Annotated in this window: 45 protein-coding genes, 8 tRNA genes and 1 other RNA gene (1 of these 54 running past the window's edge); 29 read left to right on the plus strand and 25 right to left on the minus strand. The window is 59.3% G+C overall.

The genetic code is table 11. From position 1 onward, the window contains the following. Positions 1–183 (plus strand): hypothetical protein (locus PZA18_RS17805; protein ID WP_284102229.1); only part of this gene is annotated, 183 nt, incomplete at its 5' end. A gap of 79 nt (positions 184–262) precedes the next feature. On the opposite strand, the gene PZA18_RS17810 is transcribed toward PZA18_RS17805, so the two are convergent. The 9 genes from PZA18_RS17810 to PZA18_RS17850 all read right to left on the minus strand — a co-directional run bounded on the left by PZA18_RS17810 (position 263) and on the right by PZA18_RS17850 (position 2,497). After that, positions 263–347, minus strand: a tRNA-Leu gene (locus tag PZA18_RS17810). A 316-nt stretch (positions 348–663) separates the two neighbouring features. Then, positions 664–753 (minus strand) — tRNA-Ser (locus PZA18_RS17815). Between the two features lie 125 nt (positions 754–878). Then, a tRNA-Tyr gene (locus PZA18_RS17820) sits at positions 879–965 on the minus strand. 110 nt (positions 966–1,075) lie between these two features. After that, positions 1,076–1,148, minus strand: a tRNA-Arg gene (locus PZA18_RS17825). 28 nt (positions 1,149–1,176) lie between these two features. Further along, positions 1,177–1,252, minus strand: a tRNA-Asn gene (locus PZA18_RS17830). An 18-nt stretch (positions 1,253–1,270) separates the two neighbouring features. Further along, positions 1,271–1,343, minus strand: a tRNA-His gene (locus PZA18_RS17835). Positions 1,344–1,474: 131 nt separating this feature from the next. Beyond that, a tRNA-Tyr gene (locus PZA18_RS17840) sits at positions 1,475–1,561 on the minus strand. 116 nt (positions 1,562–1,677) lie between these two features. Further along, a tRNA-OTHER gene (locus PZA18_RS17845) sits at positions 1,678–1,799 on the minus strand. 407 nt (positions 1,800–2,206) lie between these two features. Continuing rightward, positions 2,207–2,497 (minus strand): hypothetical protein, encoded by a 291-nt coding sequence (locus PZA18_RS17850; RefSeq protein ID WP_284102230.1) that lies wholly within the window; start codon positions 2,495–2,497, stop codon positions 2,207–2,209. A gap of 208 nt (positions 2,498–2,705) precedes the next feature. Here PZA18_RS17850 and PZA18_RS17855 point away from each other — a divergent pair, with 208 nt between their 5' ends. Then, on the plus strand, positions 2,706–3,005 hold the full coding sequence (locus PZA18_RS17855; RefSeq protein ID WP_284102231.1) for a helix-turn-helix domain-containing protein: 300 nt from the start codon (positions 2,706–2,708) through the stop codon (positions 3,003–3,005). Between the two features lie 63 nt (positions 3,006–3,068). Further along, positions 3,069–3,429, plus strand: a transfer-messenger RNA (tmRNA) gene (gene ssrA, locus PZA18_RS17860). Between the two features lie 138 nt (positions 3,430–3,567). Here ssrA and PZA18_RS17865 read toward each other — a convergent pair. From PZA18_RS17865 to PZA18_RS17885, 5 genes are all read right to left on the minus strand, one after another. After that, positions 3,568–4,494 carry a type I-G CRISPR-associated protein, Cas3-extension family gene (locus tag PZA18_RS17865; protein ID WP_284102232.1) on the minus strand — a complete coding sequence of 309 codons (927 nt, stop codon included), beginning with the start codon at positions 4,492–4,494 and terminating at the stop codon, positions 3,568–3,570. Continuing rightward, a complete protein-coding gene (cas3g, locus tag PZA18_RS17870; protein ID WP_284102233.1) occupies positions 4,484–7,285 on the minus strand; it encodes a type I-G CRISPR-associated helicase/endonuclease Cas3g in 2,802 nt (933 codons plus the stop codon). The genes PZA18_RS17865 and cas3g overlap by 11 nt, the downstream gene beginning before the upstream one ends. After that, positions 7,176–8,558 (minus strand): type I-G CRISPR-associated protein Csb2, encoded by a 1,383-nt coding sequence (gene csb2, locus PZA18_RS17875; RefSeq protein WP_284102234.1) that lies wholly within the window; start codon positions 8,556–8,558, stop codon positions 7,176–7,178. The genes cas3g and csb2 overlap by 110 nt, the downstream gene beginning before the upstream one ends. Beyond that, positions 8,558–9,754 (minus strand): type I-G CRISPR-associated RAMP protein Csb1/Cas7g, encoded by a 1,197-nt coding sequence (gene cas7g / locus PZA18_RS17880; protein WP_284102235.1) that lies wholly within the window; start codon positions 9,752–9,754, stop codon positions 8,558–8,560. The genes csb2 and cas7g overlap by 1 nt, the downstream gene beginning before the upstream one ends. Before the next feature lie 1,875 nt (positions 9,755–11,629). Then, positions 11,630–13,180: a vWA domain-containing protein gene (locus PZA18_RS17885; RefSeq protein WP_284102236.1), complete on the minus strand. Its 1,551-nt coding sequence runs from the start codon at positions 13,178–13,180 to the stop codon at positions 11,630–11,632. 481 nt (positions 13,181–13,661) lie between these two features. On the opposite strand from PZA18_RS17885, the gene PZA18_RS17890 reads away from it, so the two are divergent. Beyond that, on the plus strand, positions 13,662–13,874 hold the full coding sequence (locus PZA18_RS17890) for a hypothetical protein (protein ID WP_284102237.1): 213 nt from the start codon (positions 13,662–13,664) through the stop codon (positions 13,872–13,874). Between the two features lie 162 nt (positions 13,875–14,036). On the opposite strand, the gene PZA18_RS17895 is transcribed toward PZA18_RS17890, so the two are convergent. After that, the gene (locus tag PZA18_RS17895; protein WP_284102238.1) at positions 14,037–14,369 is read right to left on the minus strand and encodes a hypothetical protein; all 333 of its coding nucleotides are present in this window, start codon (positions 14,367–14,369) and stop codon (positions 14,037–14,039) included. 434 nt (positions 14,370–14,803) lie between these two features. Here PZA18_RS17895 and PZA18_RS17900 point away from each other — a divergent pair, with 434 nt between their 5' ends. After that, positions 14,804–15,265: a GNAT family N-acetyltransferase gene (locus PZA18_RS17900; protein WP_284102239.1), complete on the plus strand. Its 462-nt coding sequence runs from the start codon at positions 14,804–14,806 to the stop codon at positions 15,263–15,265. A 229-nt stretch (positions 15,266–15,494) separates the two neighbouring features. On the opposite strand, the gene PZA18_RS17905 is transcribed toward PZA18_RS17900, so the two are convergent. From PZA18_RS17905 to PZA18_RS17915, 3 genes are all read right to left on the minus strand, one after another. Beyond that, complete coding sequence (locus PZA18_RS17905; protein WP_284102240.1) at positions 15,495–15,989, minus strand: hypothetical protein; 495 nt, start codon at positions 15,987–15,989, stop codon at positions 15,495–15,497. 11 nt (positions 15,990–16,000) lie between these two features. Beyond that, complete coding sequence (locus tag PZA18_RS17910) at positions 16,001–16,900, minus strand: RHS repeat domain-containing protein (RefSeq protein WP_284102241.1); 900 nt, start codon at positions 16,898–16,900, stop codon at positions 16,001–16,003. A gap of 129 nt (positions 16,901–17,029) precedes the next feature. After that, positions 17,030–17,500 carry a hypothetical protein gene (locus PZA18_RS17915; protein WP_284102242.1) on the minus strand — a complete coding sequence of 157 codons (471 nt, stop codon included), beginning with the start codon at positions 17,498–17,500 and terminating at the stop codon, positions 17,030–17,032. Positions 17,501–18,307: 807 nt separating this feature from the next. Between PZA18_RS17915 and PZA18_RS17920 the strand changes: the two genes are divergently transcribed. Beyond that, positions 18,308–19,690, plus strand: a complete 1,383-nt coding sequence (locus PZA18_RS17920; protein WP_284102243.1) for a YncE family protein — start codon at positions 18,308–18,310, stop codon at positions 19,688–19,690. A 119-nt stretch (positions 19,691–19,809) separates the two neighbouring features. On the opposite strand, the gene creC is transcribed toward PZA18_RS17920, so the two are convergent. The 4 genes from creC to recC form a co-directional block, all read right to left on the minus strand. Then, on the minus strand, positions 19,810–21,252 hold the full coding sequence (creC, locus tag PZA18_RS17925) for a two-component system sensor histidine kinase CreC (protein ID WP_284102244.1): 1,443 nt from the start codon (positions 21,250–21,252) through the stop codon (positions 19,810–19,812). A 122-nt stretch (positions 21,253–21,374) separates the two neighbouring features. Continuing rightward, positions 21,375–22,004 carry a hypothetical protein gene (locus PZA18_RS17930; protein WP_284102245.1) on the minus strand — a complete coding sequence of 210 codons (630 nt, stop codon included), beginning with the start codon at positions 22,002–22,004 and terminating at the stop codon, positions 21,375–21,377. Positions 22,005–22,486: 482 nt separating this feature from the next. Further along, positions 22,487–24,883 (minus strand): choice-of-anchor X domain-containing protein, encoded by a 2,397-nt coding sequence (locus tag PZA18_RS17935; protein WP_284102246.1) that lies wholly within the window; start codon positions 24,881–24,883, stop codon positions 22,487–22,489. A 429-nt stretch (positions 24,884–25,312) separates the two neighbouring features. Next, the gene (gene recC / locus PZA18_RS17940) at positions 25,313–28,657 is read right to left on the minus strand and encodes an exodeoxyribonuclease V subunit gamma (RefSeq protein ID WP_284102247.1); all 3,345 of its coding nucleotides are present in this window, start codon (positions 28,655–28,657) and stop codon (positions 25,313–25,315) included. A 789-nt stretch (positions 28,658–29,446) separates the two neighbouring features. On the opposite strand from recC, the gene PZA18_RS17945 reads away from it, so the two are divergent. The 15 genes from PZA18_RS17945 to PZA18_RS18015 all read left to right on the plus strand — a co-directional run bounded on the left by PZA18_RS17945 (position 29,447) and on the right by PZA18_RS18015 (position 45,202). Next, positions 29,447–30,223, plus strand: coding sequence for a LuxR family transcriptional regulator (locus PZA18_RS17945; protein WP_284102248.1), 777 nt, complete (start codon positions 29,447–29,449; stop codon positions 30,221–30,223). Between the two features lie 505 nt (positions 30,224–30,728). Continuing rightward, positions 30,729–31,415 (plus strand): acyl-homoserine-lactone synthase, encoded by a 687-nt coding sequence (locus PZA18_RS17950; protein ID WP_284102249.1) that lies wholly within the window; start codon positions 30,729–30,731, stop codon positions 31,413–31,415. Between the two features lie 9 nt (positions 31,416–31,424). Then, the gene (locus PZA18_RS17955) at positions 31,425–32,351 is read left to right on the plus strand and encodes a beta-ketoacyl-[acyl-carrier-protein] synthase family protein (protein ID WP_284102250.1); all 927 of its coding nucleotides are present in this window, start codon (positions 31,425–31,427) and stop codon (positions 32,349–32,351) included. Continuing rightward, positions 32,348–33,031 (plus strand): GNAT family N-acetyltransferase, encoded by a 684-nt coding sequence (locus tag PZA18_RS17960; protein ID WP_284102251.1) that lies wholly within the window; start codon positions 32,348–32,350, stop codon positions 33,029–33,031. The genes PZA18_RS17955 and PZA18_RS17960 overlap by 4 nt, the downstream gene beginning before the upstream one ends. A gap of 65 nt (positions 33,032–33,096) precedes the next feature. Then, positions 33,097–34,059 carry a ketoacyl-ACP synthase III family protein gene (locus PZA18_RS17965; protein WP_284102252.1) on the plus strand — a complete coding sequence of 321 codons (963 nt, stop codon included), beginning with the start codon at positions 33,097–33,099 and terminating at the stop codon, positions 34,057–34,059. 2 nt (positions 34,060–34,061) lie between these two features. Continuing rightward, complete coding sequence (locus PZA18_RS17970) at positions 34,062–35,102, plus strand: hypothetical protein (RefSeq protein ID WP_284102253.1); 1,041 nt, start codon at positions 34,062–34,064, stop codon at positions 35,100–35,102. 81 nt (positions 35,103–35,183) lie between these two features. Then, positions 35,184–36,407, plus strand: a complete 1,224-nt coding sequence (locus tag PZA18_RS17975) for an ATP-grasp domain-containing protein (protein WP_284102254.1) — start codon at positions 35,184–35,186, stop codon at positions 36,405–36,407. A gap of 140 nt (positions 36,408–36,547) precedes the next feature. After that, positions 36,548–36,826 (plus strand): acyl carrier protein, encoded by a 279-nt coding sequence (locus PZA18_RS17980; protein ID WP_284102255.1) that lies wholly within the window; start codon positions 36,548–36,550, stop codon positions 36,824–36,826. Beyond that, positions 36,816–37,862, plus strand: a complete 1,047-nt coding sequence (locus tag PZA18_RS17985; RefSeq protein ID WP_284102256.1) for a beta-ketoacyl-[acyl-carrier-protein] synthase family protein — start codon at positions 36,816–36,818, stop codon at positions 37,860–37,862. Before PZA18_RS17980 ends, PZA18_RS17985 begins: the two co-directional genes overlap by 11 nt. Before the next feature lie 60 nt (positions 37,863–37,922). Beyond that, the gene (locus tag PZA18_RS17990; RefSeq protein WP_284102257.1) at positions 37,923–39,359 is read left to right on the plus strand and encodes an MATE family efflux transporter; all 1,437 of its coding nucleotides are present in this window, start codon (positions 37,923–37,925) and stop codon (positions 39,357–39,359) included. Then, entirely contained in the window at positions 39,356–39,640 is a 285-nt protein-coding gene (locus PZA18_RS17995) for a pentapeptide repeat-containing protein (RefSeq protein ID WP_284102258.1), read from the plus strand. Before PZA18_RS17990 ends, PZA18_RS17995 begins: the two co-directional genes overlap by 4 nt. A gap of 97 nt (positions 39,641–39,737) precedes the next feature. After that, entirely contained in the window at positions 39,738–40,940 is a 1,203-nt protein-coding gene (locus PZA18_RS18000) for an acyl-CoA dehydrogenase family protein (RefSeq protein ID WP_284102259.1), read from the plus strand. Then, positions 40,937–41,989 (plus strand): acyl-CoA dehydrogenase family protein, encoded by a 1,053-nt coding sequence (locus tag PZA18_RS18005; RefSeq protein ID WP_284102260.1) that lies wholly within the window; start codon positions 40,937–40,939, stop codon positions 41,987–41,989. The genes PZA18_RS18000 and PZA18_RS18005 overlap by 4 nt, the downstream gene beginning before the upstream one ends. Before the next feature lie 400 nt (positions 41,990–42,389). After that, positions 42,390–43,994 (plus strand): acyl-CoA ligase (AMP-forming), exosortase A system-associated, encoded by a 1,605-nt coding sequence (locus tag PZA18_RS18010; RefSeq protein ID WP_284102261.1) that lies wholly within the window; start codon positions 42,390–42,392, stop codon positions 43,992–43,994. Beyond that, positions 43,991–45,202, plus strand: coding sequence for a pyridoxal-dependent decarboxylase, exosortase A system-associated (locus tag PZA18_RS18015; protein ID WP_284102262.1), 1,212 nt, complete (start codon positions 43,991–43,993; stop codon positions 45,200–45,202). Before PZA18_RS18010 ends, PZA18_RS18015 begins: the two co-directional genes overlap by 4 nt. A 68-nt stretch (positions 45,203–45,270) precedes the next feature. Here PZA18_RS18015 and PZA18_RS18020 read toward each other — a convergent pair whose 3' ends face one another. The 3 genes from PZA18_RS18020 to PZA18_RS18030 form a co-directional block, all read right to left on the minus strand. Continuing rightward, positions 45,271–46,119 carry a C48 family peptidase gene (locus PZA18_RS18020; RefSeq protein WP_284102263.1) on the minus strand — a complete coding sequence of 283 codons (849 nt, stop codon included), beginning with the start codon at positions 46,117–46,119 and terminating at the stop codon, positions 45,271–45,273. A gap of 161 nt (positions 46,120–46,280) precedes the next feature. After that, positions 46,281–47,129 (minus strand): zinc metalloprotease HtpX, encoded by an 849-nt coding sequence (gene htpX / locus PZA18_RS18025; protein ID WP_308447420.1) that lies wholly within the window; start codon positions 47,127–47,129, stop codon positions 46,281–46,283. A gap of 95 nt (positions 47,130–47,224) precedes the next feature. Further along, positions 47,225–49,069 carry a right-handed parallel beta-helix repeat-containing protein gene (locus tag PZA18_RS18030; protein WP_284102264.1) on the minus strand — a complete coding sequence of 615 codons (1,845 nt, stop codon included), beginning with the start codon at positions 49,067–49,069 and terminating at the stop codon, positions 47,225–47,227. A gap of 272 nt (positions 49,070–49,341) precedes the next feature. Here PZA18_RS18030 and PZA18_RS18035 point away from each other — a divergent pair, with 272 nt between their 5' ends. The 8 genes from PZA18_RS18035 to PZA18_RS18070 all read left to right on the plus strand — a co-directional run. After that, a complete protein-coding gene (locus PZA18_RS18035; protein WP_284102265.1) occupies positions 49,342–50,970 on the plus strand; it encodes an acyl-CoA synthetase in 1,629 nt (542 codons plus the stop codon). A gap of 161 nt (positions 50,971–51,131) precedes the next feature. Next, positions 51,132–52,019, plus strand: a complete 888-nt coding sequence (gene glyQ / locus PZA18_RS18040) for a glycine--tRNA ligase subunit alpha (protein ID WP_284102266.1) — start codon at positions 51,132–51,134, stop codon at positions 52,017–52,019. 11 nt (positions 52,020–52,030) lie between these two features. Further along, positions 52,031–52,648 carry a hypothetical protein gene (locus PZA18_RS18045; protein ID WP_284102267.1) on the plus strand — a complete coding sequence of 206 codons (618 nt, stop codon included), beginning with the start codon at positions 52,031–52,033 and terminating at the stop codon, positions 52,646–52,648. 37 nt (positions 52,649–52,685) lie between these two features. Continuing rightward, positions 52,686–54,752 (plus strand): glycine--tRNA ligase subunit beta, encoded by a 2,067-nt coding sequence (gene glyS / locus PZA18_RS18050; RefSeq protein WP_284102268.1) that lies wholly within the window; start codon positions 52,686–52,688, stop codon positions 54,750–54,752. Positions 54,753–54,762: 10 nt separating this feature from the next. Next, positions 54,763–55,611 carry an FkbM family methyltransferase gene (locus PZA18_RS18055; protein ID WP_284102269.1) on the plus strand — a complete coding sequence of 283 codons (849 nt, stop codon included), beginning with the start codon at positions 54,763–54,765 and terminating at the stop codon, positions 55,609–55,611. A 2-nt stretch (positions 55,612–55,613) separates the two neighbouring features. Continuing rightward, positions 55,614–56,159, plus strand: coding sequence for a D-glycero-beta-D-manno-heptose 1,7-bisphosphate 7-phosphatase (gmhB, locus tag PZA18_RS18060; RefSeq protein WP_284102270.1), 546 nt, complete (start codon positions 55,614–55,616; stop codon positions 56,157–56,159). Continuing rightward, the gene (locus tag PZA18_RS18065; RefSeq protein WP_284102271.1) at positions 56,159–56,938 is read left to right on the plus strand and encodes a lysophospholipid acyltransferase family protein; all 780 of its coding nucleotides are present in this window, start codon (positions 56,159–56,161) and stop codon (positions 56,936–56,938) included. Before gmhB ends, PZA18_RS18065 begins: the two co-directional genes overlap by 1 nt. 15 nt (positions 56,939–56,953) lie before the next feature. Next, positions 56,954–57,671: the 5' portion of a M48 family metallopeptidase gene (locus tag PZA18_RS18070; protein WP_284102272.1), read on the plus strand. It continues 2 nt past the right edge of the window; 718 of the gene's 720 nt are visible here — the first part of the coding sequence; the start codon lies at positions 56,954–56,956; its stop codon straddles the right edge of the window (only 1 of its three bases is visible, at position 57,671).

Genomic DNA, 57,671 nt, shown 5'->3' on the forward strand with positions numbered 1-57,671 from the left:
GGCGCCGTTTTGTTATCCGCCACGCTTTTTCCCGTGGGGGCGCACTGTCTTAATGGTTTGCATCTCAACCCAACTGCCACGCGATTTTTAACGCGGCAGCAGGCCCAAATCCGGCGAAACCCTCCGGGCCGGGTCGATTTTTGGGGCATGGCGTCGTTAGGGATCGCTTATTTAGCTCGCTAAACCGCGCTCACCCTGCCTAGCCCTGCCCCAAAACTCGGCCCGGCGCGACCGGAAACAAAACGTCAACAGAGCCTAAATCTGGTGTGCCCGGAGGGACTCGAACCCTCACACCTTTTGGCACCAGTTTCTAAGACTGGCGTGTCTACCATTTTCACCACAGGCACATTCGGCGCGGCTGACGTCTGGTTTTCCGATTCGGAAACAAACGCCAACAGAGCCTGGGATTGGGATGCGCCACGGTTCATCGCTTTGATGAAACGTGGAGCGTGATGTCCGGAGCGGTGTGTCTATTTGATTTCACCTCCCCCGGACCTGCAGAAATGGCACCCGCCTGCCATGTCCCGACCTGCTCCCCTTTAGCCAGCAGCGTCGTTACAGCGCACCTCGTTAAGCAAGGGGCGTGGTAACGACACTCAGACGCCTACGGAATCTGGGCAGCAGCAAGTCACCCTGTTCACAGCCAGCCAGGCCGTGATGTTCTGGCGGAAGATGCGGGATTCGAACCCGCGTGCCCCCTGATAGGGACTCTCGCTTAGCAGGCGAGAGCCTTAGGCTCTCGGCCAATCTTCCAAAACTAAAGACGACACGCAACAAGCACAGGGCTCGCCGCAAAAACTTGGGCACACCGTAGGGGTTACGATCCCCTCTGCTCAGGATGAAAGCCTGATGACCTCACCAGAAGTCGAACGGGGCCTTGGTGGACAGGGCTGGATTCGAACCAGCGGACCCGCGATGGGAGCAGTTTTACAGACTGCCGGCATTAACCGCTCGCCCACCTGTCCTTAGAGCTATTGAACAAGCTCTTCGATAATTAATCGGGTGCAGCGCGCCTCGGGGGGCGAGGCGGGCCGGGTGAGGGACCGGCCCGAAGCGAGCTCCGCGCTGCATAAACTGGCTTCCCTGGATGGAATCGAACCACCATCATCCAGCTTCGTAGGCTGGTGCTCATCCTTTGAGACAGGGAAATAAACTTGCCATCAAGACCTTCTTGTATGGCTCCCCGGCGTGGACTCGAACCACGGACCTTCCACTTAACAGGCGGTTGCTCTACCCACTGAGCTACCGGGGAATTGCAGATGGGCTTAGGGGTGGCCAGCCGGGCTCGAACCGGCGACAGTCGGACTCACAATCCGGGGCTCTGCCAACTGAGCTATGGCCACCCCTAAACCCACATGCAAACTTGGCGCAGCAAGCTTTTGACTTGCCGCAAAAACGGGCACACCGTAGGGGTTACGATCCCCTCTGCTCAGGATGAAAGCCTGATGACCTCACCAGAAGTCGAACGGGGCCTTGGTGGACAGGGCTGGATTCGAACCAGCGGACCCGCGATGGGAGCAGTTTTACAGACTGCCGGCATTAACCACTCGCCCACCTGTCCTGAAAATGCAAGTTAACTAACTTAATGTCTGGGCGTAGCGCTCTCCCTGAATTCACACTGCTGCGACACTACACAGCAACCGTGTTCAAAGACGCCCGCCCAGAGACGAATACTGATGGACAGGGTTGGATTCGAACCAACGCACCCCGAAAGGCGCAAACGATACAGTCTGGATGCATGACGTTCGGGAAGCTGGAACCAAACTACGAACCAATTTCCTGATGCCATCCACCTGTCCTAAGTCCATCACGAAAGACACCTTGAGCAAAGTGACTTTCGTAATGGAGCGGATGCAATCGGAAGAACACCCGCTGCATCCACGAATTACGTCGCTCATCGCAACTACTAGCTGCTAACCAAAGCCCAATCTGATAGGACGCGTGGTCGTGACAAGCACGCTACACACCTAGCGGAATAGGCTCTCGCACTGAGCGAAACAAAACCTCTCCATCTTATTAAAGAGCATTGCTGTCCGATTCCGGTAAGTACCGGGAACAGGCCCCGCCGAGCGGGGGCTTCACTGCCAGGATCACCACTTTTCAGATGGCGATCTCAGCCGAATAAAACGTCAGGACAAACAAAAAGCCCGGAGTCCTTGTCGGAGCATCCGGGCTTGATGGGCCTGATCGTTTTATCGATCCGTCGTCAGGGGGTCACCCTTTCGACCTGTGGGAACACCCACGGATGCTTCTTGTTGCTGAACCAGTCTTGCGCATATTCACGGAGTGAGCGCGTATGCAGAGGCAAGCTATCGCTCTGCTGCAGATCACTGGATTGGCTGGCGCGGGTTAAGGCGCCTGCGGCTGGATAAGCAGAAATCACACCTGCGTTACCTGCCCGCTCCCCTGCACGCTTGGCATTGCGGCCAAACGCAACAGCGGCATGGAACGCAAAGCGTTCTGCAGCTGCAATCAGGGTGGAGAGGATGGTATTCACAGTGGATTCCTAAATATTCAAAGTTGGTAAACAAGCCGCCTCGGGCTTTTGATGGAGTGCAGTATGCACAGCGAAAGCGGCAAAAGCAAGCGATTTTTGAAAAAAATTTGCATTCAATGCAAATTTATAGCGATTGATGCGTAAAACAAGCGTTCTATGCGATGTGTTGAGTATATAATGGTACTCGTCGTAGTGAGGGACGACACCCATGTCTAAACCAAGTAACTCAACGCAGGCCGAGCAGGCGCCGCTTGCGGCATTCAAGTATGGCCCACGCCGCCTGGCACTCAATGTCAGAGTGCTGATGGCTGAACGTGGCTATAAGAGCGTCACCACGTTATATCGAGACCTTGCCGCAATGGGCTGCGAAATTTCTTACGCGCAATTCACCCGCATCGTCGATAACCGGGCCGAGAAGCTGAACACCGATGTGCTGGATGCGTTGCTCAATCTTTTCAATTGCTCGATATCAGAACTTTTCATCGAGCAAAAGGCGCCTACCACCTAACCGCCATGCGAATTAAGATGGCTTTTTACCAGCAACAGGCAGTACAATTTACTTACTTCATCTGGGGGCGACCTGGCTTCGACGGGGGTTGCAAAGCAGATGGGGGCATGCCGGGATCTCAGATCTCCCGTTAAACACTGAATATATATAGTCGCCAACGACGAAACTTACGCTCTAGCTGCTTAATCCAGCTGGACTCTGCACTAATTTGACGATGGGTTAGGCGGGCAACCGCAGCAGAGTCATTTAACATCGTATCGCGCAAGATCGGGCCACTTGGTCAAGCGCTAAACTTAAGGTGGCTCGTCAAGGTAAAGCCTGTCGGCCGGCGTTGCTGCGATTAAATCCAAAAGACTGCTCTAAGCATGTAGAACCCACTGTAGAGGACTTTCGGACGCGGGTTCGATTCCCGCCGCCTCCACCAGTATCCCAACCCCGACTGCTTGCAGTCGGGGTTTTTTATTGCCTTCAACAGGCAGCCGTCATTGATGCGCGGTTCACCTTTCCTGTTTCACTCGCACCCAAGCCGCCTGGTCATGCCAGAAGACTGGTCCCACGGGTATTACGGCACCAGGCTCGTAACGCTGGCAAGCGTTGCTGCCTGGGAAGTGGCGGCGTTGGCCAAGGGGATGCGCACCGCTGGCAGCAGGGTGCCATATTTGCCGTTGACCACTTTTCGGGCATGCCAGATTTCTTTCACGCCAGTCAGTTCGGTCAGCATGGCTTGCGGCAGGGCGCGCAGGGCGGTCAGTTCCTGCCAGTTCAGCCACCCTTGCCAGATGGGCCAGAAGTAGCCTTTGCTGACACCCGCTGTCGTTGCTCGGCCATCAGACTGTGGCAATACCGGGTGCATGGGGATCGACTCGGCAAACAGCCAGACCCAGCCTGGCTTGGCGGAAGGTTTTTTACCGGTCGGTGATTCGTAGCCAGTGGCACGGCGGCGCTGGGTGGCCGGGTCGAGCCCGAAGGCGGACTGATCATTAGCGTAGTCGCCGCCAAAGCAGGCAATGGTGAAGGCCTCTTTGGCCACGGCTGGGGCTTGTAGCCGTTTGGCCAGATCTTGCAGGTTCTTGATCAGGGCCTGCTGGCCACTGGTCAAGTCCAAGGCGGTCGGAGTGATGTACAGCTGCGACGGATCGGCGGCATCGGGTCGGAGCACAGCATCGCAACCCCAGCCCGCCATAAAACCCAAGGCCCGCTCATCGCCAGCTTCCGCCGCTTGAGTACAGGTTTGGCGGAACCGCTCGGGACTGACTTTGCGGGTAGTGGCCGACCAGTTGAACTCGAGCGCCAGATGCCGGCCCTGAATATGTTCGACCAGCGCTTGCAGCAGCGCATCTGGCTCAATGCCTGCCAGCACTGCGTAACCCTGATGCCAGCCCAGCCGCACCGGCAAGTCCAGATCTTGCCCCAATACCCGCATCAGGCCGCACGCCGCCAGAAAGGCAGCGGGCGATGCGGCCGGCAAGCCACGCAATTCAGTCGGCATTGGGCTGCTCCTCTCTCGACCGGCGGGCGTCGGCAGCGCGCAACAGCAGCTCCAGCTCGGCGAGTTGCCAGGGGCCCTGTATCGCCGCCTGTTGCAGAAAGCGGCCAGCCCAACCGGCGCCGACATCGCCCAGCGCCTGCCCAGTGGCGTCGGGCTCAGCGCAAGCGCTAAACCAGGGGCGGCCGTGGCCGTGGTGGGTGCCAACCAGCAAGGTCGCCAGATCGGTGGTCTGCGGTTGATAGGCCAACGAGGCCAGCTCATGCCGAAAGCCTTTGGGCAGGCCGGATTGCTTCCATGCCAGGCGCAGGGCGCTCTGGCCGCGTAGACCCGACTTTGCCAAGTCTTGCCCGGCGGCCGCCCGCAAGGGGCTGCCGTATAACATTTGCTGGAACCTCGGTTCCCGTTTGCCCTCGTCGTGGTGTCGTGCGCTGGCCACCAGCAGCGCCAACTGCGGGTGTTGTGCCGCCAGCCGGTGGCACCAGTCGGCCACCCCGGTTTGATGCTCATCGAGTAGGACGGCCACCCCGGCCGTCGTCGCCCCGCCGATTTCCTCTTGCCGATTGCGCCGCAAAATCAGCCCGGCCCGATCCGCCGTACCGGGATAATGTTCCAGCAGATAATGGCCCCCCAACGCCCTGATCGGCGATTCGCGGGCCAGTGTTGCCACAGCATCGCGCAAGGCCGTTTCCGCAACGGCCAGCGCTTCTTCGTCTACTTCTTCATCGGCCTGCTCCGACTGGGATGGCTGCAGCAGGTCCAGATAAGCTTGGGCCAGCGTCAGCCATTGGTCGATCAGGGCATCGATCGTCGCGGCAGTCAGCTCATTATCGGGGGCGGGGGATGTGGTGGGTGGCGCCTGCATCCAGGCTCGCAGACAGGCGGGGTCCAGCCTTACCGCATGGCGATAGGCATGGTGCGTGGCCGAGCACAGCTCGGCCAGATCGACCACGCATTGACGCGATTCCGGATGCCAGCCATACAGGTCGCAACCACCATATTGCGCCGGCAACAGCACGGTATCGCCGGGTCGCAGGTCTGCTGCGCCAACGACGGCAATGTCGTCCGACCCACGCCAGCGTAGAACGGGTTGCTCGCTGAATGCCGGGGTGTTGTTCTCGACCGGGGCGTGGACCAGATCATCCAGATCGCCCACTTCGCCCGTGCCAGCCAACCAACGGCGCAGGCTGGCCAAGGGGATTTCGAGCGCTTCTTCGGTCATCGGCGGCAGAGCCTGCGCTCTGGCCGGCCAGTCCTCCGTTTGCTTCGGGTTCAGGTCCACCCGCCAGATTACGGCGACATCGGTACTCGGCCGGCTGATGCCATGCAGGAAGGGCGCAAAGTCGAAGTTGGGGGCAATCGGGCCGGTTTGTTGCAGCAATTGCAGATGGGCAGGTAGCAGCACCGGCGCGTTGTGGATGGGCTCAGCGGGCGGTGGCTCGCGCTCCAGCGCGGCTTGCAGTGCCGCAATGCCAAAGTCCAGCGGGCCATTCTGGGCAACCGCCTGCAGCCACTGCCAGCTGGCGCCCAGCGCCTCGCCATAGATGGGGTCGGCGGTTTTTTTTTCCCAGTGCAGGATGATGGCGGGTGCGACGTCGCGCCTGCCCAGCCGGTTCAGCCGGCCAAAGCGCTGGCGCAGCGCAGACAGCGGGGCGGATTCGGTCACCAGCCCATCAAAGTCGAAATCGGCGCCGACCTCGATGGTTTGGGTGGCCACCACAAATAAGGGGCGTGGTAGGTGTCGGGTACCGCCAGCCTCCAGACAGGGCAACCAGCCATGCAATAGCCGGTCGCGCTCATAGGGGCGGTTCCGCCCGATCAGCAGCAAGGCGTCGCATTCGGCATGGGCCCGCAGCAGCTCGAATACCTTGCGGGCGGTATGCACGCGGTTGACGACAACGCCTACCAGCGGCCGCCCACCCAGCTGGTCTTTCAGCTGCCATGCGGCCTTGGCCAGTGCTTGCGCCCATTTCCCGGCTGGCCCGCTGAAAGACATCAGGTGGGCGGGTTTGCTGGCGTTCAGGCGTTTCGCCAGCACCGGGTTTTCGTGGTCTGCCGGCCCCAGCGCAAGCGGCGCCTGTGCAATTTGGGGCAAGGTGGCGCTGAGCAGGATGGTCTGCACATCGGCACCATAACGCCGCAGGCGTGACAGGGTCTGGATGAAGGGCACCGACAGATGCGCTTCGTCGAGCAGCAGAAGCAGATCATTGCCCAGAAACCCGGCATGTAGTGGCTGCATGCGGCTGCTGGTGCCATAACCCCGGAACAGCAGGCGCGAGCCGATCTGGTCGATCGTGGCCACCAGCACGGTGATCCGCTCGGGGTACCAAATCCAGTCATCATCGCCGCTCATGCCGCCACGCAATTTGACGGCCTGCAACAGCTCGGCCTGATCACGCCAGATGGCCAGCTCAGGCCGTTGCTCCAGCGCCCGCTGAATTCGTTCGAGCCGGCCGGCAATCTGATCGACCACCAGACGCCGGTCTACCGCAAAGCAAATCCGCCGCCGCCCGCCCTGGAGCGCGGCAAACAGGGCGATGTCGAGCAGCGCGCTCTTGCCGGCAGCGGTCGGCACACAGATGGCATCCAGCGGTTCACCTTGCAGCAGGCGTGCGGCAGCGGCTTCTTGCCAGGGGAACGGCGGGTGGCGGTGGATCGCCCGATAAAACTCGGCAAAGGTCATGTCAGCCCCCATGCGCAGCCGCAAGGGGCCGGAACACTCCCACACCAAAATGCCGGCCCCGCCCGGCCAGCACCGGCCCTTGCACGGCAGCGGCAAAGCGGATGCGGGCATGAAAGCGCGGCACCTTGCTGGCAAAGGCCAGTGCCGACGGCGCCCCGGCAAATTCGCTATACGTGCTGACTTCGATCTGCTCCGGCGTGGGCAGGCCCGCCAATTGCAGCGACTGCGCAATGGCCGCCTGCCAGGCGGGCGCGTCGGCGCGGCGTGGCGGCCGGTCGAGAATCACCGGCGTCACCGTCGCCCAGTCGCGCGCAGCGGCAAACCAGGTGGCGGCCTGCAAGGCACGGGGCGTATTGCGCGGCGGGTCCAGTTGCAGCTGGCCGATGCGGCCGTCGGGCAGCACGATCTGCGACAGGTTCGCCAGCCCGGCCAGAATCTGTTGCCGCTCGGCGCCGCTGAGGCTCACCGGCAGCCCCAGGCCGATCCCCAGAATCATGCCGCTGGCGTGGCGGTGGCCGACATCGGCCAGCGGCAACCAGCACAGATGCGGCAAGTCGCAGTGGCCATGCAGGGCTGGCGGCGCGGCGTCGCCCAGCTGGCTCATCAGTGCCTTGCGCAGGCAGCGGGCCAGCGCCTGAGCCTGCGTCAACTCATAACGGGGACCAGCGTAGCGCAAGGCGATCATCTCAAATGCACTGGGCGCCACCGCCAGCTGCCCCCGCTGACGATAACTATGCCAGCCCTCGCTTGCCGGCAGGGGCCGCCGCACCCTGGGCGCCGTGCGTTCGAACAGCTGGTCCAGCTCCGCCAGCCGCCCCGGCAGACAGACCCGCAGCTGCACCGGCCCGGCTGGGTCGGGGTGGTAGTGCGTGCTGCCGGCCACGGGCGGCACATGGTCGAGCACGCAGACCAGTGCCATCGAATGCGAGGTGCCAACATGGGTGACCCCGGCAGCGATGTCGTCCAGCACCTGCCGCAAATCCGGCGGCGGATTGGTCTGCCAGTAAAGGTGAATCACCGGCTCCCCCACCAGAACCACCTGCGGAAAGTAATGGGCCTGCCGCCAACGCAAGACCGGGTGTTCAAGCTGCACACCGGCACCTGCACCCTTGGTTTTCACCCAATCGGCCGGCGGCACATAGGTTTGTGGCGCGTCAGCAGTGCTGACCTGGGCCGGTGTTTGCAGGCCGGGCGCGCCTTGCGCTTCCAGCCACAGCAACGCCTGTCGCCGCTGCGCGCTCATGCCGGCTCCCGACCGATACGCCGCTGCCACCAAGGCCGAAAACACCCGTGAGGGATGCGGCGGCCACTCAGGCGTGGGCGAGCCCTCGCTTGTCGCCGCGAAGTAGCGGCCACCGGGAAAGGCAATCTGCAGCACGAACATCAATCGCCCTCCGCCTGCACGCCCATTTCCCGGCTGCGACGTACCAGCTCGGTCATCTCGGGGTTGGCGAGCGCCCGGATCGGCTGCTGGCGCCACGCCAGCCCCTGCGCTTCGGCCGCCGCCCGTGCCGCCTGCAGCAAGGTCAGAGCAGCGGCGTGGTCCAGATCCAGCCAGTGGCGGTCCTGCAGGGTTCGGCCGATGACCTCGAATCGAGGCTCGCGCAGGGGTACCAGCTCACAGCCTGAGCGCAGATTAAAGCCCAGCTGCAACTGGGCCGAGAGCGTGTACAAACCCAGCGCCGCAATCGCCACCTGCCCGGCCAGATCGCGCTCGGGCCGGCATTGGCCGGCGGCATCCGGAAAGCGCAGGCGGCGCAGACCGGTTACCGACAACACGCTGGTCTGGCGCGCCTCGGTAATGCAGACCGCTGGTCGGCCCTTGCTCAGCACATTGCCAAACCCCAGCTCGGCGGGGGTGAATTCCTTGGCCTTCTTGGGCGCTTTGTCCTTATCGAGCACAAAGGGCAAGGCCGGGTCGGCCGATTCATAGCCCGGCCCGGCTGCCTTGCGGATGTCCATCGGATCAAACCGGATCGCCGGCACGCTCGATTTCTCGGCATCCAGCCCGATGATCTCGGTAGTGATCAAACGCGGAATCTTCGCCACCAGCGGCCCGCCGCCCCGGTGGCTATCCCAGCCGCCCAGCAGCAACATCAGCGGCGCGTGGGTAAACAAGGCCGTCGCCCGCTCGGGTCGGGCATCCTGCAACGATTGGCCGACCGGCGTCGCCGGAAACGGCAGCCCATCGACCAGCGCGCTGCGCCAGGCCGCATCGTAGAGCCGGTGCGAGAGCTCCAGCACCGAGTATTGCTCGCAGCCGGAAGCCGTCTCGATGTGCAAATCCAGCGCCGGGTAGACAATCTCGCCGCGCCGGCTGGCGGCTTGAATTGCCATTTCTGCGCGGTTGGCCTCGCTCTGCACCGAACTCAAGCTCACAATCTGCCGCTCTCCCGCCGGCCCCTCAGTGCCATCGGCATTCAGCGCCCGCACAAAACCGCGCCGCAACACGATTTCGCCCTTGTCGTAAGTCGGCGGAAACACCAGCCCATCGCCACTCAAGGGCAGCAAGGGTAACTCCAGCCGGATAACGCTGGCGGTTTGTACAGCGGATTCGAGCTGCTGCAGATTTGGGGGCATGGCCTGTCCCTTGAGATTGGCTTGATGGAGGATTCACCCCTACTATAGAAAGGGAAGTTAAAGATTCAATTAAAACTCCAATAAACATAAAGATATCTCCGCTGTGTAGCGTGCTAAAGGCGGCTGCTTCACGATCTGTGGGCTATCTTTCTGATGTTCTCGCTCTTGCGCCTGATGGGGAGTGACTTAGTTGAAGCATGTTGATTGGCGTTTTAGTGGATGGAATGCCGGCCCCCTCCGCTGCCACGGCAGTGGCCCCGTACCCCTGCGCGAACCCCTATCGGTGAGAAATTCCCGACAGCTTCGCGCAACCAGCGCCAGCAAGGCTTGCCGGCGGTTTGAACCTAAACTCTGCTGCCAAACTGCTGACAGCCAAAGCCGGTTCGCGCAAACAGGGGGATTTATCCGGTCTTTTCAATAGCTTGGGAGAGAAGAGGATTTATCGCGGCGAAAGCCGCGACTTCGTTGAAGCCATAAGCCCGGCGACGAAAAGCGCATGGTCTATATGGATTTATCGCGGCAAAAGCCGCGACTTCGTTGAAGCTCGAACAGCTTGAGCGCCCCTTCCTGCGGCGGGATGGATTTATCGCGGCGAAAGCCGCGACTTCGTTGAAGCAAAATTGCTATTTGAGAATGCGCGTAGCACATGAGGATTTATCGCAGCGAAAGCTGCGACTTTGTTGAAGCGACTATTACTACCTTGCTTATGGAATTGGCGGAGGCGGACTTATCGCGGCGAAAGCCGCGACTTCGTTGAAGCTTTTCCGGCACCTGCGGCACCATGTTTGCTAGGGGGATTTATCGCGGCAAAAGCCGTGACTTCGTTGAAGCCCGACAGGGGCCTCGATCCGCTTGGGAGCGATGCCGGATTTATCGCGGCAAAAGCCGCGACTTCGTTGAAGCTTTGAGGCTTAGCGAGTCTGCAAATTCGTGCGCTGGATTTATCGCGACAAAGCCGCGACTTCCTTGTAACTCAAAGCGGTGCAAGCCAGGTGTTTGGCTGTTAACAACGTAAGAATGCCGGGTGAAGCTCTGCGGTCTGGCAAAGCGGCGCCCGGCAAAAGGAGGGGGTGGCGACAAGGAGGATGAAACGGTTTCGTGTCTTACCTGTTAAACGACAATCCGCTGTTCTGGATTGGCGGGATTTGAACCCGCATGGCGACCTTGCAAAGGTGTAGTTCCATCGGCATTCGCCGTAAAACAATGCCCGGTTTTATTCAGGCTTTAATTAAATAATAAATTGAGAAAACCCAAACCCCCAAAAGGGGTGGCGACAAAAAGGGTGAAACGTTTTTCCTGCTCTACCAACTGAGCTACGGTATCGATAATCTGATACCGGCGGGATTCGAACCCGCGACACGGGCATTAAATGTGCTGTAGTTCCACCTGCATTCGCCATAATCTGTGGCAAGGCAATCTGCAAATATACTAATAAGGGTGTGCGACAAGATTGGTGAGTGGTCTCATGCTTGCGCACGGATTGGATTTGAACCAATTGATTTCCATAATGTACACCCACTTGCATTCGCACGGCCAACCCTATTGCCCTGTGGGGCGACAAAAGCCATGAAACTGCTTTCATCGTGGAGGATGTAGTTCCATTTACATTCGCCCCGGCAATCGGTCAGCAACAACATTTAATCACATATTTTCTTCTGTGTGAATCTATTTTCAAAATTATTTTTAAATAGTGCTTTATTGAAAGAGGGTAAGGTTTTAAATGCAACCCTGCCTGACCAAATAAAATTTTATTCAGTCATCTCTCAAAGTTGGGTGAATAGCCCCTTATTTGCCTCGATAGTAATGACACAAACGGGGCGGTGGTTTGGCAGGTCTATTCAAGACCTGCCAAGGGGCAATCACTTCAACGGCAATCTACAGCGGCGTGGCTTCGATGGTATCGACCCAATGCCCCGCGCCGAAGCTGCCGGCTGCAAATTGGGCCATCACATCGAATACCGAATCACCAAAGCCGCCGACATTCAGGATGTCGTGCCGCTCCTGTGCCTGCGTGGTGCCATAAGGCTGGATGTCGATGCACACCAGCTTGGCCTGCGGGTTGATGCGCTTCAGCAATTCCCACTGCCGCATGGTTTCGGTGGAACGGTGACGGCTGGCATCCACCCACGATTCGTTGTCCGAAATCATGATCACGGTATCGACCTTGGCCCGCTCTTGTACCAACTGGGCCAGCGGCGCCGAGCAGTTGGTGCCACCGCCACCAATCTTGGCCAGCTTTTCAGCATTGGTCATGACCGAGTCGCGACGGTTAAGGGCGATGTTCACCACCTTCACTTCGAACGGCATCACGCGGGTTTCGACATTCCGCCGCAAGATGGCCGCTGCCACCAGTGCTGCAACGTCGATGCACCGCACCTTGCTGGTCGAGCCTTGGCGGTGGCCGGTCACCGGGCTTTGCATCGAGCCGGACACATCCGGACATACCACCACATTGCCTTCCAGCTGCGGCACGTTGATCAGGGCGGCGTCGAGCGCATCCTGCAGCGCTTCCCGCACGATGATCGGTACGTCTTCACCGGCCATCCGGTAAGCCGCCAGCAACTGGTAGGGGTAGACGCGGGCTTTGGCCACTGCCGCCGGGTCGGCCAGCTTCTGGGCGATCAGTTGTGGCATACCGGGCTCGCTGAATACGCCGTGGCGAGCCAGGGTGTTCAGGTTCATGCGCAGGGTTTGCCAGCTCATGCGCCGAGCCTGGTCGGCCCATTGCGCGGTGCTCAGGTTTTCGTTGCTCAAGAGCTGAAACGGCACGGCTGGTACGTCACCTGTGGTATCCGCCCGGAAAGCCAGCAGGCTTCGGGTGAGGGGTGGCAGGTGCTCGGCCTGATACGGCTTGCCCAGCAACCATGCAAAGAAGGCTTCCCGCCAGGCTTCGTTCGGCTTGGGGTGGACCATCTTCACCACATCGGCCAGCGAGGGGTCGTTGCCCACCGAAGCCTGCAGCAACTGGATTTCGGTCGCTTCATTCAGCCATTTCTGCACCAGCTTCTTGGGGCGCGTTCCCAACGATTTCCGCCCGGTGGCGCCGCTACGCATGATCTGCACAAAGTTGCGCAGCATCTTGCCGTTATCAATCGTCCGGCCGAATACGGTCGGCAGGCGTTCTGGAGCCTTGCTGCTGAGGACGGCGGTCAGCAAGGCTGGCATATCTTTCATGTAGCCGCGTTCACGGCAGTACACCGCAGTTTTGGCGATGTATTCGCCATCCAGTTTTGCGCACAGCGCCAGCACATCGGCCAATTGGGCGCGGGCGTCGGCATAGAACGTTTGGTTAAGGCAGCCGGTAATCGCCAGCTGTGCCAGCTGGTGCTTCGGCGACAACTGGAATGCCGGTGCGCCGTGATGATTGCGGGCGTCGGTAACAGGTTGCTTGGCGAGCAAGGTATTAAATAATTGTGTGTTGGCCATTTGGCATCTCGCTTGTCTTGATTCGTGGCGACTACATTGCAAGCCCTGTGCCAAACGGCTGAATACAGCTTGATTGTTTTGTTAATGTATTGATATTTATGGAAAAAATATTTATCTGCTAATGTGGTGGCCGGGGGGTGCCGCATTGGGCGGTAGTTTGAAATGCCTAAATTTATATATGGATTTATCTGTAAAGATATAGTCAGGATAAAGCTGGCGTAGCTTGATCGCAGCGCTGGGAGAGGGCTGGTCTGGCCAGCCGCCACAAGGCACTTGGCAGAAACTGGTAGTCGTGGCATTAAGGTGTATATAGATTTGTGGTAAATGCCTTTGCGGGCATTTTTCTTCCCTTTTCGATGTCTATTCAGACAGGTAGCGTTTGTTACGCGCCTGTTAACCACATCAAACCTTATGTGTTCTGCGCCCGCGCAAGCGTGGTGTTGGGCAGTTTTCAATCTGGCATAGGAGCCTGGTTTTTCAGATGGATACTTGGGAAGCCCGAATTCGCGCGAGCCTGGAAGCCGAACGAGATGCATGGCTGGCCAGAAGGCGCCAACAAAAGACCGAGAGTGATTCACGCCGTGCCCAGCTGGCAGCAAAGCGCGAGGCCAGAGAAATTATCCTGGCAGAAGCGGCTAAACGCGGCTTGACGGAGCAGGATTTGATTGAGGCGCTGGCTGCGCAGCAGGCGTAGTTTGGTTGTCAGAACCTCTTGGCGCGCTGCCGGGAGCGTTTTGCAAGACGCAGAAATGAAAAACGACACCGCTTGGTGTCGTTTTCTTTTGAGCCTGGATGCCGGCGGTTTACCAATGGTTGCCACCCCTGCCTGCCGGCAATCCTGACAGTCAGGTGACGATTAGCGGTACTCGATCGAGTCTGTCATCACAAAAATTTCAGATGCCTTGCAAAAGTCGATGCGGAAGTCGTGCACATAACCGTCATCGGACTTGATCTTGATATCGACCTTGCAGTCTTTACCATTGGTGTTGAAATCCATATGCCAGGTTTCTCCGCCCTTGATGCCGCCACGGGTGGTGATCCAGTTGGGGCTCCAGCGCTCGCCCTTTTCCTTGGTAACAAAACTGATCAGCCTATGGCCGGTTTCGTTATGCAGCAGAAAATCGGTGGCGTTTGCCGCAGTGCCAGCCAGACCCATGATCATGGCGGTGAGAACTAAGGTGGATTTCATTGTCGAGCCTCGCTTATTTGGGCAATGTCGAACGCGTCCTTTCATCGCGGCTCGGGTGCGCGCCTTCGCCCTGAGCGATGTTGCGCGACGTTTCCCGATTGCCTGGAAGGCGGCATGTTTCCGAAGTGCCCGGTGGTTAAAAGTGGAAAGTGCCTGCGCAGTCTAGCCAAAGCTTGCCGATCCATTCAGGCCCAAACGGCCTTGGTGAGTGATTGCTTAGGGAAATTCAGCTTCGGTTAGCGCCTTCAACGACATCACTACCGGCTGCTCATGCCGGTGGCGACGCCTCTGCCGGTTTTCTGAGTATGTTGGCCGTGCCAAATCGACCTCACCAAGAGAGCGGCGACGTCGATTTGGCCTGGGCAAGACCAGAAGGCCAAACAGAGGTACTCTGGCAATCATCCAACAGACACCCCCCGATAAAGCGGCCGCCCATGCATATCACTCTAGAAACGCCCGATCAGCCAGACGTCATTGCCCTCATTGCCGAGCTGGATGCATATCAGGACAGCCTCTACCCGCCTGAAAACCGATACGCACTCAATCTGGCGGCGCTCACACAACCCAACGTGCTGTTCGCCGTGGCCCGAAATGCGGAACACCAGGCGATCGCTTGCGGCGCAATCGTCTTGAACACCGAATATGGCGAGTTAAAGCGCATGTATGTCAGCCCGGCTTGCCGAGGCCAGGGCGTTGCCAGGCAACTCCTTGGGCTGCTTGAATCCACGGCGATTAAAGCGGGCGTCACCTTGCTCACCCTCGAAACTGGCCCGTTCCAGCCCGAAGCACTGGCTTTCTACGCCGCCTGCGGATACGAGCCACGCGGGCCATTCGGCACCTACCCTGAAGACCCCATGAGCGTATTCCTTCAAAAACAATTGCGGCCAACAGCGTGAGATTGGCCTGGGTCATCACCAACAGCGGATGGCGATAGTAGGGCCGGCACGCCATGCGACAGAAGACGTCCTGCCGGGGCTTGCCGGAGGTCTCGAATTCACCCGGCAGATGGCTCGTTGTGTTGAAGGTAAAGCGGGTGACCTGATTGTGATCGGCTTTTCAATACGCAGGCCCTGGGCATCGTAACGGTAGGTGGTGGAACCCAACATCTATCTAGACTTTTGTTATTTAGCGTGTTTGCGTTAGCCATTCCAAAAACCAAGGGCTTTCTTTCAATGATGGGCTGGATAAATAACAAAATCGGGTGAATTCATCTCTGCAACCAATTATCTGATGAAGAAGTTCACTTTGATTAATTATCTCGACATCAGGGTTTGGCTGCCAAGTGGTATCACTCTTGCAACGTACTTTATACATCTCATTTACAGGAGTGAATTCTAATTTCCTCTCTGTGCCTTGTTCATATAGCCAAAGTTCGCATGGCTGCATGGATTTAATCGACTTTATAAGGTCTGGAAATTGTTCTAACGCAACAGACAAATCTGTTCCGATGTCTACAGGCCAAACTTCTTGACCAAAACCAGAAATCGTAAACGTTCCTTTCCCTTCAAAAGCGTGACACAGATCATTTAACAGCGAACCAATATCATCCAGCTCTGCATCATACTCTCTAAGTGTTAGAAGCTCTTTGGCGCCATCATGAAATGACAGTCTAATTAGCATGGTTTTTCTCATTAAAAGGTTGGATATGCTGTTCGTAATCCCTCTCCGCGAGGAACTATGATTGCCCATTCTGCACTTGCAATCGAACCATCTGGCTTGATAATTTGCCCAAGCCCTTCGGGAATTCGAACTCTGGTGGGGTCCGATACTTTTATGCCATTCAAAAATTCAGCAGCTCGTTGATTGTCTAGCCACTGCCCTTGGTTATTGCCGGTGCCACGAGCCCTGTCAATAAGTCTCGCCGTATTTTTCGATCCTTCTCCATGTTCAAGAAACGTGTGCCCAAATTTTGGCTTGCTTTTCCAATTTACTTCGGAGGCGGTAAGCGGCCCTCTATCAACCGCATTCGGATCAATCTTAATCCCGGTAATGGCGTAAATAGCCAGTCGGACTTGAGCGGGTCTAGTGAGTGCATTGCATTTGTCTAGAATCTGATTGCCAATTGGCTTGCCCGAAATGCCCATTTCTGGGTTGGTGCCAGTCAGCCACTCACCACTTGTATTGCCTGCTACTGGGGGCATGATGGGGAATGGCAGTGCAATCAGCCCTTGAGGATCGCTGAACGTCAGCGGGTCACCCCCCACATACCCAAACGTATTCATCCCCCCCGCCAGCCCAATCGGATCACTCTGCACATAGCGCCCGGTAGCCGGGTTGTAATCGCGGAAATAGTTGTAGTGGCGTCCGGTTTCGGCGTCGAAGTACTGGCCGGGGAAGCGCAGGTTGAAGGTCAGGCGCTTGCCGTCGCCATCGACATCTTCATTGGGCGGGCTGTTGCCGAAGGGTTCGCCCTCCCAGCGCCAGACGACTTCGCCGGCCTTGCGGGTGATCTCGCGTGGGGTGCCCAGGTGGTCGGTGTGGATGCTGAAGCTGTCTTTGAGTACGCCTGCTTCATAGGTAAACAAAGCCACCGGCAAATCGGCCAGCCAGACGATCTCCTGCCGGGGTTTGCCGTCGGCCTCGTATTCCCCCAGCAGATGGCCGGCGGTGTCGTAAGCAAAACGGGTGATCTGGCCGTTGACCGACTTTTCAATGCGCTGCTATACGTCGCCTAGCTCATTTATCTGCGCAAATTTTGATGACCAATACATGATGTTATTTCTCTTTCTGTCAGAGAGATCTTTAAATTTTTCATCATGTATGATTCTGTTTAAATGTCTATGCAGTGCAAGGCTATCCTTTCCAACCGTTTCAGCAAATATATAGGCAGTTTCCGTATCCAAATCCAAATGGATTAAGAGTATGGTATAAAAGACAATTTTATCTGCTTGCGACCAAGATTTTATTTCTTGCCTGCGTTCGATAAATATATCTAACCATGTTGCAGGTGCGGTGCCAAATTTCCCTAAAAAATCCTCAGTCAAAATTTCCCTTGCTACGGCTTGGACTGCTGGGATTGGTGCGTCGCAGTTAAATTCTGCAAGCCTGGATGGGTGATATATAAATTCTAGCCAAATGCTGAATGGTGTGAAAAATGTAAATATGATGCTATATAAAGTGAATTTTCTCATCTCTTTTTGGATGGTTGTGTGCCGGTATTTTTAGATTTTTCGTGGTGAAATAGGTTTCTAATTTTATAGGGATGGCTTGGTTCTGTAGATAAGATTCCGTAGTGGCAATCATATCGCAATTTATGATAAAGTAATATTTTTGTGGTTTGGATAGGTTGATTTATGCGCATTGAAAAATGCTCTGGCGTTCGTCATGGGCTGTTCCGGTGGATTGCATTTGCTGTTCTGGCGGCTCTGATGGTTGTTGAGGCCGGGGAGCTATCTTCGGATCAGGTGTCCTGTCCGCCCGAGTATGCCTGCATCACCGCTACCGCGGCGGGCAGCAACAATAGGTTGCAGCTAACTGGCAATATCCGTGTGCCGGCTGCTGAGTCTGGGAAGGCGGGAAATCTATATGTTGTAGCGAGTTTGCCGGCAGGTGGGTGGTATGCCCTCACTCGGAGAGGGTGGTCTCCTGTGGGGCGGGGAGATATTCCTGCTGTCGCCAGCGATGTGACCTTGGGTGATCATGCGATTCCGATCCTTGAAGGGTTGATGGATGTATCGTCATTGGTTGGAACGGCTATTTATGCGGGTTATGGTTGGAGTTCGGTGGATCTGATCACTAATCGAAAGTTCGCCAAGATCTATGAGATTGCCGCGACTGGTGGTTCAAAGCCAATTCTACGGACGACAACATCCAACTTGGTAATAGGCGGTTGGGATGGTCAAGGGTGGCGTGCGCCATCACGGACAATAAAGGTTTGGCTTGATCATGCTACAGGCTATGCGGATTGGAAAATCGATAATTTGCCCCCTTGGCTGTCCGTGAGTCCTGCCAAAGGCCGTCTTGATGCGCAAGGGAGCGAGCTGACCTTTACGGTTGATCCCGGAATACTGGGTTTCGGCATGAACGAAACACCGGTCATGTTGACGGCGAATATGGGGGGAGAGACGGTTTCCTCGCCGATTGTGGTGGTAACACGGGTTGATAAGCATTTATTGCTACCTTCTGCGTGGGCAATCGGGTTGTCTAGTACCCCCCATTTCGCACGCCTCAGTCAGCGATTGAAGGTCTTGGATAGTTTTGGTGTAGCCGCCAGTTGGCAAGCGAGGTCTGATGCCGGGTGGTTGAGGGTTACTCCAAGTGGTTCAACCGGATCGGGGAGTGAGCTGGTGGTTGAGGCGAACCCAGATACTTTGCCTTCCGGCCAGATCAGTTACGCCAATGTCACCATCCTGCCCGACGATGCCAGGATCAACCCGGTGCAAGTCAAAGTTGCATTGTGGAAGGGTGGGGATGCGCCAGAAACTTCCCGGTGGATGATTCCGTACAGCCGAATCGTGGCAGATCCGTTACGGCCGGTGGTGTATGTCCATAATGGAGGACAAGCCATTGACGTATATAACGCCTATACAACGCATAAAGTCGCGACCATTATCGAACCGGGCATGATTGCCGGCGCGATGGCCGTTTCGCCGGATGGGGGGACGCTGTATGTCTATGATGGTGCTGCATCGCAAGTAGTTACGTTTGATCTGCAGACTCAGCAGAAGATCAGTAGCTGGCCCATGCGGAAATTGAACGACGGCCCCGAATCATTGCTGGTGACGCGCTTGAATGGGGTGGACTTGTTGTTGAACAGTTATGGCGGTGTTACCCGGGGCGAGGTATTCGTGGGTGCGCCAGGTTTGAGAGGCTTCGTTGTTGCCAGCGCCAATGGTCAACGCATTTTTGCGCGTCGCTCGTCAGGCGAGATGGTGTCGGTAAAACTGGATTACACGCATTTGTTTGGTGGCGTGTTGGAAGTGACAGGCCCACCGTCTGAGCCGTTTACCGCCGCTGCCGGTAGCGATATCGCGGTGGCTGCGGATGATTCCAGTATATATACCGCCGGTAGCGGCACCGGCTATTGTGCGCGGCTGGACCCGGCCAGTCTGATGCCGACAGATCACTTCTCGGTGCAGCAAGGTGTTGCCAATAATGTTGAGGTAACGACTGATGGTCGAGTGGTGTGTGGAATTCGCAGTATCGACTTGACTGCAGATTTATGGGTTCATTCAGCAACCGGGGCTGTTATCAAGCACCGCAGGCTTGCCGGGGCTGGTACGGCTCTGAGGGGTCGTAGTCTGGTGCTGACACCTGATGGCAACGTGGCTGTGGCCTTGACTGATGACTCGGCGATTAATTTCACGGGGATTGGGCACTAGGCTCTGTTGACCTGATCACATTCACCTCTGCCTGGCTGGGAAAAAGTCGATCTGGTTTCGACGCAACCTGCCAGGTCTCCTGGCCTAGGGCGATCAGGTATTGGGATGGATGAGAAAGGTCAGATTTTTCCGCCTGCGCGGTTGCCTCCCCGCAACACTGCCACTGCCCCCCCGCCATCCCGATTGTCTACGGTGATTTCGCCATCGTGCAGTTTGGCAATTTCGCGGACCAGGGCTAGGCCGAGGCCGGTGGATTTGCGGCCGCTGTCGGGGCGGGGCAGGGAGTAGAAGCGGTCGAAGAGTTGGGCCTGGGCGTAGTCGGGAATGCCGGGGCCGTGGTCGGCGACGCTGATTTCCCAGCCGCTCTGGCTGACGCGGGCGCTCAGTTCGATCTGACTGCCGGCCGGGGCAAAGTCGATGGCGTTGTCGATCAGGTTGGATAGGGCTTGTCGCAGCAGGAAGCGCTCGCCAAGGATCTCGGCGTGGTCGGGCAGGTCAAGTGCCAGTTTGAGTTGCTTGGTGGTCAGCAACGCCTGTTTGGCGGCCAGCACTTCGTCGATCAGTTCGCTGACCGGAATGGCTTCCACGGTTTCCAGGGCTTGTCGCTGTTCGAGTCGGGCGAGTTCGAGCAGACGATCGACGATCTGGGTCAGGCGGCCGGCTTCTCCACGGATATTGGCCAGAAAGCGGGCCTGGTCGGCGGCAGGCATGTCGGGGCCGATCAGCTCGGCGGCACCGCGTATGGCGGCGAGCGGGCTTTTCAGTTCGTGGGTGAGGCCAACGACGAATTCTTCCACATAGCGGCGGCCTTCCAGCTTTTGCCGCATGGCTTGCAGGGCCCGGCCCAGCACCGAGACTTCACCGCCACCCAGCTTGGGTAATTGCACCCGCTGGCCCTCGCTGACGGCACGGGCGTAGTCGGTGAGGCGGGTCAGGGAACGGGTCAGCCACCAGGAAATGACCAGCCCCAGCAGCAGCGAGCCGGCCAGAATGGCCATGCCCATCCGGGCCAGATAATCAAAACTCTGCTGTATGAAGGGCTGAATTGCCGAGGCGGGTTTGGCGACGGTGACGACGCCAATCAGTTTGCCGTCGTCACGGATTGGCGCCGCGACGTGCATGACGCCACTGCCTTTGTCCTCGGGGCGTAACCGGGTGGTGCGGGCGCCGTAGCGGCCGCGCAAGGTCAGGTAGACATCATTCCAGCGCGAGTAGTCTTGTCCTTCTGCCAGATGGTCTGAATCGAAAACGACGCGGCCATTCAGGTCGGTAACGTAGACGCGGTGGTTGGGGGCTTCTTTGCGGATGCCGGAGATTTCGGCGTTCATCCGGCGTTGGCCAAAGTCGTTGACGGCGGCAGCAAAGCGGCCGTTCTGGATATTGCCGGCGCGTAGATCATCACGGGCGAATTCGGCCAGCAGATTGGCGGTGTCGATGAGGGTGTCTTCCATCGACTGGCGCAGGGCAGGTTGCAGTCGTTCGGTGGCGGTGTCGAACAACTGCCAGGCAGCAAGGCCGACTACCAGAAAATACCCAAGAAAAATACGTACCCAGATTTTCATGTGGCAGCGGCCTTGATAAGGGTGGGCGCCTCGGAAATCGCGGACGTTCAAGCGGGCCCAGATTGTCGAGGGGAGCTGGAAAGGGGGATGGGGCGCCGGGCGCCCCGGTTTGGCGGCGCGGTTTACATTTCGCTGCGGGCGATCATGGCATCGATTTCGCTGCTGATCAGGCCGTCGAGGTCGAAGTGGGCCGGGCTGGCTTGCAGCATGGGCTCGAAATCATGTTCGCAAGCGCTTTCGAAGGCATCTTGATTAAAGTCGATGACGCCCATCTTGCCGGCGCGGTCGAAGTAGTAATAGCGGTGGCGATTGTCGTGGACGTAGCAGTGACCAAAGATATGGTAGTTGCGGTTGAGTTCGGCGATTTGTTCGCGGCTGAAGCGCTCGGCAAACTCAGGGCGTCCACCCCAGAACCAGTCGATGAATTCGACGACGCCCAGGCCGGGCAGGGGGTCGTCATCCTGCAGGTCGCAGACCAGATCATCGGCGCATGAAAGATGAATGGTCTCCCAGTCGTCGCCGCTTTCGCTCATCGAATAACTACCGTGCCGCAGGTAAAAGGCGCGCAGATCGGCCGGTAGCGGGCTGTCGATCAGCTTCTCCAGCCTATCGACGGTGACTTCATCATCGGCGCAGCCGAAGCCGACTTCTTCAGCCAGATCAATATCGGAAGCCATCGCAAAGTCACGATAGCGGGTAAAAGCCTGCTGCAGGGTTTCGCCCTTGGGGCCCTGGCGTAAGGAGTCTTGCATGGTGGGATCTCTTCTGCGTTGCCAATTGGAAAGCCGCTATTGTCGGAGCTTTTGGCGCGGCAGGAAACCAGACCTGATGCGTGTCTGGCGGCAAGAGAATAAAAAAATGCCGGCATCGGCGACAAGTCTGGACGGCTTGTCACCGATGCCGGCGAGTCACGCCGACACCATGACCGGAAAAAGGCGTGTTCTACGGGGGAGGTCGGCGGCTGCGTGGCTCGGAGTAAGCGGCAGCGCTGCCGGCCTTGTCAGGCGCTGCAGACATCTTGTTTCCGGATCGTGCCGGTTGATTCTTGGGGCATCGACTTACCCCAAAATGCGACCCGGCGCGACCGGAAGCAAGACATCCACAGAGCCCAGGCGCCATTGCAATCTGATTTCCCGTCACGCCAAAGCCGGGCAGGCTTCTGGCCAAGTTTCGGAGCATGGCCAGACGGAGTGAGCGAGAGCGGGACGCCAGATTGCAACGGCGCCAAAGGGGCTTACTTCTGTTTGTTGACCCACTGATGCACGCTACGCTCGAACGGGGCAATGACCTGTTCGGGGGCGTTGGTGCCCTTGCGAGTCTGGCTGGCAGTGGTAAAGACGGCTTTACCATCGTTGCTGACCTTGGCGGATACGGCGTATTCGCCAACCGGCAGATCGGCCAGGCTGGCCGTGTAGTGGCCGTCGCCGGCACGTAGATCAGGTGCCACCCCGTCATCGCGGTACTCGACGTTGGCTTTCACGACTTTGCCGGTGTCTGCTGCCTGCACGGTGCCGACCACTTTGGCCCCCTTCACCGACAGCGGACCGGACAGCTCCACCACGGCGGTCAGCGGACGACTGTCTTCGGCGGTGCCGCCAAACAGGTCAAGAATGGCCGTGAGCTTGGATTTGACGGTGGAGGTCAGGAATACCGGCTCGACCAAGGCCTTGCTGGCAGTCACCTGGCTCTTCCATTGTCCCGCACGTGCAGTGAAGCGGCGGTCAACCACAAACTCCACAAAGTCTTCGCCTTCCGGCTGCACATAGCTCACACCTACGGGCAGCTGGTCTGGGCGGATCTGCTGTCCGTTAGGGGCGATCAGGCTGAAGCTCAGCTTGCCGTCGTCTTCCTGGCTCCAGCTGGCCTGGAAGTGCACGGAATCATCGACATCGGCACTGGAAATAATGCTGCTCAGGCTCTGGCTTTGTCCGGCGGCCAAAGTGTGGCCGGCATCGTCGTTCACCAGCTGTACTTCATCGCCCTCGGCGTTGTGGATGACGTCAGCCGCTGCGCGCAGCAGGTCTCCAGGTTTGCTGGCTTCGCGGAATTCCCCAACGGTCTGGTTGGCCACATCAAACAGCGACAGGCGGTCTGCGGTGCTGGAGAAGCGGTTGGGCGATGCGAACAGGCCGCCAAAGCTATCGAGCAGCGCTACCGGGTGGATGGCGACTTTGGCATCGCGGAAAGCCTGGACGGTTGCCTTGTTGACGGTCTGGTTGGCGGTGGTGAACAGCAGCACATTTGGCGTATCGCCATCACGCACGACGGTTTTCATCAACTCCAGCGAGCGGTCGAGGGCGGCTGACAAGTCGCGCTTGGCCTTGGGCAACCAGGTTTCGACCGGACCCAGTTCGGCTATGGTTCTGCCGTCATAAAAATACAGCTTGCCCTTGGCGACGCCGAGCGCATTGCCGGTTGGGTAGAGGCGGTAGTAGTAACCGCCGCCGGTCATCGAGACCGGCCCCTTGGGGAACAGATGCGGCAGGGCGGCCTCACCGTAGTCGAACAGACGGTCGCCGGCGACGGTATCGCTGACGCTGCTGTCCTGGGTGATTTTACCCAACTGCGTCTTGATGGCATGGCGTTCGCTGGCACTGCTGAGCCGGGTCGTGGCAACCGTCAGTTGGTTGGCAAACGGGTAGGTGATGACCGCTACCCGGCTGTTATCACCGGCTTTGCTGACGACTTGCTGTGCAGCATGAATCTGCGCGTCGAGCTGAGCCTTGCTGGTGGTGGTGTCAATCACGATCAGGTTGATCGGGCCGCTGGCGTTGGCGGCAGCAAAACCCGAGTTGGCGGTGGTGGGCGCATCGCTGCTACCCATGTAGACGACTTTCAGGTCGTTCTCCCAGCCACTGGTGGGCTGAGTCAAAGCGGCGCTAGAGGTTGGAACCGGCATATGGCGGAATGCTTCAAATGAAATACGGTTGGGATAGTTTGCCGGACTGTTGGTGGGTGCGCTGGTGAGGGTTTCCCAGGCAGATTGCTGGTACATCCGATAGTGTGCGGTTTTGCGCGTTGTGGGGTCCGTGTAGTCCTCGGCAGTGCTCAGGTGGGCAAATCTGATCTGGTCTTGCATCACGGTGTTCTTCGGGGTATCGCCATCCTGTGGGGAGCCCGGATCAACCGAGGTTCCTCCTTGTTCCCGATACTCATCAAACAGACCCAATACATAGTGGCCGTACTCGTGGGCCAACGTCTTGCCATGATCAATCGCGGTTTCGTTGGTGCCGGCAAACATTTGATTGCGGCAGCCCTTGCAGTGGGTTAGACCTGACACATGGGCATTGGCCCGGCCATCTCTTATCAGATACTGGATATCGGTGTTGTCCATGAACTGGCTGTTCTTATAAACGTAGACCGTGCCGAGCATTTGCCGGCCTTCGGTCATCGTGTACAGGCTCTTGGACGACTGCTTGATGATTTCTTCCAGAAACGCCTTGTCACGACCTGCTGGCGGTGCGTCGAAATCCCAGTCGATCGACATCACCAAATCGAGCACGTTGACGTTGCGTTGTGCGTCGTAGTGAATCTTGGTCAGCGGGTGTTCAGCAGCCTGAGCAGTCAAAGCCCAGCAGCTCAAGGCCAGCGTAGTCAGAGTAAAGCGCGCAGGAAGGCGACGAAACAGCATGATGTTTTCCTCTCGAATTTGCGTATTTTGGTTAACAGAATCGGATGCGGAGTCTGAATTCGTGACCGGTCTGTACGATGGCTTGTGGCCGCCGACCACCAGAAAACTGATTGCTGTGCAGCTTAAACGGGGCCTTTGAGAGGCGTGCTAAGCGATGACTAACTTCTACACCTGGGGAGTCTGGAGGGGGCGGTAGTGCGGAAAAATGCTGTGATCGGAAGGCGGGTCCGGCAAAAGTGGAATGTTTATTTTCTGTTTAAAAACAATTAGTTGCGTTCAGGTTAGGGTTTTGTTAGTGCGATGGGGGTGGCCGGTTTGTCGCGGTTGGTAAAGCGAGCGATCATGGCCAAACGGTCAGGAGCCGTGTGTCCGACAGGATGCACGTGGCGCTTCCAAGCCGGGCGGGTTGAGGCCCGCCAGAAGCAAACTTCAGTCGGCATCTGCTGCGTCACCCGGCTCGCCCTGGCTTTCCTCGGCGCAGGCTAGATAGGGGTCGAGTAGTTGAATGGCCAGAGTCTCGAATCGCTGGTCGAAGGGATCAGTGTTTCGATAGGCCAATTGGCAGAACGGGTTGTCGCCATCCCCGCGCTGATATTCATCGCCGGCCCAGGCTTTGCGTGCGGCAGCCAGTGCTGCCTCGGGCGTGAGTTCGGCCTTGCGGGAAGACTTGCCCCTACCTTTCTTCGCGGTCGTGGCGTTGTCGGTTTCCGTGACGGCGGCCTGGGCTTGTTCGGCGCGCAGGGCGGCCATATTGCGGGCGTAGATCCAGCTGCAGGTGTAAGGGAAAAAATGCAGCGCTTGCTGCTGGCCCTCGCTCCAGGCCCGTAGCCAGTCCAGCAGGCGCTCGCGCGCCTCTGCCACTGGGGGTAGCTTGACTTCGATATCGTTGCAGACCAGACGACTGCAAGGTTCGACACCGGCAGGCCGCACAATATTGAGCAGCAGGTGTTTGAGCCAGAGCGCGACGCGGTTCAGATTGCTCAAGTCTTCCAGCGAGATGGTGACGAGGCCGGCGCGGGAGAGTCCATCCAGCCAGCCTACCAGCCGATACCCGCCCAGTTGCAGATCGACTTCGACCGGAGGCAGGCGCTCCCCAGCCAGTGCCGAATGCCAGACGGGTGCCCGTTGCTGCAAGGCCATCCAGGTTTGTTCTGCCAGCTGGCTGCCGGTGGCGCCATGCGGTAACAAGCCGCCGGCGCGGGCGACGCGTTCGAAGTCAGCCTCGTTGCCCTGTTGTTGCCACAGCGTAAAGCCCATCTGCCGGAGGGTGCGCTGGGTGGGCTTATCCAGATCGAACGGTTCGCGTGGCTCGGGCAGGGTGTCGGACTGCCACAGTTTCAGGCCTAGCCGGGTTTGTAGCAGCTGTCGGGCGGGATGGCTGAAAAAGCGCAGCAGCTCGCTGAACTCGATCGGCCCGGCGGCGGGCGGCGGTAATGGACTGTCGATCAGCGGGCTGGGCAGGTCCGTCCCACGGCCGGCCAGTCGGGCTGCCGCCAGCCAGGCTGGCGAGAACCCCGGATACCGGGGGTCATTGCTGAAGTAGCGCACATCAAAGGGTTGCAGGGCGTGCTCGATCAGAATCTGGCGGGAGGCCGGCTGGCCCGCTTCGGTCTGCCAGCTGCCATCGATGACGTCGAGCAGATCGGCCACCAGAACCGAGGGAGGCAGTTCGGTGTTGCTGCGAACATCGCGGCCGGTATACGACAGATGCAGGCCATCGCGAGCAGCCAGCAGCGTTTCCAGAAACAGGTAGCGGTCATCCAGCCGGCGTGAGCGATCCCCCCGGCGGGGACGTCGGGCGATCAGGTCGAATCCCTGCGGACGGGATTCCCGTGGGAAGGCCCCGTCATTGAGCCCGACCAGGGCAATGACCCGGTAGGGCAAGGTACGCATTGGCACCAGTGTGCAGAAGGTGACGCCGCCGGTGAGAAAGCCCGATGCGCCGGCGGCTTCATCCAGAGCGGGCTTGAGCCAGCCCAGAACCGTGTCGATGCCTACCGGGAGCTGGCAGCCTGCCTGCAGGGCGATGGCAGCCAGCTCCAGCAGCGCATCACGCAGGCGCTTGAGTGCAATTTCCTCATCGTTGTCGGGGGCCAGCAGTTTGTCGAAACCGGCGCTGATATGGTCTGCCCATTCTGTCAGCGGCCGTGGTTGGCGCAGGCTGTGGCTCCAGCTGGCGAGCGCCCGCAGGCAGGCAGCCAGCTGGCCTGCCAGTTGCGCACCACCCCCTTCCACCTCGTCATAGGGCAATACCCCCCCAAACAGGGGCAGGCTGGTCTCGGCCGCCTCCTGCGGCAGGGCGTAACCGAGCAACAGGCGGTCCAACCCTTGCTGCCAGGTGTGCTCGGCGGTTGCGGGTAAGCCGGCTTGGGCCCGGCTGTCCGGTGTGAGGCCCCAGCGCACGCCGGTCGCGACCAGCCAGGTGCGCACCAGGGGCAGATCCTGTTCCTGTATGCCGAATTTCCGACCCAGCGCCGGCAGCTCCAGCAGGCTGGCAATGCGGTCTACCTCGAAGCGGCTTTGCGGCAGGGACAACAGGTCCAGCGTGCCCGCCAGCAGGGGCGACTCGGCCAGGCCGCCACGATCGGCAATCGCATAGGGAATGTAGGGCTCGCCCTCGCGCCGACCGAATACAGCGTCGATATAGGGCGTGTATTGCTCGATATCCGGGCATAGCACGGCAATCTGCGAAGGTGGCAGGTCGGGATTGGCCTCAAGTCGTGCCAGCAGCTCGTCCTTGAGGACTTCAATCTCCCGTTGCAGGCCGTGACAGCTATGGATGCGGATGGAGTGATCGCTCGCTGCCAGGGTGCGCTTATGGCCATCCGGCATGGCCAGCGCCAGTACTTCGGCTTGCAAGGTTTCCAGCAGACTGTTGGTGGGCAGCGCGTCGCTGAAAATACCGTGGGTGTCGGGGAAGCGCTCGGCGATGGCATCGAAAAATTCCCGGCCTTGCTTGCCCAGCGCTGCCAGCAAGGGATTGCCGATTTCCAGATACAGTGCCGCCGGGTCGCGGTCGGCGGCCAGACGGGTGATCTCGGCCGGGTCGCGGATGTCCCCCCAGGCTTCACGGCAGGGGTTCTGCGCAAAAATGCAGACGTCGATGCGGCTGGCGAGCGCTTCGAGAACATCCAGATAAACCGGCGGCAGATTGGTGACACCAAACAGCACGATCCGCTCCGGCAAATCTATCGGGGCCGCAGCGCGCAGACGTTCGATCAGACCGCGCAGTAAATCGACACGGTGACGGTCTGGGCTGGCCTGATCCAGCCAGCGCCAGAGCGCGGCCTGCCAGGCTTCATCCTCTCCCAGCCCCTGCAGCTCGCCCTTTTCCCAGGCGGCCACCCAGTCGGGCCGGTACACCAGGTATTGATCGAAACAGTCGGCAATCCGCTCGGCCAGTTCCAGTCGCCGCCGCTCATCGCCCCCTTGCAGAAACTCCGCCAGACGATGATCGAGTTCGTGGGCCGGACGATCTGCCAGCCAGTCGAAGATGCGCCAGGTCAGCACTTGCGGGGAAAACGCCGAGCGGGCATCCAGCGGCCCGAGTGCCCGTAGCGACAAATCCCAGAGAAAGGTGGCGGGCAGGGGAAATTGCACGTTGGCGCAAATTCCGAAGCGCCGCGCCAGCTCCAGCGTCAACCAACGTCCCATGCCTTTGGCTTGAACGATGACGACTTCCTGTGCCAGTGGATTGGCTGGCGGTGTGGCCAGGACGGCAGCCAGGAGTTCGGCCAGTGTTTCGATACGGTCGGATTGATAAAGATGCAGCATGCCTGGGGCGGAATCGGGAAGGCAGGCCAATGCCCGCGAAAGTGCCGAGTATAGGCCCTGTTGCGAGACTTGATGCAGCGGGGCGCCGTCAGGGCTCGCTTATTTAAGCTCGCTAAACCGTGCTTACCCTGCCTCGCCCCACCCCAAAACGCGGCCCGACGCGACCGGAAGCAAAACCTCAACAGAGCCTGGTTTGAATGGCCTGGGTTTATGGCTTGGCCATTTGTGCGCGCTTATTTAGTTAACGTTACTGCCTGACAAAATTAGCCGGTGCTAATTAATAACTACTCTATATTGCAATTTACTAATACTTGAAGTGTTGCAGAAATGTGATGATGGGTCGGATGGCCTAACTGCATGGGTATTCAGTATGAATCATGAAGTTTCAGTCGTTTTACCTATGCAAGTGCTGGGTGGGCAATCGTCCCTCAATCGGGATCGCTGTGCGCCACGCACTCATCCCCTTGTCTTGAAAGAGTAATCTGCCTTGACGGATAAGGGGTAGGCAAGGAAGATTGGGGTTTTCCCTTAGTAAAACAGTCTTGCAATCCGGATGCTTTGGGCGGCTTGTAAAACGGCTGTTGGATAAATAAGTAAATCGCACCGCATTTGATGTAAGCCTGGTGGTTTTTATTCGACCAAGCCATGCCCGGATAGACCGGGGTTTGGCCGATTCAGTAAAAATGAATCTCAATAAGACAAAATATAATCAGACAGAACAGGGGCGACCGCAGGTCAGGCGAGGCAGGTGCCTGATGGCGCGTCCTTGAGACGGAGACAGCGAAACCCATGAGCACGACATCAGATAAGGAAGGTGGTTGTTCGGCCTACGCCATAGAGAGGGCCTTGTCGCTGTTCGAGGACTTACTGGCTGTGCAGAGCGTTGAGGAACTGCACCGGACGGTGCGCCAGATCACGACCAAGCTGGGCTTCGAGCATTTTCTGTACGGCGGCTATGTCCGGGTGGAGGGCGTTCAGCCGGTTGAATTCATCCTCTCCGGCTATCCTGAGCCGTGGATGGAACAATATAAACAGTCGAACTACATCGAGATTGACCCGATCGTTGCGCATTGCATTCGTGGCAAGCGGCAGACTCCGCTGGTCTGGAATGAGCATCTGTTTGAAGGTAAGGAACGCTTGCAACTGTGGGAGGAGGCGCGAGCTTACGGCTTGCAAAGTGGCATCAGTCTGCCTCTGCATGTGCGATCCGGTGAGGATGCGCTGTTCTCGGTGGCCAACCCGACAACCAGCCCGGCCGGGGCGGACTATCTGGCGGCCTCATTAGGGATGGCCCAGCTTCTGGCGAATTACACCTACGAGGTCGTGCGCCGGCTGGTGCTGGACCAGCATCAGATGGAGATCCCGCGTGCGGCACTGACCGAGCGCGAGCAGGAATGCCTGACCTGGGCCGCAGCCGGCAAAACGGCCTGGGAAACGGCGGCGATCCTGACGATTTCCGAGCGCACCGTGCGTTTTCATCTCGACAACGTCATTCGCAAGCTCGGCGTCAATAACCGCCGGCAGGCGGTAGCCCGTGCGGTCTCGCTGGGGCTGGTACATCCCTGAAACCCATTCCGGCAGGCCGTTGCAACGGCCTGCCGTGATGGCCCCATTTCCCTTCGTATCTCCATCCTTCCTGATCCGACTACCAGGTTCTGCAAACCTTACCTCAACAAAACCCAGCCCTTGCTGAGTGCCGGGCAGGGTCTCTCCGATGATTTTCCCCCACGCTGGCCAGCAGGCCCAGCTGCCTTGGCAAGAGGGTGTGCCGGCACCTGTCAAACAAGAATCATTTTCTTGTCTATTTAAATAATGGTTGGGCAGTCGGGACACCTGTCAGAAACGCCAGCTTGCCTGGAATGGATTTTGTTTATTTGTACTTATTTAAAATGTAAATAGTTATCCTGCTTTTTCTATTTGGCGAACTTTTGAAGAATTTATTGTTTGTAAGTGATTGTTTTGTATTGATAAAAGATCAATTTTAAAATCGGGACATTTTACCCTGTCGCTTTTGCCAGCTAGTGACAGGTTCGGCGTTGCGGTTTGATTGCGGTCATAGGAGGAAACGACCGTGAGTCTGAATTTTGCAGCCCAAGCCAGTGCCCTGGCGGTATTAAGTCAGTACCCCGACCATTCGGATGTCGATTTGCAAGACCTGTTTCGTTTGCGCTGCCAAGTATTCCGTGGCCGCCTGGAATGGGATGTGCAAACTCAGAATGGGCTGGAAAAGGACGACTACGATCATTGCAACCCGGTTCACATCATCGCCCGACAGGCCGATGGCGAAATTGCGGGCTGCTGCCGTCTGCTGCCTACTACCGGCCCCTACATGCTGCGCGACACCTTTCCCCAGTTGCTTGGCGCGCATGCCGCCCCTCGCGACACCGCCATCATGGAGATCAGCCGCTTTGCGGTTACCCAGGCACCCCGCCACGGCTTTGGCTTTACCGATGTGCCCCGTCAGCTGATCAAGGCCATCGTCGCCTATGCCCTGCAAAACCGGATCAACCATTTTGTTTTTGCCACCACGGTAGGGTTTGAGCGGCTGATCCGCCGGCTGGGTGTCCATTGCTACCGTCTGCACGAGCCGATGCAGGTGGGTATCGAAAAGAGCGTGGCGCTGTGGTTCAGCATCGACGACGTCACGCTCAAGGCGCTGGGCCACAGTGCAGAGGCGCTGATTGCCGGCCAGGGCTGGGAGTCCTGTGAAGTACGGCTGGCTGGCGATGCCGGTGTGGCATCGGCCTTGCGTAACTGAGGGGCCGCCATGCCAGGAATCGTCCGCAGTACTTATTACTTACCGCCACACACCGGGCAGGTTGCCGACTGGTGCCAGCGCCATGGCTACACAAGGGAAGCCACGCAAGCGTTGTGCGATAGCGGTGCCCGGTCTTATCAGGCCGCAGCAGGCGAGACGCTGTACAACATGGCGGGCAAGGCGCTCGACCAGCTGCTGGCTGACGCGCCGGCGCCGGCCGAATCCGTCGGGGCCCTGATCTGGTTTCACACCAACCAGAGCAACGCCCTGATGCCGCCGCAGAGCATGGCCCTGCAGCTGGCGCGGCAGGGGGGATTGACGCGGGCGCGCCCCTTCTCGGTGTCGCAGCAGAACTGCGTGTCCTTGCTGCATTCGCTGCGCGTGCTGGAGGCGCTGTTTGCCAGTGATCCCTCGCTTGAACACGCCATTGTGATCGGGGCAGACCTGATCTTGCGCGAAGACATGCGGGTGATTGATGCCAGCGCCATTCACAGCGATGCCGCCTCGGCATTGTGGATCTCACGCCAGGGCGGGGCCGCCATCCGCTCGATTGTGACCTACAACGACCCGCGCTTTTTTCGTGGCGCCAGCAACCAGGGCGTTTACGAAGCGAACGATCGCTACTTCTGGTCGGCGATTTCAGTCATCCGCAAGGCCATGCAACAGGCACAGATCGGCCCCGAGCAGGTCTGCAGCCTGCAACCGCAGAACAGCAATCTGCCCGGCTGGCACAAGATCGCAGCGGCGTTGAAATTGCCGGTCGAGAAGATTTACGACGCCAATATCGCCCGGCTTGGCCATGCCTTCGGTGCCGATGCGCCCATCAATTTGCAAGACAGTAATGCCCTGAATACGCCGGGATTCCACCTGCTGTTTTCCAGCGGAGTGGCCGGTTGTTTTGGCGCGGCCGTGATTGAAGTGGCTGCAGTTGAATGACAAGCCGGCTGCGTGGCCAGCGGTGGGATGCTGGGGCGCAGGCGGTGGGTGAGGACAAGACCATGATGCTTCCTGATGTGTACTTCAAACCCCTGACAGGGGATGACGTCGCCCTGCTCGAACAGTGGCTGGAGCCGGCCAATGTGCATGGCTGGCTCGACTTCGGCAGTGGTCGGCAGAAGCTGAGCCGATTGCAGCTGCAGGCCCTGGTCAGCAGCAAGAAGAACTGGGCGCGTTTTTATTGTGATGCCGAAGGACGGCCGATTGGCTTCATGTGCATGGTGGACATCGACAACCCGATGGGCTCGGCCGAGGTCTTTGGCCTGCGTGGCGACTTGCAGAACGGGCCGCGCCATATCACGACGGCAGCCTTTATCAATGCACTGGCGACCGGGTTTTACGATCTGGACCGTAGCGTGATGTCCACCTGGGTCGTTGCATCGAACCGGCCGTCCATTCAGGTGCATCGCAAGGCCGGGCTGACCGAGGTCGGGCGTTTGCGACACCGGCATGTCATGGCTGGCGAGCGGCTGGATCGGGTGTGCTTCGACATCACCCGTGAAGAATTCGGTCGACTGCATCCGACGGCCATTTCCGAACAGGGTGCCTGCTATGCCGACTGGCTGGCCGAGCATCTGGCGGCATCGCAGGACGATGCCCTGACCTGCAGGCTCTGTTGACGATTTGTTTCCGGTCGCGATCCGGAAATAAAACCTCACCAGAGCCTAAGACTTGAGGAGGCCCCATGTATCAAAACCCCTACGGCATTATTGCCGCTGACTATTACCTGCCAGGTACGCCGGTCGATGTACGCGACTGGGCGCCGCTGCTCGGCGTCGCACCCGAGCTGGTGCAGGCGCTGATCAGCAACGGATGCCGCTATTTTCATATGGGGGAAGGCGAAAGCGATCTTTCCCTGTCGATGGCGGCTTTCGAGCGGTTGCTCAAGCGCGCGGGTATCGCTGCGCGGGAGGTGGACTATCTGATCCACGCCAACACACAGCCTTTCAGCATTCCCGAACCGCCTCGCTCCGTGGTGGCCGAGCTGGCTGCAGCGTTTGATCTGCAGCCCAAGCTGGCCTTCGGCATTACCCATCTTGGCTGTGCCTCGGTATTTGCGGCGATCGAAGCTGCCTGTGCCTTGCTGCAATCCGACCCGGATGCGCATTACGTGGCCATCGTCACCGCCGACCGGGTGTTCGACGAGCCCTTCCGCCTGCGCAAGGATCAGGGCATCCAGAGTGACGGCAGCTCGGCCCTGCTGATCGGGCGGGGTGAGGGGCTGGGCCGGTTGGCCTCACTTTGCCTGCGCTATTTCCCCAAGTTGGACGGGGGGCCAGCGTCGCCGCAGTTCGAAGCGCTGCACGGCACCTTCAACTGGGCCTATACCAAGACCGCTACGGCCGAGGCGCTGCAACAGGCCAGGCTGACGATGCGCGACATCGGCATCTTCCTGCCTACCAATTCCGAGGCGCCGTTGTGGCTGTCTCTCGGTCGCAGCCTGGGGGCCGAAGACCACCAGATGTTTACCGAAAACACCCGCCGACGCGGCCACGCCTGCTGTGCCAACCTGGCCATCAATCTGGTCGATGCCGGATTCGAGCATCTGGCCGCAGGCCACCCGGTGCTGGCGGCGGCGCAATCCAACAATGGCGCATATGCCGCTTTCACCCTGTTGCCACCGGGTGCCACTGCTGAAGGGAGGTAGCCATGAGTCTCTTGATTGAAGCCATCAACCTTTACCGTGCTCCGGCGCGGGCGGTTGCCAGCCCGCTGGGCAGCGAGGTTCCCGAAATCTACAAGCATCTGCTGGGGCCCTCGGGCAGCTTTTCCCGACCACCGGCAGCGCCGGTCTGGGCGGACCAATGGCAGGCACCGGACTATGCCTTGCCGGTGGAAGCCAGCGAGCGCTGCAGCGGTGAAATGGCCGAAGTGGCTGCGCGGGCATTGGCGGCAGCGCTGCCTGAAGGCACCGTCGCCACGGCCGGGGGGGTTCTGCACTGCCAGGCAACGCTGAGCCAGTCCATCGTTGCGTCGAACTGCCTGCGGGTCAAGAACAGCTGCAGCCCGAAAAGCCGCGTCGTACAAGCCTTGTCGCAGCTTGGCGTAGGGGCTGTGCCGGCGGCGCTGGCCCTGTCTGCGGCCTATCTGAGCGGCCCGTTGCTGGGCGGTCGGGTGCTGCTGTCGGCGTCAGATAAATGGATTCAACCCTTCTTCCGTGGCTATGCCGATCTGGTGAATTTCGGCGATGCCGCTGGCGCCGTGTTGATCTCGGCGCCGGCAGAAGACCGCCAGGGCATCGCCAAGGTCGTGGGCTGGAAGCACCTGCTGGCGGCCGATACCACACCGATCTGGCAACAGCCCCGGCAGCGACTGGCCGACCTGCTGGTGGATGGCGTGCTCAAAGTGGCCCTGCCGCTGCTGGAGCGGGCGCAGGCAGAAGAGCATCCGGTCGAGCTGATCATCGGCGAGCCGCTGGCCGAGGATGTCGTGACCCGCATCGCCCAGGCGCTGGCCGCCCCCAGCGACAACACCGGGGTCAGTCAGCGGGCGCATCTATCGTCAGCGGAAGCCCTCAACGGCTTGCTGACGGGCGTGCGCCACGCCAACCGGCTTGGCCGACCGGTGCGGGTGTTGATCTGGACGGCGTCGATGCCCGGCGTGTTCGGTGCCCTGCTGGCCGACTGCTATCCGGCGCAGCTGGATGACGACGGTGAGTTATGTCTGGCCAAACCCCTCACCCGCCACTGAGGCGTGAGCGGACTGATTTTCAACCTCCTTCCGTCCGGTGCCACCGAGGGCACCCCGGAATAAATCGAAGAAAGCCCCACCATGAGCTATCACCTAGTGTTGTCCCGGCGCGATGAGTTCAGCTTTGCCGACCTGCACGGCGAGTCGATCCTCAAGCGCTTTGAAGGGCCGATCCTGCTGTTTGCCGACAAGGAAACCGTCCACCACTTCACCAATCTGCCCAATTGCACGGTTGAAGCCGTGCGCTGGGCCGACAAGGAAGGTGTCTTCGCGCTGGCCGAGCGCTATCACCGTGAAGCCGGCATCACTTCGATCGCCACGCTGGATGAGCCCACTATCGAATTCGCCGCCCAGCTGCGCGAAAAGCTCGGGGTGCCCGGCCTGCGCTACGAAGACGCCATGCTCTACCGCGACAAAGTGCGGATGAAGGAATGCCTGGGGCCCAAGGGCATCCGCGTGCCGCAGTTTGTTTGCTGCAGCGACCGTGCTGCCGTGGCTGATCTGCTGGCCCGATACGGCAAGCTGGTGGTCAAGCCGCGTGATGGCCTGGGCTCGAAAAAAGTGTCCTTCATCAGCAACGCTGCCGAGCTGGAGCGCTGGTATGCCACCGAACGGGCCGCCGACAGCTTCGAGGCTGAGGAGTACATCGAAGGCATCCTCTACCACACCAACTCCATCGTGCAGAACGGCGAAGTGCTGTTCACCGCCATCGCGCCCTATCTGCCCGGCATGGGCAATATCGACTTCAGCTCGGGGGCGCCGATGGTGTGCCGCATGCTGGTGCAGGGCGAATTGCACGACCGCCTCAAGGCCTTCTCCGAGCAGGTGATTGCCGGCTTTGGCCTGCAGAACGGTGTGACCCACCTCGAAGCCTTCGTGTCGGATCGTGACGAGATCGTTTTCGTGGAAATGGCCATCCGCCCAGGTGGTGGCGGCATTGTCCACATGATTGAAGCCCAGTTCGGCATCAACCTGTCGCACGCCGCTCTGGCGATTGAACAGGGCCGGGCCCGGGAGGCATTGGGCCGGTTCCGGGCGATCGACCAGCTGGCCGGCTTGATCGGCTTCCGTGGCAACGACACCGTGCGCATCGCCGATATTCCGGGCAAAGATGCCTTTGCCGAAGACTGGATCCAGCTGGCCCGCATCTATGCCAAGCCCGGCGATGTGAAGGCGCCGAGCTTTCACTGCACCGACTACCGGGGTCTGATGATTTTCACGGCAGCGGATGAAACACAGTTCGACCAGCGCCTGAACCAGCTGACCGAGACCTTCGAGACCCGCATCGTCTGCGAACCACTTTGAGGATCCGCCCGCGAGCTTGCTGCGTGACAGCGAGCCGGGGCCGACCGATGTAACTGACTGATTAACCCTTGTCTGCGCCCAAGCCGGCCGCTTGCTGCGGCCTGCTCAGGACGCTGTACGCCCACTATCTGGAGAACGCGATGAATCAAGCTGTAATGGAAGTGACCAGCAACCTCGACGAGCGCCTCAAACGCTGTGTGCTGGACGTGCTGAAGCTCGACCTGCCGACCAGCGCCATTGCCGACGAGACCAGCCTGTATGAGCTTGGATTGGACTCATTGAGCGTGGTCGATCTGCTGATGGCGATTGAATCCACCTTCGGTATCGCCATCGACGTTGAAGAGCTGTCTGCCGAGCTGTTCGGCCAGTTCCTGACCCTGCGCGATTTTCTGCAGCAGAAGGCTACCCATGCGCACTGAGCCACTGCTCAGCCTGACGGCTGCCAGTGTGGCCCTGCCCGACCGGCATCGGGCCTGGCATGACTGGCCCCTGCAGGATGCCCTGCAACCACAGATGGGCGATTACGAGCGCGCCCATCTGGGCCTGATGGCGGATTACGGCATTGCGCCGGCCCGCTATAGCGAGGCGCTGCGTCCGTTCTGGCAAGGCGAGTCTGATGCGGTGTTTGTCGAGGCAACGGGCCAGACCCAGTCCGAACTCGCCGTGGCGGCGGTGCAGGGGCTGCTCAGCAAGCAGCCAGATCTGCCAGCACGGTGCGGTTTGGCCATCTACAGTCATACGGCGATTGATGAAGACCTGGTGCTCTCGACGCCTTGCCGGCTGATCAGCGAATGCGGGCTGACCAAGGCGCATGCGCTGGCCATCGCGCAATGTCAGGGGGCGTCGTTCTATCAGGCGCTGGCGGTGGCCGAGGCCAGCTTGCGGGCCGACCCGGCTTTGCAAGCCGGTTTGCTGGTGGCGGGCGAGAAATGGCTGCCGCCGTTTCCACGCCTGGTCGGCGCGACGGCCCTGCAGTCGGATGCCGCCGTCGCCCTGCTGATGCAGCCGAGCACAGCGGTGCCGGATTCCCTGTCGGCACTGGTGCTGCTCGATCACGAATTCCGCCAGTTCGAGCAGGCTTACGACCCCTACAGCCTGCTTGATCCGCTGGCGGACCGCAGCCGGCTGGCGGCAGAGATTGTCGGCACGGTCGAGAGCCTGCTGCAGCGCCGTCAGCTGCGGGCAGGGGATCTGGCCTTATGCCTGCCTCAGGGCTTGCGTGCCGAGCTGCGGGCGGAAGTGGCGCAAGGGCTGGGACTGTCGGCCGCCCAACAATGGCCCATCGACGCCAATGCCTATCTCGGCGCGGCCGATACGCCCTACCGGCTGGCGAAATTGCTGGCCACCCTGCCGCAACGGCCCGAGCTGGATGGCCGGCTGGTGCTGAGTTGGGGGCTGGGGCTGGGGGGCTGTACGGCAGCGGCACTGTGGCAGGTACGTGTAGCCGGCGAATGAATCCGCAACGATTGACCGTTGCGGGGGCAAAAACCAAACAAGCAAGAAGCGGAGGACATCTTGAACGATTCGACGGCAACACCCCGTAGCGGGCTGGCGACGCTGGCCCTGCTCACATCCAAGCTCACGCTGGCGCAGTTTGCGCCGGTGGTGCTGAACTTCTTCGTGTTCGGTCTGATGGGCAAACTGGGGGGCCTCTACTTCGCCACGTTCTCACAGGTGGCGACCATCAATATGACGGCGCTGTCGGCGTCGATTGGCGTACTGACGGCGCTCTACCCGCTGGCCGGCCGTGAGCTGGGCGCGGGGGATCAGGCGGCGTACCGACGGGTGATTGCAGACGGCATGGCCTTGGCCCTGCTGCTGGCGCTGCCCTTGCTGCTGGTGTCGCTGGCGGCTGGCTGGATTGTGGAGGTTTCTCATAATCCGCCGCCAGTGGTGGCGTTGGCGCACCAGATTGGTTGGGTGGCGGCGCTGGGGGTGATTCCGAATGTGCTGACCGGCGCCTATCGCATGCACTTTTCGATGTCGGGTCGGGCGGGGCTGATTTCGATCATCTACAGCGTTGGTTCGGTGCTGACGGTACTGCTGGCCATCATGGCGGTCGCTGCCGCCAAGGGCGATGCCGTACATGCCAGCCTGGCGATTACCGGCGTGATTGCTGCCACCAACTGGCTGATGTTCGGTGCCTGCTGGCTGTGCTGCCGGCAACAGGCGGCGCTCAAGATCGAGCCGCTGTCATTCCTGCGGCGGGTGCTGGCCGGTCGCGCCGGCTTGTTGCGGCTGCTGGCGGTGGGCTGGCCGATCGGCATGGTGTTTTTTCTGGAAGCCGGTGCCTTGCTGTTCTCGTCGCTGACGGCGGGGGCGTTCGGCCTGACGACGGGCGATGCCCACCTGGCCGGTCTGCAATGGCTGGGCGTCTGTCTGGTGCTGCCTCTGGGGCTGGGGCAGGCCTGCAGCCAGATTGTGGCCATTCACGATGGCAGCGGTGAGCTGACCCGGCGCAACGCCGCCTGCTGGCAGGCGATTGGTCTGGGGGCGGTGCTGGCGCTGTTTGTGACGGCCGCCTTTGCCTTGTGGCCGTTGCAGGCCGCTTCCCTGCTGCTGGGGCCGCGTGCGGCTGAACCGCAGCTGGCCGCGCTGCTGCGGGGGGTGATGCCGGCAACCGGTGTGCTCTTCCTGTTCGAGACCATCATCATCGTCAGCGCTGCCGCCCTGCGCGGGATTGGCGTGACCCGTTCGCCGCTGGCGTTGTCCGTGGTCGGCTATGGCCTGTTCACGGCTGGTGGCATCTGGCTGGCCGCAATTGTGCTGGGGCATGGCCTGCTGGGTGTCTGGATCGGCCTGCTTGGCGGGTTTGGCATCACCACGATTGCAGTATTGCTGCGCTGTCGCAGCGAATTCCGCCTGCCCGGCAACCGGCCCGAAGTGGCAGGTGACGGATCGGCATCTTCTCTGACTTCCCCCCACTTGACCACTGAAGGAGCAAAAGCATGAGCGCAATCACTCTCCACAACTGCGAACACCAGATCATGGCATCGGACGTGAATATGTCGGACAGCGAGTTCGACGAGTGTCTGCTGGCTTACACCAAGTTCGAGTATGTCTCGTTCGAGAAAGCCAACTTCGAGCACGTCCGTTTCGACGGCGCCAAGATCGCCAAGGCCAGCTTTGCCGACGTGGCCATTGCCGACAGCCTCTATGACGGCATGACCATCGAGGGCATTCCCGTCAAAGAGCTGTTGCGCGTTTATTCCGAACAACACCAGCCGGCCTGAGCGGCCGCCGTTCTGGAAACCTGTTCAGGCGCTGTGTGGCCCTGGCCGTGTGCCGCTAGCAGGCAACAGGGTTTGAACAGTTTCAGAGGAGACTAGCTTGAAACTCGACAGACAACGCTTGTGGGAAGCGATCCGGGCGGATGACAGGGAGGGCGCTGCCGCCATTGACCGTTTGATCGCCGAACTGCCGGGCTACGTCATGGCTACCGACAAGACCGGTGACATCGACTCGGCCTTGCTGGAAGGCTTCGGCATCGACCGGGTGAATCGCTTCATGATTCCGGTCGAATATGGTGGCTCGGCACTGACTGCCACCGCCCTGCGCCGCACGCTGGTGTTCGAGCGTATCGGCGCCATCTGTCCCGGTCTGTGCATTGGTCTGCCGGGGCCGGGCCTGTCGATGCCCCCCGTGCTGTCGCTGGGGACAGAAGACCAGCGCCGGGCCTTTTTTGCCCGCTTTATTGGCGCCGGCCGGCCGGTATGGGGGGCTTTTGCCATCAGCGAACCCGCCGTAGGCTCGGATGCCACCGCCCTGACCACGACCGCAACGGCCGATGGTGAGGAATATCTGATCAATGGCGAAAAGTGTTTTATCACCAATGGTGGCCGCTCGGATGTGATCGTGGTGTTCGCCTCGGTCGATCGCAAGCGCGGTCGCTTCGGTATTCGGGCCTTCATGGTCGATGCCACGACGCCGGGCTTTGCCCACGTCCGCAACGAAGACATGCTGGGGCTGCGCGGAAGTCAGCTGGCGCAGCTCTCGTTTACCGATTGCCGGGTTCACAAGACGGCGATGCTCGGTCACGACGGCAGCAAAGGTCCGACGATTGATGCTTTTACCGGCGCCCAGAGCGCCTGGGATTACATGCGACCGGTGCTGACCTCGGTGATCATCGGCTCCTGCGCCGGTGCGCTCGAATACGCCGGCAGCCTGCTGGCCGGCCCCGAGCGCGACAGCCTGAGCCTGAGCGGGCGGGCTGCGGCGGCCGACAAGCTCGGCAGCTATCGCCAGCGCCTGCAGGCGGCCCGCATGCTGGCTTATCGTGCCGCTTGGCGTTACGACCGGGGGGAGCGGGCTTCGCTCGATGCGTCGATGGCCAAAGCCTACGCCTCGACCCTGGCCATGCAACTGGCGCAAGACCTGATGCAGCTGTTCCCGTTGCAGGCCCTGGCGGCCGATGGGCGTCTTGCCAAGTTCTACCGTGATGCCAAGGCATACGACATTCTGGAAGGGACCGGCGATATGCAACGCCTGATGATTGCCCGCGCCTACGACTTTGCTGGCAGGAGGACCGCATGATGACGCACAAGGACATGCTGGCCACAGATCGCCAGTACTTCGATCTGGCCATGCCGGAAGCACTCGCCCCTTTGCTGGAAGTGGTGGATCGCTTCGCCGCTGATGCCGAACACAGCAAACGCGGTCCGGCCCTCAGCCCGGAACAGCGCAGCCAGCTGCTGGAACGTTTGCAGGAGCTGGATCTACCAGGTCTGTTGCTGGCGGCCGAGGATGAACTGGTGGCCGATGCCCCGCTCACCCTATTCCTGATCGCCGAGACCTTGGCGGCGGTCTGCCCGGAACTGGCCTGGCGAGGTCTGGCGCCGATTACTGCCGCGGCAGTGGCCCGGTTGGCTGGTACCGTGTACCCGACCAGCCATGTCCAGGCGCTGCAGCTGGATCTGTTTATTGAACAGGGCACCGGCCGTGGCCGGCAATGGCTGGCGCTGTCTCCCTGGCCGGCACCGGCCAGCACGGGGGCGCTGGTGCTGGATTGGCAGGCCGCGCAGGTGCTCGGCCCGCTGACCGCTGCCGAGCTGCAGACGGGCTGGAAACATGAAACGAAGACGGGGCTGCTCGGATTTGCCGGCGCCTGCCAGCAGACCTTGAGGGCAGCCGATATACCGGGGCGCCTGCAGCCACAGCAATGGACGCCAGCAACCGCCGATAACGCCCGGCGCTGGCTATGGGGCCTGCATGGCGGTTTGTTGTGCGGGGTACAGCGTGCGCAGCTGCGGCACGGCATGGACTACGCCAAAACCCGACAGGCGTTTGGCAAGCCGATCTACCAGCATCAGGCCATTTCGCTGCGTCTGGCAGATATGGCCTTGGCCGCCGATGCCAGCCGGCTCTATCTGCTGCAGACGCTGACCGATCAGGACGCTGCCTGTCGTGAGGCCGGTGGCGGCAGCTTCATCGTCGAAACCGCCCACCAGCTGGCGCGGGATGCGGTGCAGATCGCCGCCGCGCATGGCTACGTCGATGGCCTGCCCTTCAAGCGTTTGTTCGAACAGGCCCGTACGCTGGCCATGCTGTTCGCCAGCCTGACGGCGACTCCCGGCGGCGAGTAGTTCTCCTTTCCCCTAGGCGCTGTTGACGTTTTGTTTCCGGTCGCGCCGGGCCGAGTTTTGGGGCAGGGCTAGGCAGGGTGAGAGTAGTTTAGCGAGCTAAATAAGCGAACCCTAACGACGCCATGCCCCAAAAATCGACCCGGCCCGGAGGGTTTCGCCGGATTTGAGCCCGCTGCTGCGTTAAAAATCGCTTGCTTAGCCCACTAAGCGGCGCGCTTTTCGCCTTGCACCAGGCCCAAATCCGACGAAACGCGATCCGGAAATAAAATGTCAACAGTGCCTAAAACTGACCGCTTCCCGCACCGGCCCTTCGCCGGTCTGGGCGGCAGGGGGAGGCTTTGCCGCTTGATTTGTCCGACTGCGCCAGCCGCGCAGAAAAACCAAGAGAGTTCACACTGCCATGCGATACCAAGACATCCATCTTTTGCAGCATCTGATTGAACACAGCGCCCGCATCCTGCCTGGCCGCACCGCGCTGACACTGGGCGCCGACTCGCTCGACTACGCCGGGCTGGCCGGGTTGGTCGAGCGCTTTGCCGCCGGGGCGTTACGGCTGGGGTTGGCCCGGCAGGAACGGGTCGCCGTATTCCTGGCCAAGGGCTTCGAGCACGTCGCCGCCTGCTTTGGCACCGCTAGCGCCGGCGGCGTGTTTGTGCCGCTCAACCCCCTGCTCAAACCCGAGCAGGTGGCCTATATCCTGCGCGACTGCAATGTGAAGATGCTGGTCACCTCGTCGATCCGCTACGACCAGCTCAAGTCCGCACTGGCCGACTGCCCTGATCTGCGCGAGGTGGTGCTGATTGACGGCCAGCCGGGCGCACCGCGAGTAGCCGGCGTCAATGAACATCGCTGGTCTGAGGTGATTGCGGCGGCTGAGCCGGCGCCGGCCTGCCATCGCGTCATCGACAGCGATATGGTCGCCATCCTCTATACCTCGGGCAGCACCGGCAAACCCAAGGGCGTGGTGCTCTCACACCGCAATATGGTGACGGGTGCCAAGAGCGTGGCCAGCTATCTGGGCAACAGCGAGGGCGACACCATCCTGTCGGCGCTGCCGCTGAGCTTCGATGCCGGTTTCTCGCAGCTGACCACGGCCTTTCTGGTCGGGGCCCGGGTGGTGCTGCTCAACTACCTGACAGCGCAGGAAGTCGTCACCGTCATGGCCAAAGAAAAAGTCACCGGCCTGACCGGCGTGCCGCCGCTGTGGATGCAGCTGGCGCAGATCGAGTGGCCGGCTGAAGCTGCAGCCAGCCTGCGCTACTTCGCCAATACCGGCGGCAAGATGCCCCGGCCGACGCTGGACGCTTTACGCGCCAAGGCGCCGACCGCCAAGCCCTATCTGATGTACGGCCTGACCGAAGCCTTCCGCTCGACTTATCTGCCGCCTGAAGAAGTGGATCGCCGGCCCGACTCCATCGGCAAAGCCATTCCCAATGCCGAGATCCTGGTCCTCGACGACGACGGCCAGCCTTGCGGCCCCAATCAGCCAGGAGAGCTGGTGCACCGTGGCCCGCTGGTGAGCCTGGGTTACTGGAACGACGTTGCCAAGACGGCCGAGCGCTTCAAGCCACTGCCGGGACGTGAAGGTGGGCTGGTGCTGCCGGAAATGGCTGTGTTCTCGGGCGATACCGTGCGGATGGACGAAGACGGCTTTCTCTACTTTGTGTCGCGCCGCGACGAGATGATCAAGACCTCGGGCTATCGCGTCAGCCCGACGGAAATCGAAGAGATCCTCTACGCCACCCAGGTGGTGGCCGAAGTGGCTGCGTTTGGCATCGAGCATGCGACGCTGGGGCAGGCGATAGCCGTGGTGGCCTGGCCCAAGGCCGATGCCGAGGTGACCGTCGCCAGCCTGCAGGCGCTGTGCCGCCAGCGATTGCCTGCCTATATGGTGCCGAGCCGGATTGAGCTGGTGACTGAAGCCTTGCCACGCAATCCAAACGGCAAGATTGACCGCAAACTGCTGGCCGAGCGCCTGCAACAGACTCAGGAGCTGACAGCATGAACGCACCCTTGCATTCACCGTTTACCCTGGCCGGAGACCTCGACGTTAACGGCCAGCCCTTATCCCGCATAGTCGAGCGGCTCGGCCAGACGCCCTGTTATATCTACGACCGCAGCCTGCTCGACCAGCGCGTAGCCACCTTGCGGCAGGGGCTGGACCCACGCATCCAGCTGCATTACGCGATCAAGGCCAACCCGATGCCCGCGCTGGTCGGGCATATGGCAAGGCTGGTCGATGGTCTGGATGTGGCCTCGGCCGGCGAGCTGAAAATTGCGCTCGATGCCGGCATGGTGCCGCGTGAAATCAGCTTTGCCGGCCCCGGCAAGCGGGCCGAAGAGCTGACACAGGCCGTCGCGGCGGGCGTGCTGATCAATGTGGAGTCGCCACGCGAGCTACCAATTCTGGCTGCGGCCTCGCAAAAGCTCGGCGTGCCGGCGCGGGTGGCGGTGCGGGTCAACCCCGACTTCGATCTGCGGGCCTCGGGTATGAAGATGGGGGGCGGTGCCAAACAGTTTGGCGTCGATGCCGAGGCCGTGCCGGCGCTACTGCGCGAGATTCACCAGCTGGGCCTGCAGTTTGAAGGTTTTCATCTGTTTGCCGGGTCGCAGAACCTGAAAGCCGACGCCATCATCGACGCCCAGCAGAAAAGCTACGCGCTGGCACTGCGGCTGGCGGCGGAGATTGATCAGCCGCTCAAGGTGCTGAATCTGGGTGGCGGCTTCGGCATCCCGTACTTCCCCGGCGACCAACCGCTGACAGTGGATCCAATCAAGCAGAACCTCAATGCACTGGCCGAGCAGCTGGCCACCGACGCACCGGGCGCATCGGTGGTGATCGAGTTGGGACGCTATATGGTGGGCGAGGCGGGTTACTACGTCTGCCGGGTAGTTGATCGCAAACTGTCACGCGGTCAGGTGTTTCTGGTGACTGACGGCGGCATGCACCACCATCTGGCAGCCTCGGGCAATTTCGGACAGGTGCTGCGCAAAAACTACCCGGTCAGCATCATCGGCGGCGGCCCCGAAACCGAAGTTGCTTCCGTGGTCGGCCCGCTCTGTACCCCTCTGGATTTGCTCGGCGACAAGATGGCACTCCCGAAAGCCGAACCCGGCGCCCTCGTCGTCATCCACCAAAGCGGCGCCTACGGCCGCAGCGCCAGCCCCCGCGACTTCCTGGGGCATCCGGAGGTGGTGGAGACGTTGGTGTAGGTCAGTACACCTTGCTGGAGGTTATCTTGGGGGGCTGCTTAGCCCCCTCCTTCTTTCCATGCACATGGCTAGAGAGCGTCGGTATTCCAATGCGCTTTCAGTGCCGCTTTTTCCCCGCCCGAAATATTCAGGAGGTCGCAAACGTGGTCGATGGTGGCATCGAAGTCTGCTTTGCTGCCATAGAACACGTCTGGCAACGCTTTCAGCAGGTCAATCCGTTCCTGGTCTTGTTCCAGATTGTTTTGGGCATTGAAGAACATCTGCTTGTATGAGGGCTCGATGATGGTTTGCTTGTCGTGGCTCAATACAAAATAGTGGGTGCTGGTTGGGTTGACCTTTTGAAAGGCGGGTGCCATGCCATTTTGATTGAGGGATGCCATCACAGCATCCGAGCATTCGCCACAAAAGCCTTTGCGGGTGTCCATGACTTTGATCCGATCATGGTGATCTGCATGGATACCCAACTCCTCATTGGCTTCAATGATGTTATCGAGCTTCTGGATGACACTGAAATTCAGGTTGTTCTGAATGGTCTTCTGAATTTCCTGCCGCGCTACGGGGCCACAGTGCGCGCTGGACGCCGCCATATGCAGCAAAGCGGATGAGCTGGTCATGCGGTTGCCGTCATCTTTGTGCCCCATCGTTTCATAGAGGGCAACGCTCGACTGACCGACCATGCTGCTGATGTCTTCCCGGTCGCCTGAGTGAAGTTCTATCAGTTTTGCCTGAGCCTGCTCACCAATGTCATCTTGGCGCAGCGCCAGATTCAGCAGCATGTCGATGCTGGTGGAGTTACCTTGAGCGGCCGTGTCGGCCAGTCGGTCAACGGCACTGGCATCAATCTGGCTGGCATCTTCACTGAACAGCGATTCAAACTGGGTTTGGGTCAGGCCAACGTGGGGGGCTATTTGCAGCATGGTGTCGATCTCTCGGTAATGGTATTGGTCGAATGGTCTGCGATTGCTCGGCTGGCAATCGGCTATCAAGACGTGAGTGACAACGGGCGCCAATTGGTTGCAGGGATTTTTACCGGTTCGTTTCCATGATGGATCCACATGGCGGTGATCTGACCAAGCCCCTAGCGCCGCATGGCGCGCAGACGGGCAATGCGCTCTTCGGTGGCGGGGTGGGTCGAAAACCAAGAGGCGATGCTGCCACCGCTCAGGGGGTTGATGATCATCATCTGGCCGGTTTCCGGGTGGGCGTCGGCGCTGGGCAGAGGCACACCACGGGCGTAGTAGTCGATTTTCTGCAAGGCGCTGGCCAGCGCGAGCGGATCGCCGCAGATTTCCGCGCCGCCCCGGTCTGCTTCAAACTCGCGGGCCCGTGAGATCGCCATCTGGATCAGCATGGCTGCAAGGGGTGCCAGCAAGGCGACCAGGATACCTGCCAAGGGGTTGATTGGGCGGCCGTCTTCGTCGCGCCCGCCAAACAGCATGGCGAAATTGGCGAGTGCCGAGATAGCGCCGGCCAGCACGGCGGCGATGGTCGAAATCAGAATGTCGCGGTGTTTGACGTGGGCCAGCTCGTGCGCCATCACGCCGCGCAATTCTCTCTCGCTCAGCAGGTCGATGATGCCGGTGGTGGCGGCTACGGCAGCGTGGTCAGGGTCGCGGCCGGTAGCAAAGGCGTTGGGCTGGGCGGCGTTGATCAGGTAGACCTTGGGCATCGGCAGCCGGGCCCGTTGTGCCAGCTCCCGCACCATGTGGTAAAGGTAGGGTGCGTTGTGGGCGTTAACCTCCTGCGCGTGGTACAGCCGCAAGACCAGCTTGTCCGAAAACCAGTACGAAAATACGCTCATCCCCCCGCCAAACAGCAAGGCCAGCAGCATGCCAGCCTTGCCGCCCATGATGGCGCCCACCGCACCGAACAAAGCGACAATGGCGGCGAGCAAGACCGTGGTTTTCATCCAGTTACCCAGAGGCATGATCGTTCTCCCGATGTGACTGAGATAACTGGAATATGGGGGAAAGTCCTGCCAAATCAAGCAGCTTGAGGGGGCGTGGCCCCCTCGTGCCGTGCTTATTGATTCAGGGTGTACTCGTAGGCGCCAATGTCCGCATTGCCGGCGAACGGGCGGGGTGAGCCGTAGTAGTCCACCGCAGGGGCATTGCTGCTGATCAGATAATAGGCAGCGTTATAGGCGGGTGAAGCCGGGCTGATCTTGAAGTGATAGGCCGCAGTACCCAAGGGGTTGGCAAGCAGGGGATCGGCCAGCACATCGTTGGGGGCGCTGCCGACCGGGTCGTTGGCGGTGCCGCCAAACCAGAGATTACGGTTGAAAGCATGACCTTGCGCGACGCCAATGCTGCGCAGGGGGTCTTGCGCTTGCATTTGTCTGAACAGGTTATTTTCGAAGAGGTTATCGGAATGCTGAGTATCCGGGGTAATGGCCAATACCGGCTGTGGCCGGTTATCGCTGCCATTGCCATTCACCACGACAGTGTTATTACGCACCTGTACATTGCGCATGCCGCCTCGGAAATAAGCACTGCTATTGTCTGTGTAATAACTCAAACCAAAACGACCGCCTTGCACGATATTGTTGAGAATCGAAATATTCTCAAGTCGCAGATAATTGGTATTATTCTGGCTGGTATCCGTTTCATTGGCAAGGCTGATGCCGCCCGCTGCGGCGCCGCAGCGAAAATGGTGTGGGTCGAAAAGAGTGTGAATGAAATTTCGCTCGACCACGATATTGGCTGCGTTATTCAAATATAAATTCGTGCCAAAGTTGTCATGCAAATCATTCTGGCTGACCATGACTCTCTGCGCATTGCTCAGAATAACGCCTTCACCAAAATTGTGGTGGACGATATTATTCTGAATAACCGCATCAAGCGTATCGGATAGATTCATGGCGCCGGGCCAGCCCCCACTGGTGCAGGCCGGGTCATTATTGCCTTCGTTGATTTTGGCCGCGCCATAGATCCGGTTGTCGTCGATGGTGATAAATCGATTGGGTGGCGGGTTTGTCATGTCTTCACGTAATACATGAATACCACGACCGGAAAGATCGGCTAATTCATTATTCACTAGCGTGACTTGGGTCGAGGATTTGACCTTGATCGCAGAAAGCGGCTTGCCTTCACGCAGACCGCGAATGCCGGTGATGTAGTTACTGCGAATAGCCACCGCATCCGACAAGGTGACGACGATGCCGTCGCCTAATTGAACCGGCGTTGGGGAGGGCATGCCATCAATATGGTTTTCACTCAGGGTGGAATTGGAAATCTGGCGAGCGTAAATCGACGTGTCTTTGTTGCCCAAAAAGTAGTTATTCAGTATCTGATAGCTCCCTTTGGGGGTGTTGGCGGGTAAGCCATTTAAATTGTCATCGATTTGAATACCATACTTTCCGGTGAAATAAAATGAGTTATTGTCAATGCGGATATGATTGTTGTTGCGTGCTATGTATAGGGCTGCATTCTGTGGGCTGTTGAATAGAATGCCCGAGATTCTGATATGACTGGAGCCTGCCATGGAGATACAGTTTCTTTTCAGGCTGCAGTCTATTTCTACGCGTCGATTGCGGTTGGTTAAGGCGATAAATTGAATCGGCAGTTCGGCGGTGCCGGTTTTGTTGTTGAGGTAAAGGGTTTGCGCCAATTGATATTGTCCTGGGGCGATATAAACGGTGTCGCCTGCTGTAACCAGATTGGCGGCGTAATGAATGGTGAGAAAAGGGTCGTTCGCACTACCCGCTGCCGGATGATCACGCCCCAGTGTGGACACATAATAATCTCTGGCTAAAGCATGCGGGCTTGTCATGGCGCAGCTGCTGAGGCTGATCGCCAAAATAGTTTTGGCAATCTGGATTTTCAACCGAGAGTCGCTTGGGAGTGATGGCTGGCGAGAATTCGACATTGAAAAGCTCCTTTTCATCCAAATACAGGACATTTGTCCTTGTTTTGTGGTGTGGTAAATAAAATATTCAATTTAGGCGATGCTATCGGCCTGGTTTGGGTATGACAAGTGATTGCGATGTAGAAGGGGCGGATTACGGTCGCTTGCCCGTTGGTGGCTGCTTTGTGCTAGGTTTTGATGCGCTGGGCCGGTTGTTGCTCGTATGGGCTTGCCTGGTCGGTCTGGCCTGTTGTTTCCGAAAACAAATCACGACCCGTCGGGACTTGCATCAAATGACTTCTGCTTATGACCTGGATCTGCCCAAGAATCCTGCCAATTACCTTCCGCTGTCGCCGCTGTCGTTTTTACCCCGTAGTGCCATGCTGTGGCCGGACAAGACGGCGGTGATTCACGGCAGCCAGCGATTCAGCTGGGCGCAGATGTATGCCCGAAGCCGTCGCCTGGCTTCCGCGTTGGCGCAGCGAGGCATCGGGCGAGGTCAGACGGTGGCCATTCTGGCGCCGAATATTCCGGCGATGATTGATGCGCACTTTGGCGTGCCCATGTGTGGCGCGGTGCTCAATACCCTCAATTACCGGCTGGATCCGGCCACGATTGCCTTTCAGCTTGAGCATGGTGAGGCCCGCGTGCTGTTGTGTGACAGCGAGTTCGTGCCACTGGCCCAGGCCGCCTTGGCGCTGGTCAAGGTCCGGCCCTTGCTGGTGAATATCGTGGATGCGCAAGCCGATTTCGGGCAGCGTCTGCAGGGGCTGGACTACGAAGCCTTGCTGGCGGAAGGGGACCCTGACTATGACTGGCCAGCGCCACAGGATGAGTGGGAAGCGATCAGCCTGAATTACACCTCGGGCACGACCGGTAACCCGAAAGGTGTGGTGTATCACCATCGTGGCGCCTACCTGAATGCCATGTCGAATGCCCTGGCAACCGGGATGAGCCACGCAACGGTCAAACTGTGGTCGTTGCCAATGTTTCATTGCAATGGCTGGTGTTTTGTCTGGACCTTGGCGGCAATAGGCGGTACCTCGGTCTGCCTGCGGCGGGTTGAAGCCGAAACGATGTTCGCGCTGATTGCCGAGCAAGGCGTCAACTATATGTGTGGGGCTGCGGTGGTGCTGAGCCTGTTCATCAATGCACCCGCGACCGTGCGCCGGACGTTTGCGCACACCGTGCATTTCAATGCAGCGGCCGCACCGGTGCCGGTGCCGATCATTCGTGCGGCTGAGGCGATCGGCTTCAAGGTGCAGCATCTGTATGGCCTGACGGAAACCTACGGCCCGGCGACTTTGTGCTTGTGGAAGGAGGAATTCAGCCTGCTGCCCGAGCCAGAGCAAGCAGCCATCCTGCGCCGACAGGGGGTTGCCTACCCGATGCTCGAAGCGGTGACGGTGCTGGACCCGGCAACCATGCAGCCGGTACCGGCCGATGGTGAAACGCTGGGCGAAGTCATGTTTCGCGGCAATATTGTCATGAAGGGTTATCTGAAGAACCCGGCCGCCAGCGCCGAAGCATTTCGGGATGGTTGGTTCCATTCCGGTGATTTGGGGGTTTTGCACCCGGATGGCTATATCGAGCTGAAGGATCGCAGCAAGGACATCATTATTTCTGGCGGTGAGAACATCGCCAGCATCGAGGTGGAAGCTGCGCTGTATCAGCATCCTGCCGTGCTGGAAGCGGCCGTGGTGGCGTTGCCCGACGAGAAATGGGGTGAGGTGCCGTGCGCCTTTGTCATGCTGAAACCGGGTGTTGTCTCGATTGATGAAACCGAGTTGCGGAATTTCTGCCGTGACAGGCTGGCCGGTTATAAAGTCCCCAAGCGCTTTGTGTTTGGGGAGCTGCCTAAAACCTCGACCGGCAAGGTGCAGAAGTTCCTGCTGCGAGATCGGGCCAAGGCCGGGCTATAAAGGCCGCGTCTGACCGCCAGACAGCGCCGGCTGATCCAGATGCCCACCTGCGGCATTTTGCGCGGCTGGCCAGCGGGTCGGCTTGTCCCCACAATGAAACGCAGTACAATCCAGCGCTTACCGCGCGATTTGCGTGTCGTTTCAACTAACACCTTCGACCTATGCTGACTTTCCAGGAAATCATCCTTACGTTGCAACGCTATTGGAATCAACACGGCTGTGCGTTGCTCCTGCCTTACGACATGGAAATGGGCGCAGGCACTTTCCACACCGCAACCTTTCTGCGTGCCATTGGCCCGGAACCCTGGCGTGCGGCTTATGTGCAGCCCAGTCGCCGTCCCAAGGATGGCCGTTACGGCGAGAACCCGAACCGTCTGTTCCAGCATCACCAGTTTCAGGTAGCCCTCAAGCCCAGCCCCGACAATATTCAGGAGCTGTATCTGGGGTCGCTCAAAGAGCTGGGGCTTGATCCGACCATTCACGACATCCGCTTCGTCGAAGATGACTGGGAAAGCCCGACGCTTGGCGCCTGGGGGCTCGGTTGGGAGGTCTGGCTCAACGGCATGGAAGTGACGCAGTTCACCTACTTCCAGCAGGTAGGCGGCCTCGATTGCAAACCGGTATTGGGCGAGATCACTTACGGCCTGGAGCGGTTGGCGATGTATCTGCAGAACATCGAGAACGTTTACGACCTGGTCTGGACTACTCTGCCTGACGGCAGGCCGGTCACTTACGGCAACGTGTTCTTCCAGAACGAAGTCGAACAATCAAAGTACGCCTTTGAGCATTCGAATGTCGAACTACTATTCAAGCAGTTCACCGAGTTCGAAGCCGAGGCCAAGCGTCTGCTGGATGCGGGCCTTGCCTTACCGGGTTACGAGATGGTGATGAAGTGTTCGCATACCTTCAACCTGCTTGACGCACGCGGGGCGATCTCGGTGACTGAGCGTGCCGCTTATATTGGCCGGGTCAGAACACTGGCCAGACAGGTGGCACAAGCCTATTACGATGCCCGAGAAGCCCTGGGCTTTCCGATGCTCGCTTCCTGAGTCGCCGAAAAATGCTCCGACGCCTGCTTTCATTATTTACCCTGCCGCTGCTTTTGGCGGCTTGTGGAGACTTTGAAGATGCGTCGGATGTGTCGGGCTACTCCCGGCCACCCAAAGATGAAAAAGCCGAATGGCAGAGCGTGATCAACGCCGATGCCTTCACCGCGTCTGTCGATCTGAAGTCGATAGGAGGTGAAGATCAGTACGCCGAGCGGGATTACATCTATGCCTGGCTGCGGCAGGAATTCAAGGAAGACCAGCAGGTTGCCAATCTGGATGGGGATCCCACCAAGCGGAAGTACCGCGTGCGTTATGCCCGCTACGCCATTGACTGCGCCACCTGGAGTGAAAAGCAGGTTGCCTTGATGGGCGGCGTCAGCTCGGAACTGCGCAATGCAGCCGGGAAAGTGGTGCAGCGTTCCGGCGTGGTTGGCTTCATGCGCGAATTCCAGATGCAGCAGCGTAATACGCTGGGCGAGCAATTCGTACGCAAAGTGTGCGATGCAGCCAGCAAGATGACTGATAAGAAAGGCCGGCCGATTGAACAAGATCAGCCCGCTTACCCGATAGACAAGAACAAGGTACCGCCAGACCGTAGTGCTGCCGAGCCGGCAACATTACCCGCCTGATGCTGACCTCTTACCGTATTTTGAGATTGATTCGTCCATGTCGAACACCCTTCTGATCGAACTTTTCACCGAAGAACTTCCACCCAAAGCCTTGCCCAAGCTGGCGGCGAGCTTTGCTCAGACCATCGCAGACGAGCTGACGCGGCTGGGCTTCATTGCTGCTGGCACGGCGGTAACCGAGTTTGCCTCACCTCGCCGCCTGGCGGTCAGCATTCCGGCTGTGGCCGCCATTCAGCCGGATCAAACCGTTGAACGCCGTGGCCCTGCCGTGGCTGCAGGCTACAAGGATGGCCAGGCCACCCCGGCCTTGCAGGGTTTTGCCCGCTCCTGTGGTGTGGCGATTGAGGCGCTGGAGAAAGGCTCGGACGGCAAGCAGGAAGTATTTGTCTTCCGCTCTGAAAAGAAGGGCGAGCCACTGGCAGTGCATCTGACTGCAATTGTCGAACTGGCTTTGAAAAAACTACCCGCCCCCAAGCTGATGCGCTGGGGCAGCCGTGAAGGCCAGTTCATTCGTCCGGTACACGGCTTGATGATGTTGCACGGCGATGAGGTGATTGCGGGTTCTGCATTGGGCTTTGAAAGTGGTCGGGAGACCGGGGGGCATCGCTTCCTGTCTCAAGGCAAGTTGTCGATGCCTGATGCGGCAAGCTACGCCAGCGTTTTGCGTGAGCAGGGCAAGGTGATGGCCAGTTTTGCCGAGCGGCGGGCTGCCATCAAGCAGCAGCTTGATCAAAAGGCGGCCGAGCGGGGCGCCCGTATCGCGGGCAGCGATGCGCTGCTGGATGAGGTGACGGGCCTGGTTGAGTGGCCGGTGGTGCTGGAGGGCAGCTTTGAAGAAGACTTCCTCAAGGTACCGCAGGAATGTCTGATCCTGACCATGCAACAGAACCAGAAGTACTTTCCTTTGCTCGACGAGCAGGGTCGGCTGACCAATCGCTTTCTGCTGGTTTCCAACCAACAAAGCCGCGACCCCGGCCAGATCGTCCACGGTAACGAACGGGTGGTACGTGCCCGCTTGTCGGATGCCAAATTCTTCTTTGAGCAAGATCAGAAAACCCGCCTGGATGCCCGCGTCAGCCGCCTGAAGGGTGTGGTCTATCACAACAAGATTGGTAGCCAGCTGGAGCGCGTCACCCGTCTGGAAACCATTGCCGGTGAAATTGCCCGCGAACTGGGTAGCGATCAGGCGATTGCAGCGCGTGCTGCCCATCTGGCCAAAGCTGATCTGGTCAGCGATATGGTCGGCGAATTCCCGGAGCTGCAAGGCATCATGGGCATGTACTACGCCCGTCTCGATGGTGAGCACGAGGCCGTCGCCGAAGCGATTGAGGGGCATTACCACCCACGCTTTGCGGGCGATACTTTGCCACAAGGTCCGATTGCCCAGGCCGTTTCTTTGGCGGATAAACTGGAAGCGATAGTGGGAATCTACGGTATCGGTCTGGTACCAACCGGTGATAAAGATCCGTTCGGCTTGCGTCGGGCTGCGCTCGGCGTGTTGCGCATGCTGATAGAGGCCCGGCTCAAGCTGGATCTGAGGAAGCTGCTGCAGTTGACGGCCAATAGCTTTCCGGCCGGCATCCTGTCGGCAACCGTGGTGGGCGACGTCTTTGAATTCATTCTGGAGCGCTTGCGCAACTACCTGGCTGCCGAATATCCCTCTGCGGATATTGACGCGGTGCTGGCTGATCGACCAAGTCGCCTGGAAACCGTGCTTGCCCGTCTCGCAGCGGTTGCTGAGTTCAAGCGTTTGCCAGAAGCGGCAACTTTGGCTGCGGCCAACAAGCGTACCTGCAATATCCTCAAGAAAATTACCGATCCCCTGCCGACGCTGGATGCGTCTCGCCTGACCGAGGCAGAAGAGAAGGCGTTGCACGGTGTTCTGGTGGATTTGCAGCCCAAGGTGGCGGCCCAGTTCAAGGCTCACGATTACACGGCCGCTCTGAAGAGTTTGGCGGCGTTGAAGGCGCCGGTTGATGCCTTCTTCGATCATGTGATGGTGATGGCCGACGATTTGGCTGTTCGGAATAATCGTTTGGCGTTGCTGGCCGAGCTGGCCGGTTTGATGAACCAGGTTGCAGATATCTCACTGCTGGCTGAGTAAAGGAAAAACCATGACCCCAACCCCACTCTTCGACGGTGACGAAGTCAGGCTCAAACAATGCCGGCATGGCTTGATGAGTTATTTCAAGCACGATCAGTATGTGGGGCGTAGCTTCGATGTGTATGGCGAGTTTTCAGAGAGCGAAACCTCGCTATTCAAGGAAGCCGTCCGACCTGGTGATATTGTTGTCGAAGTGGGGGCCAATATTGGCAGCCACACGCTTTTTCTGGCGCAGTCGGTGGGTTCGCAAGGTGCGGTGCTGGCTTTCGAGCCACAGCGCCGCGTGTTTCAGATGCTGTGCGGCAATCTTGCCCTCAATGGCATTGAAAATGTCAGGGCTTTGCAAATGGGCTTGGGTGATGGCGATGGGGTTGCCAAGATCCCGGCTCTGAGTTTTGCCCAGACCGTGAATGTGGGGGGGGTGAGTCTGGCCAGCACTGAAGCTGCACCAGATTGGGAGGATGTCGAAGTCCGCACGCTCGACAGTTTCAATTTACCGCGGCTCGACTTCCTGAAAATTGACGTGGAGGGCATGGAAGAGCAAGTGCTACGTGGGGCGGAACAGACGATTCGACGCTGCCGTCCCTTGCTCTACGTCGAAAATGATCGCGAAGACAAGTCGGAGTCCTTGTTGCGGTACATGTTGTCGCTGGGCTATCGCCTGTGGTGGCATTTGCCCATCATGTACAACGAGGACAATTTCTTTGGCAATAAGGAAAATATTTTTCCTGGCATTGTTTCGATCAACGTCTTCGGGGTCCCTGAGGAGCTGGAGGTGCAGGTTAATCGGTTCTCCCCGGTGGAAGATCCTGCCATCGCTTGGAGTCAGGGGAAATTTAAGATAACAGGCGTGTACTAACGGTGAAGCTCATCATTCTTGATCGCGACGGTGTGATCAACCACGACCGTGATGATTTTGTGAAATCGCCTGCTGAGTGGGTGCCGATTGAGGGAAGCCTGGAAGCGATTTCCATGCTGAATCATGGCGGATTTCATGTGGTGGTGGCGACTAACCAGTCCGGAATCGGTCGCGGATTGTTCAGTATGGAGTCGCTGAATGCCATGCATGACAAGCTGCATCAGCTGCTGTCCAAGGTTGGTGGGCGCGTGGATGCGATCTTCATCTGCCCGCATACCGCAGCGATTGGATGTGGTTGTCGCAAACCGGCGCCCGGCATGTATCGTGACATCAGCCAGCGCTTTGATGCGCGGCTCGATCAGACGCCCGTGGTGGGGGATAGTTTGCGTGATCTGGAAGCCGCTGCCGCTGTAGGTGCTGAACCGATTCTGGTTCGGACGGGTAAAGGCGAGAAAACCCTGGCTCAGGGTGGTTTACCACCGGGTACGCTGGTATTTGATGATCTGGCGGCTGTGGCCACGTTCTTGCTGAATAGAGAGGCTGACTGATGGAAATCTGGTTTCGTTCGGTGTTGTATCAGTTTGGGGTGGCGGTGATTACCATCGCGCATGCCATAGCTTTGCTGGTAGCGATTTTGTTGCCATACCGGCTACGTTTCCGCCTGGTCATGTCCTATGCCCAAGCCTGTCTCAAGTGGTTGGAGTTGTCGTGCGGGTTACAAGGCCGCGTGCTGGGGCGCGAGAATATTCCGACAGAACCATGCGTCATACTCTGCAAGCACCAGTCAGCATGGGAAACACTGATGCTGACGCTGATCTTCCCCCTGCAGACCTGGGTCGCCAAGCGTGAACTGGTGTGGCTGCCATTTTTTGGCTGGGCGTTGTGGAGCCTCAAGCCCATCTTGATTGATCGTTCCAATCGCACCAAAGCCAGCCGCCAGTTGCTGCAGCAAGGTGCTGAACGGGTGCGAGATGGTCTTTCGATTGTCGTGTTCCCGGAGGGCACTCGTGTTGCGGCAGGCCGGCGAGGCCGCTACAAAGCGGGTGGTGCCCGTTTGGCGACCGCTCTTAACTTGCCGATTGTGCCGGTCGCGGTGAATTCGGGGGAGTTCTGGCCCCGTAATTCCTTCCGTAAGTATTCAGGTCAGGCCACGATGGTGATAGGGCCGGCCATCTACCCTCAGGGGCGTAGTGGCGAGGAGCTGACACAACTGGCGGAAAAATGGATTGAGGCTGAGATGGATGTGATCAGTGGGGTCGGTCCGTGCTGGCCTGGGAAAATGGAACCACTTGCGCCTCGCGTTATTGAAGAACAGGTAGCTCAATAAGCAGGTTGGATCGAATTGCCAGAATCTGCGCGTAACAAAGGTTTGCTTCGGGCCGAGCAACACCATATTTTGCTGGCGACGACACCGGTTAACTACCAACTCAAGCGTAGTGCCAAGCGACGGTCGATTGGATTGCAGATCTCTGGGCAAGGTTTGGTGGTGTCAGCCCCTCCTGCAGTTTCACATATATATATAGAAGCCTTGCTCAAGACAAAGGCTGGCTGGATCTTAAGCAAGCTGCAGCGCTGGCAGACTGAAGCCGGGAACCTTGAGCAGGTTGATTTGAGTGCCATTGACTGGCTGGGCCAGCCCAAAAAGTTGCTCATACACACCGGGCCTACTCGGGTGACGGATGACGCAATCTGGTTGGCTTGTAAAGCCGGGGAAGAAACGCGGGCATTGGGCAAGTTTATGCAGGCCGCTGCCATGCAATATTTTTCTGCGCGTATCGAGCAGCTCAAGCCATCTATCTCTATCCGGCCGATCAGCTTGCACCTGTCCCATGCCAAGACACGCTGGGGATCCTGTTCATCTGCTGGGGCCATTCGTCTGAACTGGCGTTTGATGCAGGCCCCACCAGCAGTTATTGACTACGTACTGATCCATGAACTTGCCCATCTGCGTGAGCTGAACCACTCTGATCGCTTTTGGCAGATTGTCGCAAGCGTCTGCCCGAACTATAAGCATCACCGCCAGTTTCTGCGCCAGAACGGCGCGCGCTACTTTGCCTGGT

Source organism: Parachitinimonas caeni (assembly GCF_030129945.1).
Classification (GTDB): domain Bacteria; phylum Pseudomonadota; class Gammaproteobacteria; order Burkholderiales; family Chitinimonadaceae; genus Parachitinimonas; species Parachitinimonas caeni.

Coding starts and splice junctions, on each gene's coding strand:
- PZA18_RS17855 (WP_284102231.1), top strand. CDS start 2,706: ATGTCTAAACCAAGTAACTCAACGCAGGCCGAGCAGGCGCCGCTTGCG.
- PZA18_RS17865 (WP_284102232.1), bottom strand. CDS start 4,494: ATGCCGACTGAATTGCGTGGCTTGCCGGCCGCATCGCCCGCTGCCTTT.
- cas3g (WP_284102233.1), bottom strand. CDS start 7,285: ATGCCCGCATCCGCTTTGCCGCTGCCGTGCAAGGGCCGGTGCTGGCCG.
- csb2 (WP_284102234.1), bottom strand. CDS start 8,558: ATGTTCGTGCTGCAGATTGCCTTTCCCGGTGGCCGCTACTTCGCGGCG.
- cas7g (WP_284102235.1), bottom strand. CDS start 9,754: ATGCCCCCAAATCTGCAGCAGCTCGAATCCGCTGTACAAACCGCCAGC.
- PZA18_RS17885 (WP_284102236.1), bottom strand. CDS start 13,180: ATGGCCAACACACAATTATTTAATACCTTGCTCGCCAAGCAACCTGTT.
- PZA18_RS17890 (WP_284102237.1), top strand. CDS start 13,662: ATGGATACTTGGGAAGCCCGAATTCGCGCGAGCCTGGAAGCCGAACGA.
- PZA18_RS17895 (WP_284102238.1), bottom strand. CDS start 14,369: ATGAAATCCACCTTAGTTCTCACCGCCATGATCATGGGTCTGGCTGGC.
- PZA18_RS17900 (WP_284102239.1), top strand. CDS start 14,804: ATGCATATCACTCTAGAAACGCCCGATCAGCCAGACGTCATTGCCCTC.
- PZA18_RS17905 (WP_284102240.1), bottom strand. CDS start 15,989: ATGCTAATTAGACTGTCATTTCATGATGGCGCCAAAGAGCTTCTAACA.
- PZA18_RS17915 (WP_284102242.1), bottom strand. CDS start 17,500: ATGAGAAAATTCACTTTATATAGCATCATATTTACATTTTTCACACCA.
- creC (WP_284102244.1), bottom strand. CDS start 21,252: ATGAAAATCTGGGTACGTATTTTTCTTGGGTATTTTCTGGTAGTCGGC.
- PZA18_RS17930 (WP_284102245.1), bottom strand. CDS start 22,004: ATGCAAGACTCCTTACGCCAGGGCCCCAAGGGCGAAACCCTGCAGCAG.
- PZA18_RS17935 (WP_284102246.1), bottom strand. CDS start 24,883: ATGCTGTTTCGTCGCCTTCCTGCGCGCTTTACTCTGACTACGCTGGCC.
- recC (WP_284102247.1), bottom strand. CDS start 28,657: ATGCTGCATCTTTATCAATCCGACCGTATCGAAACACTGGCCGAACTC.
- PZA18_RS17945 (WP_284102248.1), top strand. CDS start 29,447: ATGAGCACGACATCAGATAAGGAAGGTGGTTGTTCGGCCTACGCCATA.
- PZA18_RS17955 (WP_284102250.1), top strand. CDS start 31,425: ATGCCAGGAATCGTCCGCAGTACTTATTACTTACCGCCACACACCGGG.
- PZA18_RS17960 (WP_284102251.1), top strand. CDS start 32,348: ATGACAAGCCGGCTGCGTGGCCAGCGGTGGGATGCTGGGGCGCAGGCG.
- PZA18_RS17965 (WP_284102252.1), top strand. CDS start 33,097: ATGTATCAAAACCCCTACGGCATTATTGCCGCTGACTATTACCTGCCA.
- PZA18_RS17970 (WP_284102253.1), top strand. CDS start 34,062: ATGAGTCTCTTGATTGAAGCCATCAACCTTTACCGTGCTCCGGCGCGG.
- PZA18_RS17975 (WP_284102254.1), top strand. CDS start 35,184: ATGAGCTATCACCTAGTGTTGTCCCGGCGCGATGAGTTCAGCTTTGCC.
- PZA18_RS17980 (WP_284102255.1), top strand. CDS start 36,548: ATGAATCAAGCTGTAATGGAAGTGACCAGCAACCTCGACGAGCGCCTC.
- PZA18_RS17985 (WP_284102256.1), top strand. CDS start 36,816: ATGCGCACTGAGCCACTGCTCAGCCTGACGGCTGCCAGTGTGGCCCTG.
- PZA18_RS17995 (WP_284102258.1), top strand. CDS start 39,356: ATGAGCGCAATCACTCTCCACAACTGCGAACACCAGATCATGGCATCG.
- PZA18_RS18005 (WP_284102260.1), top strand. CDS start 40,937: ATGATGACGCACAAGGACATGCTGGCCACAGATCGCCAGTACTTCGAT.
- PZA18_RS18010 (WP_284102261.1), top strand. CDS start 42,390: ATGCGATACCAAGACATCCATCTTTTGCAGCATCTGATTGAACACAGC.
- PZA18_RS18015 (WP_284102262.1), top strand. CDS start 43,991: ATGAACGCACCCTTGCATTCACCGTTTACCCTGGCCGGAGACCTCGAC.
- PZA18_RS18020 (WP_284102263.1), bottom strand. CDS start 46,119: ATGCTGCAAATAGCCCCCCACGTTGGCCTGACCCAAACCCAGTTTGAA.
- htpX (WP_308447420.1), bottom strand. CDS start 47,129: ATGCCTCTGGGTAACTGGATGAAAACCACGGTCTTGCTCGCCGCCATT.
- PZA18_RS18030 (WP_284102264.1), bottom strand. CDS start 49,069: ATGTCGAATTCTCGCCAGCCATCACTCCCAAGCGACTCTCGGTTGAAA.
- PZA18_RS18035 (WP_284102265.1), top strand. CDS start 49,342: ATGACTTCTGCTTATGACCTGGATCTGCCCAAGAATCCTGCCAATTAC.
- glyQ (WP_284102266.1), top strand. CDS start 51,132: ATGCTGACTTTCCAGGAAATCATCCTTACGTTGCAACGCTATTGGAAT.
- PZA18_RS18045 (WP_284102267.1), top strand. CDS start 52,031: ATGCTCCGACGCCTGCTTTCATTATTTACCCTGCCGCTGCTTTTGGCG.
- glyS (WP_284102268.1), top strand. CDS start 52,686: ATGTCGAACACCCTTCTGATCGAACTTTTCACCGAAGAACTTCCACCC.
- PZA18_RS18055 (WP_284102269.1), top strand. CDS start 54,763: ATGACCCCAACCCCACTCTTCGACGGTGACGAAGTCAGGCTCAAACAA.
- PZA18_RS18065 (WP_284102271.1), top strand. CDS start 56,159: ATGGAAATCTGGTTTCGTTCGGTGTTGTATCAGTTTGGGGTGGCGGTG.